The 57671-nt window shown below is 68.2% G+C and carries 43 protein-coding genes and 1 pseudogene; 21 read left to right on the top strand and 23 right to left on the bottom strand.

Features of this window, described 5'->3' with window-relative positions:
• Positions 1-11: 11 nt before the first annotated feature.
• Entirely contained in the window at positions 12-470 is a 459-nt protein-coding gene (locus tag ACWGCN_RS28710) for an SRPBCC family protein (protein WP_378994354.1), read from the top strand.
• A gap of 76 nt (positions 471-546) precedes the next feature.
• Positions 547-1749, top strand: a complete 1203-nt coding sequence (locus ACWGCN_RS28705; RefSeq protein WP_449970134.1) for a low temperature requirement protein A — start codon at positions 547-549, stop codon at positions 1747-1749.
• On the opposite strand, the gene ACWGCN_RS28700 is transcribed toward ACWGCN_RS28705, so the two are convergent.
• The 3 genes from ACWGCN_RS28700 to ACWGCN_RS28690 form a co-directional block, all read right to left on the bottom strand.
• Positions 1736-2569 carry an ion transporter gene (locus ACWGCN_RS28700; RefSeq protein WP_379312504.1) on the bottom strand — a complete coding sequence of 278 codons (834 nt, stop codon included), beginning with the start codon at positions 2567-2569 and terminating at the stop codon, positions 1736-1738. The two genes, ACWGCN_RS28705 and ACWGCN_RS28700, sit on opposite strands and share 14 nt — an antisense overlap.
• A gap of 117 nt (positions 2570-2686) precedes the next feature.
• Positions 2687-4297 carry a GMC oxidoreductase gene (locus tag ACWGCN_RS28695; protein WP_452460270.1) on the bottom strand — a complete coding sequence of 537 codons (1611 nt, stop codon included), beginning with the start codon at positions 4295-4297 and terminating at the stop codon, positions 2687-2689.
• A 118-nt stretch (positions 4298-4415) separates the two neighbouring features.
• Positions 4416-5183 (bottom strand): sulfite exporter TauE/SafE family protein, encoded by a 768-nt coding sequence (locus ACWGCN_RS28690; RefSeq protein ID WP_379312502.1) that lies wholly within the window; start codon positions 5181-5183, stop codon positions 4416-4418.
• 299 nt (positions 5184-5482) lie between these two features.
• Here ACWGCN_RS28690 and leuA point away from each other — a divergent pair, with 299 nt between their 5' ends.
• Together leuA and ACWGCN_RS28680 are read left to right on the top strand one after the other, a co-directional pair.
• Positions 5483-7279, top strand: coding sequence for a 2-isopropylmalate synthase (gene leuA, locus ACWGCN_RS28685; protein ID WP_387445928.1), 1797 nt, complete (start codon positions 5483-5485; stop codon positions 7277-7279).
• Between the two features lie 314 nt (positions 7280-7593).
• Positions 7594-9330 carry a nucleotide-binding protein gene (locus tag ACWGCN_RS28680; protein WP_452459566.1) on the top strand — a complete coding sequence of 579 codons (1737 nt, stop codon included), beginning with the start codon at positions 7594-7596 and terminating at the stop codon, positions 9328-9330.
• A 10-nt stretch (positions 9331-9340) separates the two neighbouring features.
• Here the strand turns inward: ACWGCN_RS28680 and ACWGCN_RS28675 are convergent, their stop codons facing one another.
• Positions 9341-10240 carry a LysR family transcriptional regulator gene (locus ACWGCN_RS28675; RefSeq protein ID WP_452459565.1) on the bottom strand — a complete coding sequence of 300 codons (900 nt, stop codon included), beginning with the start codon at positions 10238-10240 and terminating at the stop codon, positions 9341-9343.
• A gap of 71 nt (positions 10241-10311) precedes the next feature.
• On the opposite strand from ACWGCN_RS28675, the gene ACWGCN_RS28670 reads away from it, so the two are divergent.
• The 7 genes from ACWGCN_RS28670 to ACWGCN_RS28640 all read left to right on the top strand — a co-directional run bounded on the left by ACWGCN_RS28670 (position 10312) and on the right by ACWGCN_RS28640 (position 18049).
• Complete coding sequence (locus tag ACWGCN_RS28670) at positions 10312-11238, top strand: EamA family transporter (protein WP_452459564.1); 927 nt, start codon at positions 10312-10314, stop codon at positions 11236-11238.
• A gap of 186 nt (positions 11239-11424) precedes the next feature.
• Entirely contained in the window at positions 11425-13179 is a 1755-nt protein-coding gene (locus ACWGCN_RS28665; RefSeq protein WP_378994372.1) for a hydroxysqualene dehydroxylase, read from the top strand.
• 62 nt (positions 13180-13241) lie between these two features.
• Positions 13242-14477 (top strand): MurT ligase domain-containing protein, encoded by a 1236-nt coding sequence (locus ACWGCN_RS28660; RefSeq protein ID WP_452459563.1) that lies wholly within the window; start codon positions 13242-13244, stop codon positions 14475-14477.
• Complete coding sequence (locus tag ACWGCN_RS28655) at positions 14474-15190, top strand: type 1 glutamine amidotransferase (RefSeq protein ID WP_378660960.1); 717 nt, start codon at positions 14474-14476, stop codon at positions 15188-15190. Before ACWGCN_RS28660 ends, ACWGCN_RS28655 begins: the two co-directional genes overlap by 4 nt.
• Before the next feature lie 149 nt (positions 15191-15339).
• On the top strand, positions 15340-16206 hold the full coding sequence (locus ACWGCN_RS28650) for an ABC transporter permease (protein WP_387446168.1): 867 nt from the start codon (positions 15340-15342) through the stop codon (positions 16204-16206).
• Positions 16203-17261 (top strand): taurine ABC transporter substrate-binding protein, encoded by a 1059-nt coding sequence (locus ACWGCN_RS28645; protein ID WP_387445932.1) that lies wholly within the window; start codon positions 16203-16205, stop codon positions 17259-17261. Before ACWGCN_RS28650 ends, ACWGCN_RS28645 begins: the two co-directional genes overlap by 4 nt.
• On the top strand, positions 17258-18049 hold the full coding sequence (locus ACWGCN_RS28640; protein ID WP_452459562.1) for an ABC transporter ATP-binding protein: 792 nt from the start codon (positions 17258-17260) through the stop codon (positions 18047-18049). Before ACWGCN_RS28645 ends, ACWGCN_RS28640 begins: the two co-directional genes overlap by 4 nt.
• Before the next feature lies 1 nt (position 18050).
• On the opposite strand, the gene ACWGCN_RS28635 is transcribed toward ACWGCN_RS28640, so the two are convergent.
• The 6 genes and pseudogenes from ACWGCN_RS28635 to ACWGCN_RS28610 form a co-directional block, all read right to left on the bottom strand.
• On the bottom strand, positions 18051-18923 hold the full coding sequence (locus ACWGCN_RS28635; RefSeq protein WP_378994381.1) for a bile acid:sodium symporter family protein: 873 nt from the start codon (positions 18921-18923) through the stop codon (positions 18051-18053).
• 118 nt (positions 18924-19041) lie between these two features.
• Positions 19042-20109, bottom strand: a complete 1068-nt coding sequence (locus tag ACWGCN_RS28630) for a zinc-binding metallopeptidase family protein (RefSeq protein ID WP_378994383.1) — start codon at positions 20107-20109, stop codon at positions 19042-19044.
• Positions 20110-20112: 3 nt separating this feature from the next.
• Positions 20113-21009 carry a transglutaminase family protein gene (locus ACWGCN_RS28625; RefSeq protein WP_379312832.1) on the bottom strand — a complete coding sequence of 299 codons (897 nt, stop codon included), beginning with the start codon at positions 21007-21009 and terminating at the stop codon, positions 20113-20115.
• A complete protein-coding gene (locus tag ACWGCN_RS28620) occupies positions 21006-24134 on the bottom strand; it encodes a circularly permuted type 2 ATP-grasp protein (RefSeq protein ID WP_452459561.1) in 3129 nt (1042 codons plus the stop codon). Before ACWGCN_RS28620 ends, ACWGCN_RS28625 begins: the two co-directional genes overlap by 4 nt.
• Before the next feature lie 217 nt (positions 24135-24351).
• Positions 24352-28068 (bottom strand): transglutaminase family protein, encoded by a 3717-nt coding sequence (locus ACWGCN_RS28615; RefSeq protein ID WP_452459567.1) that lies wholly within the window; start codon positions 28066-28068, stop codon positions 24352-24354.
• A 210-nt stretch (positions 28069-28278) separates the two neighbouring features.
• Positions 28279-28464 (bottom strand): annotated as a pseudogene (locus ACWGCN_RS28610) (transglutaminase N-terminal domain-containing protein); the annotation flags it as partial.
• 148 nt (positions 28465-28612) lie between these two features.
• On the opposite strand from ACWGCN_RS28610, the gene ACWGCN_RS28605 reads away from it, so the two are divergent.
• Positions 28613-29254 carry a hypothetical protein gene (locus ACWGCN_RS28605; protein ID WP_378638622.1) on the top strand — a complete coding sequence of 214 codons (642 nt, stop codon included), beginning with the start codon at positions 28613-28615 and terminating at the stop codon, positions 29252-29254.
• Positions 29255-29301: 47 nt separating this feature from the next.
• Here the strand turns inward: ACWGCN_RS28605 and recR are convergent, their stop codons facing one another.
• On the bottom strand, positions 29302-29910 hold the full coding sequence (gene recR, locus ACWGCN_RS28600) for a recombination mediator RecR (protein ID WP_056822003.1): 609 nt from the start codon (positions 29908-29910) through the stop codon (positions 29302-29304).
• Positions 29910-30227, bottom strand: a complete 318-nt coding sequence (locus ACWGCN_RS28595; protein ID WP_228536936.1) for a YbaB/EbfC family nucleoid-associated protein — start codon at positions 30225-30227, stop codon at positions 29910-29912. Before ACWGCN_RS28595 ends, recR begins: the two co-directional genes overlap by 1 nt.
• A 300-nt stretch (positions 30228-30527) precedes the next feature.
• On the opposite strand from ACWGCN_RS28595, the gene ACWGCN_RS28590 reads away from it, so the two are divergent.
• From ACWGCN_RS28590 to ACWGCN_RS28580, 3 genes are read left to right on the top strand one after another with little or no spacing between them, the layout of a single operon-like run.
• Positions 30528-31103: a hypothetical protein gene (locus tag ACWGCN_RS28590; RefSeq protein ID WP_378994391.1), complete on the top strand. Its 576-nt coding sequence runs from the start codon at positions 30528-30530 to the stop codon at positions 31101-31103.
• A gap of 45 nt (positions 31104-31148) precedes the next feature.
• The gene (locus tag ACWGCN_RS28585; RefSeq protein ID WP_378994393.1) at positions 31149-31976 is read left to right on the top strand and encodes a MerR family transcriptional regulator; all 828 of its coding nucleotides are present in this window, start codon (positions 31149-31151) and stop codon (positions 31974-31976) included.
• Complete coding sequence (locus ACWGCN_RS28580) at positions 31976-32326, top strand: VOC family protein (RefSeq protein WP_378994395.1); 351 nt, start codon at positions 31976-31978, stop codon at positions 32324-32326. Before ACWGCN_RS28585 ends, ACWGCN_RS28580 begins: the two co-directional genes overlap by 1 nt.
• 14 nt (positions 32327-32340) lie before the next feature.
• On the opposite strand, the gene ACWGCN_RS28575 is transcribed toward ACWGCN_RS28580, so the two are convergent.
• Positions 32341-32775 carry an SRPBCC family protein gene (locus ACWGCN_RS28575; protein ID WP_056822013.1) on the bottom strand — a complete coding sequence of 145 codons (435 nt, stop codon included), beginning with the start codon at positions 32773-32775 and terminating at the stop codon, positions 32341-32343.
• A gap of 178 nt (positions 32776-32953) precedes the next feature.
• Here ACWGCN_RS28575 and ACWGCN_RS28570 point away from each other — a divergent pair, with 178 nt between their 5' ends.
• Both ACWGCN_RS28570 and ACWGCN_RS28565 read left to right on the top strand, forming a co-directional pair.
• The gene (locus ACWGCN_RS28570; protein ID WP_379312312.1) at positions 32954-34396 is read left to right on the top strand and encodes an FAD-binding oxidoreductase; all 1443 of its coding nucleotides are present in this window, start codon (positions 32954-32956) and stop codon (positions 34394-34396) included.
• Positions 34393-35709 (top strand): class I SAM-dependent methyltransferase, encoded by a 1317-nt coding sequence (locus ACWGCN_RS28565; protein ID WP_378994398.1) that lies wholly within the window; start codon positions 34393-34395, stop codon positions 35707-35709. Before ACWGCN_RS28570 ends, ACWGCN_RS28565 begins: the two co-directional genes overlap by 4 nt.
• Positions 35710-35743: 34 nt before the next feature.
• Here ACWGCN_RS28565 and ACWGCN_RS28560 read toward each other — a convergent pair whose 3' ends face one another.
• The 5 genes from ACWGCN_RS28560 to ACWGCN_RS28540 form a co-directional block, all read right to left on the bottom strand.
• A complete protein-coding gene (locus tag ACWGCN_RS28560) occupies positions 35744-39283 on the bottom strand; it encodes a protein kinase domain-containing protein (protein ID WP_452459955.1) in 3540 nt (1179 codons plus the stop codon).
• Between the two features lie 152 nt (positions 39284-39435).
• Positions 39436-40509 (bottom strand): esterase-like activity of phytase family protein, encoded by a 1074-nt coding sequence (locus ACWGCN_RS28555; protein WP_452459956.1) that lies wholly within the window; start codon positions 40507-40509, stop codon positions 39436-39438.
• Between the two features lie 189 nt (positions 40510-40698).
• On the bottom strand, positions 40699-42855 hold the full coding sequence (locus tag ACWGCN_RS28550; protein WP_378994405.1) for a 3-hydroxyacyl-CoA dehydrogenase NAD-binding domain-containing protein: 2157 nt from the start codon (positions 42853-42855) through the stop codon (positions 40699-40701).
• Positions 42856-42898: 43 nt separating this feature from the next.
• Positions 42899-44113 carry an acetyl-CoA C-acetyltransferase gene (locus tag ACWGCN_RS28545; protein ID WP_379219863.1) on the bottom strand — a complete coding sequence of 405 codons (1215 nt, stop codon included), beginning with the start codon at positions 44111-44113 and terminating at the stop codon, positions 42899-42901.
• Between the two features lie 189 nt (positions 44114-44302).
• Complete coding sequence (locus ACWGCN_RS28540) at positions 44303-46894, bottom strand: DNA polymerase III subunit gamma and tau (RefSeq protein ID WP_452459957.1); 2592 nt, start codon at positions 46892-46894, stop codon at positions 44303-44305.
• A gap of 445 nt (positions 46895-47339) precedes the next feature.
• On the opposite strand from ACWGCN_RS28540, the gene ACWGCN_RS28535 reads away from it, so the two are divergent.
• Together ACWGCN_RS28535 and ACWGCN_RS28530 are read left to right on the top strand one after the other, a co-directional pair.
• Positions 47340-48164, top strand: a complete 825-nt coding sequence (locus ACWGCN_RS28535; RefSeq protein ID WP_452452998.1) for a hypothetical protein — start codon at positions 47340-47342, stop codon at positions 48162-48164.
• Between the two features lie 66 nt (positions 48165-48230).
• Entirely contained in the window at positions 48231-49508 is a 1278-nt protein-coding gene (locus tag ACWGCN_RS28530; RefSeq protein WP_378994414.1) for an ammonium transporter, read from the top strand.
• Here ACWGCN_RS28530 and ACWGCN_RS28525 read toward each other — a convergent pair.
• Together ACWGCN_RS28525 and ACWGCN_RS28520 are read right to left on the bottom strand one after the other, a co-directional pair.
• A complete protein-coding gene (locus ACWGCN_RS28525) occupies positions 49505-50554 on the bottom strand; it encodes a neutral zinc metallopeptidase (RefSeq protein ID WP_378994416.1) in 1050 nt (349 codons plus the stop codon). The two genes, ACWGCN_RS28530 and ACWGCN_RS28525, sit on opposite strands and share 4 nt — an antisense overlap.
• A 225-nt stretch (positions 50555-50779) precedes the next feature.
• Entirely contained in the window at positions 50780-51691 is a 912-nt protein-coding gene (locus ACWGCN_RS28520; protein WP_378994418.1) for a neutral zinc metallopeptidase, read from the bottom strand.
• 278 nt (positions 51692-51969) lie between these two features.
• Between ACWGCN_RS28520 and ACWGCN_RS28515 the strand changes: the two genes are divergently transcribed.
• Positions 51970-53592 (top strand): DUF2207 family protein, encoded by a 1623-nt coding sequence (locus ACWGCN_RS28515; protein WP_452459958.1) that lies wholly within the window; start codon positions 51970-51972, stop codon positions 53590-53592.
• A 61-nt stretch (positions 53593-53653) separates the two neighbouring features.
• On the opposite strand, the gene ACWGCN_RS28510 is transcribed toward ACWGCN_RS28515, so the two are convergent.
• The 3 genes from ACWGCN_RS28510 to ACWGCN_RS28500 all read right to left on the bottom strand — a co-directional run bounded on the left by ACWGCN_RS28510 (position 53654) and on the right by ACWGCN_RS28500 (position 56688).
• Positions 53654-54934 (bottom strand): ROK family transcriptional regulator, encoded by a 1281-nt coding sequence (locus tag ACWGCN_RS28510; RefSeq protein WP_378994422.1) that lies wholly within the window; start codon positions 54932-54934, stop codon positions 53654-53656.
• A gap of 365 nt (positions 54935-55299) precedes the next feature.
• A complete protein-coding gene (locus tag ACWGCN_RS28505; protein WP_378638579.1) occupies positions 55300-56004 on the bottom strand; it encodes a hypothetical protein in 705 nt (234 codons plus the stop codon).
• A gap of 105 nt (positions 56005-56109) precedes the next feature.
• Positions 56110-56688: an HhH-GPD-type base excision DNA repair protein gene (locus ACWGCN_RS28500; protein WP_378994424.1), complete on the bottom strand. Its 579-nt coding sequence runs from the start codon at positions 56686-56688 to the stop codon at positions 56110-56112.
• A 76-nt stretch (positions 56689-56764) separates the two neighbouring features.
• Here ACWGCN_RS28500 and ACWGCN_RS28495 point away from each other — a divergent pair, with 76 nt between their 5' ends.
• The gene (locus ACWGCN_RS28495; RefSeq protein ID WP_452460491.1) at positions 56765-57571 is read left to right on the top strand and encodes a methyltransferase domain-containing protein; all 807 of its coding nucleotides are present in this window, start codon (positions 56765-56767) and stop codon (positions 57569-57571) included.
• Positions 57572-57671 lie beyond the last annotated feature (100 nt).

Below are 57671 nucleotides of genomic sequence, written 5' to 3'. Positions count from 1 at the left end.
GATAGACACAGATGCGCTCGAAGATCGACATCCGATTCACCGTTGACGCCGAGATCGACCAAGTGATGGACGCACTACTGGCCGTTGACCTGATGTCGGAGTGGTCGACCTCGCTCAGTGATGTCCGGGTCGGGCCGCGCGATGCCGACGGCAGGCCGCGCCGAGTTTTCGCCACCGCCCACTTCATGGGTAACTCCGACGCCCAGGTGCTCGAATACTCCTGGGAGCAGTACCGGTCCGAGTGGCGGGTGGTCGACAGCAGCCGCGGTTCCAAGGGCGGCGGCTGGATCGAACTGGTCGACACCCCGGAGGGCACCGAGGTCGACTACCACGTAGAACTCTCCCTTCCGCTGCCCATTCCGGGCATCCTGTTCAACCGAAGCCTGCGCAAACTGCACGACGAGACGGTCGCGAACTTCATCGACTTCGCCGAGCGGTACCCAGAGGTCGGTGGCTTCGCGGCCGGCTAGTTCGCGCCGTCGCCGAACCCCCGCGTCGTCGATCTTCAGTCCGCGAATCGCGACCCGGGGTGCGAATATTGACCCCATGATCGGAAATCGACGGGTCCGGTTCCAGCCCGTCACCGAAGAGAACTCGGTGACCCAGCTCGAGCTGTTCTTCGACCTGGTGATCGTCTTCGCGTTCACCATGGTCACCGCACTGGCCGCCGACGACACCACCGCGGCGAACATGCTGCGTGCGACGCTGGTACTGGCCCTGATGTGGTGGCTGTGGATCGCGTATTCGTGGCTGGGCAATGTGGTGCGCGCCGACGAGGGCATCACGCGGGTCGCGATGTTCGTCGCGATGGGCGGTGCGTTCCTGGCCGCGCTCACCATTCCCGAGGCCTTCAGCGATCTGGCCGGTGGCTGGTTCGGTCCGCTGGTGTTCGCGGTGGCCTATCTGGTCGTGCGACTGGTGCACGTGGTGGTGTTCTGGACGATCAGCGCCGGGGATGCCCAGCTGCGCAGGCAGTTGCTGCGCTGGGCGGTCGGCTCGGTCACCGTCGGAACGACACTGCTGGTCGTCGCCGCGATGACGACCGGTCTCACCCAGATCCTGCTGTGGCTCGCCGCGATCGTCGGGGACATGGTCTGGACCTGGGCGGCGGGCACCGACTGGCGCCTCAACTCGGCCAAGCACTACTCCGAACGCTACGGGCTCATCATCATCGTGGCGCTGGGCGAATCCATCGTCTCGATCGGCATCGGAGTGGCCGGACTGCCCATCTCGTGGCCGATCACGCTCGGTTCGATGCTCGGCTTGGCCATATCCGGCCTGCTGTGGTGGCTGTACTTCGATGTCGCCGCGATCTCGATCGAGCACGCGTTCGCCCATGCCAAGGACGCGCGACAGATCAAGATCGCCCAGAACACCTACATGTACGGGCATTTCCCGATGATCGTCGGCATCATCGGGCTCTCGCTCGGCTTGAAGAAGGTGCTGTACTACGTGGGCGATTCCTCGCACCACACGCTCACCGATCCGCTGTACGGCATCCCGCTCGGTGCGCTCTACGGTGGCCCCGCGCTGTTCCTGCTCGGCATCACGTTCGCGAAATACTATGCGACCAAGTCATTGTCGACCGAACGCCTGGTGGTAGCCGCGTTGCTGTTCGCGCTCATCCCGTTCGCCGCGCACCTGCCCGCGCTCGCCTCGCTCACCCTGCTGTGCGCGCTGCTGTCCGTGCTGGTGATCTTCGAGACCCTGCGCTTCGCCCAGCCGCGCGACCAGATCAGGCACGCTTGACCTGACCGAGGTGGTGGCGCACGCCGTGCTCGGCGGGCGTCGCCCCACGGTGTGAGGGCGGGACCCGCACCCCGGCACGCACCGCGTCGTTGATCTGGTCGAGGTTCTCCCGCAGCATGTCCGCGACCAGTTCGTCGGTGCGCGGGTCGTCGAGCAGCTGGCGCAGCATCCGGTAGACCGTGTCGGCGACGAGCCGGATGATGTCGTCGTGGAACGGGACGTAGCGCAGTTTGCCGGTCTGAGGGTCGTTCTTGATCAGGTCCATGATCAGCTGGTCGACCTCAGCGTGGTTCTCCTCCAGCGCGGCGGCGATGTTCTGGGTGTAGTGGCCCGCGCGCAGGACCTTGGAGACCTCGTCGAGGATCGCGATCGTCATCGGACGCTTGATCACGTCGACGATCGTGCCGACGAACCGGTTGACGATCGTCGCGGTGACCCGCTCCCCCAGCGCCCGGTCGGCCACCCGGCCCAGCCGGATCAAGATCACCACGATGCGCAGCAGCCGGAAACTGCGGAACAGCGGGCTGGTCACCGGGATCATGCCGAGCACTTCGTACCAGTAGATGAACGGGAACGACCACGGCCACCCCGCACGCCGCCAGCGCCAGACGAACTCGACGAGGAAGATCGCGCAGATCGACGTGTCGACGATGACGATCGCGTGGTACGTCGGACCGCTGACCTCGAAGAAGGTGATCCACACGACCAGCACCACCGAGATGATCGCGAGGATCAGCATGAGGATGTCGGTACGCAAGGTCGGCGTTTTCGAGCGCACGTCCGGCAGGGCCTCGACCCGTTCGATCCCCGGTGAAGCCACTGTTGCTCCTGAATATCTGGCGGTCGGCGCCGCGTAGGTCGGCCTTGACGTCGCTGCCCACGCTAATTGGTCGACCGACGCCGCGAGGGGAGTTGCCGACGCCGGTCGGTGGCGTGTTCAGCCGCGCAGGACGGCCTCGATGTTGCGTTCCGCCAGTGCGGTGATGGTCAGGGACGGGTTGACCGTCGCGGTGCTGCCGGGAATCGCGGCACCGTCCATCACGTAGAGGCCGGGGTGTCCGTGGACGCGGCCGAAGGCGTCGGTGGCTTTGCCGAGGACCGCGCCGCCGAGCGGGTGCGCGGTGAACTGGGCGTTGGCGTCGTAGCCGAGCGCGCCGTACTCGGCGACCGCGCCCGCGCGCTCGGCGATCCGGTGGTCGACCACGCGAGCCGCCGCGGCGACCGCGTGCTGCGTGGCCGCCGACCAGTTCAGGCCGACGCCGCCCGACGCCGTGTGATAGCCGAAACGGGCACGGGTCGGATCGAGGACCATGCCGAGCGAGGCCAGCGCGCCGGTCTCGAACGGGATACCGGGGATGTACCAGTTCTCCAGGGTGAGGGGCACGTTGGATTCGTCGTGGATCCGGCTGGCGCTCGGCACACCTTGGCCCTGCCCCGCGATAGCGCTCGCGCCGCGGGCCAGCACCACGTCACCGTTGGTGCCGAAGCCGTCGCCGATGTGCTCGTTGAGGTTGGGCAGCGTGCCGGTGGCCTGGGCGCGGACCAGCAGCTCCGAAGTACCGATGGAGCCCGCGCCGAGGAACAGCTTGTCGCACGTCAGGTTGCGGGTGCTCAGCACCTGACCGGTCGGGGCCAGCTTCGATACGGCCACCACGAACCTGCCGCTCGCCTCCTGGGCGATGGCGTCGACGCGATGGCCGGGGAACACCTGGGACTTGCCGGTCTCGCGGGCGTAGCGCAGGTAGTTCTGGTTGAGGTCGAACTTGGCGCCGTTGGAGTTGCCGAGGTTCGAGCGGGCCGAGGTGGCGGATACGCGGGAGGTGCCCGCGAGCTCGCTGCGCAGCACGTCCCAGGTGAAGATCGAGTCGTTGGGCAGCGGCTGGTATCCGGCCGCGCGCACCTGGTCGTCCCAGGCGCGCGAGTGCGCGAACGGCGAGGAGTTGTAGATGTCGGCCGGCATCGTGTCGAGCCGCAGCATCTGGCGCACCCGCGGGTAGTAGACGCTTTCCAGCTCGCCGTAATCGACGACGCCACCGAAGACCTGGTCGAACAGTGTGCGTTGCGGAGCCACCATCGCTCCGCTGAAGATCACCGAACCGCCACCGACCGCGGCGGCGCGCCACACGTCGAGCCCGGAATATTCGGTCACATCCAGCACCCCGCCGAACGCGCTGAAACTCATCGGCACCTTGGTGACGCCGGTGAAGCTGGTGCGATGCCAGAACCCGCGGCCGTCGGGCAGATCGTCGCCGGTGAAGATCTCGCGCCACGGGTCGTTGGGCCAGTGTGAACCGCGCTCGAGCACGGTGTTGGCGATCCCGGCCTCGGCCAGGCGCAGCGCCGTCACGGCGGCGCCGAAGCCGGATCCGATGACGATGGCCTGCGTGTGGGCGGGTGCGTCCGGAATCGGCGCGAAGATCTCCGGCACCCAGGACTGGAACATCGCCTCGCGCGGATCCGCCGAAGCGGGCACGCTCGCCAGCGTCGTTCCCACAGCACCGGCAACAGCCGCCAGTCCCGCCGCCTTGAAAAAGGCACGTCTGTGCACCAGGCCACCTCCCTCATCACGCATGGCCGACGCGAAGAATACCTTGCAAACCGGACAATCGCCCGGTCGTACGGGTATTTGTCACATGTCATGGCGACGCGTGGTGCGGGGTGGGACCTCAGCTGGTGAGCAGGCGGATCACCGCGATCGTGCCGACAACCACGATCACCCCTCTGAGCGCATTCGGCGGTAACTTCCGCCCGACCTTCGCGCCGAGCTGCCCCCCGATGATCGAGCCGACCGCGATCAACGCGACCACCTGCCAGTCCACCTCCGCGATCGCGATGAAGATCACCGCCGACACCCCGTTGACGATCAGTGCGAGCACGTTCTTCACGCCGTTGAGCCGCTGGATGTCCTCGTGCACGAACACCCCGAGCAGACCGATCAGCAGCACACCCTGGGCGGCCCCGAAGTAGCCGCCGTAGATGCCGGTGGCGAAGACCGCGACCAGCAGAATCGGGCCGCCGTGTTCCGGCGCCGCCGACGCACCGTTCGCCCTGCGCTGCTTCACCCACGCGGCCAGTCGCGGCTGCACGACGACCAGGATCAGCGCCACGATGATGAGGACGGGGACGATCGCCTTGAACGCCTCCGCGGGCATCGTCAGCAGCAGGATCGCGCCGGTGATGCCGCCCAGCAGCGACGCGGTGCCCAGCTGCAGCAGTCGGGACCGCTGCCCCTCCAGTTCCCGCCGATAGCCGATCACCCCGCTCACCGAGCCGGGGACGAGACCGATCGTGTTCGACACATTCGCTGTCACCGGCGGCAACCCGAACGCGAGCAGCGTGGGAAAGGTGATCAGCGTGCCCGATCCGACGATCGTATTGATGCCACCCGCCGCGATGCCCGCGGCGAAGACGGCCACTTGTTGTAACCAAGTCATGCGAATTCCTTTGGTACGTCTCGTCGGACGCGAAGGTCCGTACAAGCGTGCGTTATGGGGGAAACCGTACTGGTCAACCGGTGAGCGAAAGCCAGCGGACTCGGTTCACCTAATTGGCCCGGGTCGCTTACGAGCAAGGGTGGGCACGCGGTAAGCTCGAAGGATCATGCTGCAGCGGGCTCTTCTTCTCGGCCGCCGCGACGGGTCCTGATACGGACCGGCTCCCGTCGCGGGGTTCCAACGCGCCGGTCGACCCGCTCCCATTCACGGGAATCCATCACACCCACGGAGAAACTTGCATGTCCTCGGCTGACGCATTCGTATCCGCTTCGCGCACCATTTCGGCCCCCGGCAAACCCGCACCGGCCGACCAGCCCGCCTGGAACACCCAGAAGAACTCCTCGATGCCGTCGTTCCGGTATCGCCCCTTCGCCGAAGAGGTCGAGCCGATCACGGTGCCCGACCGCACCTGGCCGGACAAGATCATCGATCGCGCCCCCGCGTGGTGCGCCGTCGACCTGCGCGACGGCAACCAGGCCCTGATCGACCCGATGAGCCCGGCCCGCAAGCGCCGCATGTTCGACCTGCTGGTGCGGATGGGCTACAAGGAGATCGAGGTCGGTTTCCCGGCCGCGAGCCAGACCGACTTCGATTTCGTCCGCGAGATCATCGAAGACGGCGCGGTCCCCGCCGACGTCACCATCCAGGTCCTCACCCAGTGCCGCCCCGAGCTGATCGAGCGCACCTTCCAGGCCTGCGCGGGCGCACCGAACGTGATCGTGCACTTCTACAACTCCACCTCGATCCTGCAGCGTCGCGTGGTCTTCCGCGCCGAGCGCGACGCGGTGAAGAAGATCGCCACCGACGCGGCGTCGCTGTGCCTGGAGATCGAGAAGCGCTACCCCGACACCGAGTGGCGCTACGAGTACAGCCCGGAGTCCTACACCGGCACCGAGCTCGACTACGCCCGCGAGGTCTGCGACGCGGTCTCCGAGATCATCGCGCCGACCCCGGCCAAGCCGCTGATCATCAACCTGCCCGCGACCGTCGAGATGGCCACGCCGAACGTGTACGCCGACTCGATCGAGTGGATGCACCGCAACCTGGCCCGCCGCGACTCGATCGTGCTGTCGCTGCACCCGCACAACGACCGTGGCACCGCCGTCGCGGCCGCCGAACTGGGCTACCAGGCCGGCGCCGACCGCATCGAGGGCTGCCTGTTCGGCAACGGTGAGCGCACCGGCAACGTCTGCCTCGTCACCCTGGGCATGAACATGTTCTCGCGCGGCATCGACCCGCAGATCAACTTCTCCGATATCGACGAGGTCCGTCGCACGGTGGAGTACTGCAACCAGCTGGCCGTCGCCGAGCGTCACCCCTACGGCGGCGATCTGGTCTACACCGCCTTCTCCGGCAGCCACCAGGACGCGATCAACAAGGGCCTGGATGCGATGAAGGCCGCCGCCGACGCCCAGGGCGCCGATGTGGCCGACATCGTCTGGGAGGTCCCGTACCTGCCGATCGACCCGAAGGATGTCGGCCGCACCTACGAGGCCGTCATCCGGGTGAACTCGCAGTCGGGCAAGGGCGGCGTGGCCTACATCATGAAGACCGATCACGGTCTGGTGCTGCCGCGTCGCCTGCAGATCGAGTTCTCGCAGGCGATCCAGGCGATCACCGACGGTGAGGGCGGCGAGGTGACGCCCAAGGAGATGTGGGACGTCTTCGCCACCGAGTACCTGAACCCGATCCTGCCGCTCGAGCGGATCAAGCAGAAGGTCACCGCGGCCGAGACCGACGGCGGCGTCGACTCGATCGTGGCCACCGTGAAGGTCGACGGCGTCGAGCAGGAGATCAGCGGTTCCGGCAACGGCCCGCTGGCGGCGTTCGTCGACGCGATCGCGACCGTGGGCTTCGAGGTCCGCGTCCTGGACTACAGCGAGCACGCCATGTCCGCGGGCGACGACGCCCAGGCCGCGGCTTACGTCGAGGTAGCCATCGGCGACAAGGTCGTCTGGGGCGTCGGCATCGCCACCTCGATCACCACCGCCTCGCTGCGAGCCGTCGTCTCGGCCGTGAACCGCGCGGCGCAGTAGCTTGCGCTATGGCGGCCGGGACCTGAGGTCCCGGCCGCGTTTGTGCCTGTGGATAGATTCTCGGGCCTGTGGACAACTTCGGTTCGCCCGGTCGGCCTCGTTCCGGATATACCGGTTGAGCTGGGAGCATTCGAATTCGCTCTGGGGCATGGGAGTTACTGCCCCCGACGCGCGAAAATTGCCTCCGTGTTAGCGTTTTAGGGCATATTCAGCGCCGAGCTTTCCTGCTCGTTCAGCGAGCAAGTGGGGGAACTGTGACCAACAACGACCATAATCCGACCTCGCCGCCGTGGCTGCAGAGTCCGTCGGCTGACGTGTCCGAAGCTGCGTCCGGTCCCTCCGGTGTGCAGACCGCGACCGAGGACGACATCGAGCCCGCCGACACCGCTGCCGAGCCGACCGGTGACGCCGTCGAGCCGACGACCGGTGACCAGCCCGTCGCCGAGCCCGGCGCGGCCGGCCTCGCCGACCAGACCGTGTACCAGCCCGCCGGTTTCGCGCCGCCGGGCCAGTTCGCGCAGGGCGCGCCGTACTCGGTGCCGGATCCGTACCAGAACAACGGCGGGCAGCCGCCGGTGAACGGCCCCGAGCAGCAGCCGTGGCCGGGTCAGCCGGGCGAGCAGCCGTGGCTTCCTGGTCAGCCGAGCGCCGAACAGCCTTACCCCGGTCCGCACGCGACGGGCGAGCAGCCGCAGCCCGGCGTGCCGCCGCAGTACCCCGGCGCGGAGGGTCAGCCGTACCCCGGTCCCGAACAGCAGCAGCAGTTCCCCGCCCAGGAGCAGGGCCCGCAGTCCGAGCCCATCTACAGCTGGGCGCCTCCGCCGCCGCCGATGTACCAGCAGCCGATGCAGGGTGGGATGCCGCCCGGTCAGCAGCCGGAACAGCCGGGGCAGTTTCCCGGCCAGCATCCCGATCAGGGACAGTTCCCCGGTCAGCACGGGCAGTTCCCCGGCCAGCTCGGCCAGCCTGGTCCCCCGCCGGGTCAGCAGTGGGGCGGCGGACCGGCTCCCCAGCAGCAGCAGCCGTTCCAGCCGCAGCACATGCAGGCACCGGGCCAGCCCGGCCATTCGGTGAACGACCTGAACCTGCTCAAGCGCGCGCGGAAGTCGCCGCGCAGCGGGTGGCGCAAGGCTGTGCACAAGGTGTCCGGCGGTGTGATCAACCCGGGTGAGTCGGCGGCGGATGTCGTCTACCGCGATCTCGGCGAACGGGTCAACCAGCCCGTGCGCGGCGATTACCGGATCGCGATCCTCTCGCTCAAGGGCGGTGTCGGCAAGACCACCACCACGGTCGGTCTCGGCTCCACCTTCGCATCCCAGCGTGGTGACCGCGTCATCGCTATCGATGCCAACCCCGACCTGGGCACGCTCGCCCACCGGGTACCGCGCCAGACCCGTTCGACGGTGCGCAACCTGCTCGAAGACCAGCAGATCACCCGCTACTCGGATGTCCGCGCACACACCTCGCAGGCCCCGAGCCGACTGGAAGTGCTTGCCTCCGAACAGGATCCGGCCGTGTCGGAGGCCTTCAGCGAGGCCGACTACCGCAAGGCCATCGGCATCCTGCAGTCGTTCTACAACATCATCCTCACCGACTGCGGCACCGGCCTGATGCACTCGGCGATGTCGGGCGTGCTGGACATGGCGAGCTCGCTGGTGCTGGTCACCTCCCCCGCCATCGACGGTGCGCGCAGCGCGTCGGCGACGTTGGACTGGCTCGATCACCACGGCTACTCCAAGCTGGTCGAACGCACCGTCGTCGTCGTGAACGCTTCTCGCCGTGGCGCTTCCACGGTCGACCTGGATCAGCTGCGCAAGCTGTTCCTCGACCGCACCCGCGCCGTGCAGATCGTCCCGTTCGACGATCACCTGGCCGAGGGCGCCGAGATCGATCTCGAACTGGTCAGCAAGCCGACCAGGCGGGCCCTGCTCGAACTGGCCGCGATGGTCGCCGACGACTTCAGCTACCACGGTCAGCAGCACCAGCAGCAGCAGCCGTATCAGCCGGGCCAGCCCTACCCGGGTCAGCAGTACCAGCCGGGTCAGTTCTGAGGTAGCACCGTCAGCGCGCGATCACCTCGCGCGCCGCGGCCTCGAACGCGTCGAGCACCGTCGCGATGGCGGGGCTGCGGTGCGCCTGCGGGCGGGTGATGATCTCGTAGACCCTGGCCGCGCGGACCCCGGCCAGCGGTAGCACCGACAAGTCGGGGTGGGCTACGGCGTAACGCGGCATCAGCGCGACGCCGTAGCCGGAGACCACGAGCGTTTCGATCACCCGGAACTCGTTGAGCCGCTGCGCGATCCGTGGCCGTACCCCGGTGACCGTGGCGATGGACTCGAGCACGTCGTCGACCGGGAACCCGCCGCGCACGCTCACCCAGGTCTCCTCGGCGAGTTCTTCCGGGCGCACCGACGAACGCCCGGCCAGCGGATGATCCGGTGCGACAACGACATCGATCGGCTCACGCATCAGCACCCGCGCCGACAATCTCGGCCCGGCCAGCGACGGCGCGCGTTCGTCGCGATGGGTGAGCACGATGTCGTAGTCGGCCAGCAGTTTCGACGCCTCACTCGGCGGGAGGTCCTCGTCGCCCGCGACCAGTTCGACCCCGCTGGTGGCCAGCGTGGCGAGCACGAGCGGCAACAGCAGTGCCGCACCGGACGGGAACGACGCCACCCGCACCTGACCCCGCGGTGAGCCCCGGTAGTGGGCCATCTCGGCGGTGGCCCGGTCCATCGCGGCGAGCACGTCGTCGGCCCGGAGCACCAGCGCCTGCCCCGCGTCGGTGAGCCGCACCCGGCGTCCGTCCGGTTCGAGCAGCGCGACCCCGGCCTCTCTGCCGAGCACCTTCAACTGCTGCGAGACCGCCGATGGAGTCATCGACAGCACCTCGGCGACGGCGGCGACCGTGCCGCGGTCGGCCAGCTCGCGCAGAATGCGCAGTCGCTCGATCGAGAACATGAAGTAAAACTACGTTATCCCTCCACATTTATTCGATTGTGCTGATCTTTAGCGGCCCGCACGATAAGGGCGTGACCTCCCGTGATCGCCTGCTCGGACTGACCGTCGTTGTGCTCTGGGGCCTGAACTTCCTGGCCATCCGCATCGGCCTCGACCACTTCCCGCCCTTTTTCTTCGTCGCGCTGCGCTTCGCCGTCATCGCGATCCCCGTGCTGATCTTCATTCCACGTCCGGCCGTGCGCACCCGCTGGCTGCTGCTCTACGGCACCGGCTTCGGCATTCTGCAGTTCGCGTTCCTGTTCACGGCGATGCGCACCGGCATGCCGACCGGCCTCGCCTCGCTGGTACTGCAGTCCTCGGCGCCGTTCACGGTGATGCTGGGCGCGGTGCTGTTGCGCGAGCGCTTGCGGCCGGTGCAGGTCGCCGGACTCGCGGTGGCCGTGTTCGGCATGGTCATCATCGGCGCCGACCGCATGGCCAACGCCACCCTGCTGCCGGTCCTGCTGACGTTGGCGGGCGGCCTGGGCTGGGCGTTCGGCAATATCGGCGCCCGCCAGGCCGGTGCCGACTCCCCCGGCTACAACCCCCTGCACCTGACGCTGTGGATGTCGGTGGTTCCCGTCGTGCCGATGCTGGCGCTGTCGATGGCTGTCGAGGGGCCTGGCACCGGTTTCCGCGCGGTCGGCGCCGCGTTCTCCGCCGACGGCCTGCCCGCACTCGGCGCCGTCGCCTACATCGCCGTCCTCGCGACCGTGTGCGGTTCGGGCCTGTGGACCTATCTGATGAGCCGCTATCCGGCGGGCACCGTGGCGCCGTTGTCGCTGCTCGTGCCGGTCGTCGGCATCGCGGCGGCGTGGGTGGTCCTCGACGAACAGCCGTCGGTGGCCGCGCTGATCGGCGGGGCGATCGTGATCGCGGGCGCCTTCGCGGCAACCACCGGCCTGGGCCTCCCGAAGGCGCCATCGCCCGCCCCCACCCCCGAATTGGCCCGAGCCTGAACCCGAATTCAGCCCACGACCGCTCGAGCTCTGGCTAGCATGTGACCGGTCGCCCGATGTGTTTCCGTGCGACCGGTCGGTTTTGAGCTCGCGAACGACGCACAGGTCGATACAGCCAGGTCTTCGCCGCGCTCTAGAGTGGTAGCAAATCCCAGGCAATACTCGAGCAAGGCAGCTGAACAGCGTATGGCGGAACAGCGGTGGCCCGTTTCGCGAAGGAACCTTCTTCGTGGCACGGTCGCAGCGGGGGTGATAGCGGCGGGGGCCGTGGCGGGAGCGCCGGGATTCGCCGCGCCGCCGGGGCGCCGGGTAGCGGTTCTGGGCGGCGGTGTCGCCGGGCTCACGGCCGCGCACGAACTGGCCGAGCGCGGGTTCGAGGTCACCGTGTACGAGGCACGCGCGCTGGGCGGCAAGGCCCGCAGCGTGGGGGTGCCGGGTACCGGCCGCGACGGCAGACCCGATCTGCCCGGCGAGCACGGGTTCCGTTTCTTCCCCGGCTTCTATCAGAACCTGCCCGACACGATGCGCCGCATTCCGCATCCGGGCAATCCCGACGGCGTGTGGAACAACCTCATCGCCGTGCCGGAGGCCCGGTTCTCCCGCCGTGACAGCGACGACATCACCCTTGCCCTGCCCGACAGCTTCACCGCCGCGCAGGCGACGCCGGACTCGATCCGCGAAACCCTGGCCGGCACCATCGCCACAACCGCCAAGATGTCGGCGGCGGAAGGCCTGTTCTTCGCCAATCGGCTGATGGTGTTCAACACCAGCTGCGATGCCCGCCGTTTCGGCCAGTGGGAGCACACCTCCTGGTACGACTTCGTGCACGGGCACGAACGTTCGCACGAGTTCCGCGCGGTCGTGTCCCGGTCGCTGACATCGATCATGGTCGCCGCCAAGGAGAACCTGGCCAGCACTCGCACCATCGGCAGCATGGGCGAACAGTTCCTCGGCAACCCGCTCGGCCTCGGCAACGACGGCGGCCTCGACCGCGTGCTCAACAACACGACCAACGCCGCCTGGATCGATCCGTGGGTGCGGCACCTGCGTGAGCTGGGCGTGCGTTTCGAACTCGGCGCACGGGTCAGCGAACTCGAGGTGCGCGACCGGCGGATCCGGGCGGCCCGGATCACCGACGCCACGGGCGCGCGCACCGTCGACGCCGACTATTTCGTGGTGGCGCTGCCGGTGGAACACGCGAGAAAACTGTGGTCGTCGCAGGTACTCGCCGTGGCGCCCGAACTCGCCGCGACGGAGCGGCTCTTCGTCGATTGGATGAACGGAATACAGATCTATTTCCGTGCGCCCCTGCATATTTCGCGCGGACACACGGCCTATGTCGATTCGCCGTGGTCACTCACCTCGATCAGCCAGAATCAGCTGTGGACCGATAAACTGCCGTCCTTCGGCGACGGCACGGTGGCCGATTGCCTTTCGATCGATATCTCCGACTGGAATTCGCCGGGAATGCTGTACGGCAAACCCGCCACCGCGTGCACCCACGAGGAGATCTTCCGCGAAGTCTGGGCACAGTTGAGCAGCCATCTCAACGATCGTGAACAATTGCTCCGGCCCGCCGATGTGCATTCCTGGTTTCTCGATCCGGGAATCACCTGGCAGGGCAGTCACAACGCGAATGCCGACCCGTTGCTCATCAATACCGCCGGCTCGTGGGATGCCCGCCCCGAGGCGCACGGGTCGATCGAGAATCTCTTCCTCGCCGGTGACTATGTGCGCACCGATGTGGACCTGGCGACCATGGAGGGCGCCAACGAGTCGGCCCGTGCGGCGGTGAACGCACTGCTCGACGTGGCGGGCTCGCCGGCGCCGCGCTGCCGTGGTTTCCGGCTGCGCCGCACCCCCGAACTCGAGCCGCTGCGCATCATCGACGCCGACCGCTACGCCAAGGGCATGCCCAACCTTTTCGACGAGCCGACCTGACCCGGACAAGCTCACACCGCTCCCGCACGCGCGCCCGGACGGCGCGCACATAGACTCGCGGCGTGGCAGACATCTCGGTGCGTGGGCGCTTGGCCTTGCGAGCAGCGGCGGCAGCGTCGTGGGCTTCGCAGAAGGCGGGTCGCGGCAAGGGTTCGATGATCGGCGGCCTGATCGCGTTGAAGATCGATCCGTCGATCATGACGCAGCTCGGGCGCGGTCGGCGAACGGTGCTGATCACCGGCACGAACGGTAAGTCGACCACCACCCGGATGACGACCGCCGCGCTCGGGACGCTCGGCGACGTCGCCACCCAGGCCGACGGCGCCAATATGGACGCGGGCATCGTGGCCGCGCTCAGCCTGCACCCGGGTGTGGCGCTGGCCGCGATCGAGGTCGACGAGCTGCACCTGCCGCACGTGAGCGACGCGCTGGATCCGGCCGCCGTGGTACTGCTCAACCTCAGCCGCGACCAGCTCGACCGGGTCGGCGAGATCAACATGATCGAACGCAAGCTGCGTGCCGGGCTCCTGCGTCATCCCGACGCGGTCGTCATCGCCAACTGTGACGACGTGCTGGTGGCCTCCATCGCCTACGACCACCCGAATGTGGTGTGGGTGTCGGCGGGCAGCGGCTGGGCCGTCGACGCGACGAGTTGTCCGCGCAGCGGCGAGCCGATCGTCTGGGAGGGCGAGAACTGGCGCTCGACCGGTGCCGATTTCCATCGCCCGCAGCCGGTGTGGTGGCTCGAGGGCGAAGACCTGTGCGGCCCTGACGGTTTCCGCGCTCCGCTGCATCTGGCGCTGCCGGGTCGCGCGAATCGCGGCAATGCCGCGCAGGCGGTGGCCGCGGCGGTCGCGATGGGCGCCGAGCCCGCGAAGTCGACCGATGCCACCGGCACTGTGCGCGAGATCGCGGGCCGCTACCGCACCGTCACCGTCGGCGACCACGACGCGCGGTTGCTGCTGGCCAAGAACCCCGCGGGCTGGCAGGAAGCGCTGTCGATGATCGACCCGGCCTCGGCCGGTCTGGTGATCGCGGTGAACGGTCAGGTGCCCGACGGCGAGGACCTGTCGTGGCTGTGGGACGTGCGGTTCGAGCACTTCGAGGGCGTGCAGGTGGTCGCCTCGGGCGAGCGCGCCACCGATCTCGCCGTGCGCCTCACCTACGCGGGTGTCGAGCACACGCTCGTCCCGGATCCCGTGCGCGCCATCGCCTCCTGTCCCCCCGGACATGTCGAGGTGCTGGCCAACTACACCGCGTTCCGCGATCTCAACCGTGACCTGGAGGCCCGCAAGTGAGCGAGTCAACCCTTCGTATCGGCCTCGTGCTGCCCGACGTGATGGGCACCTACGGCGACGGCGGCAATGCCCTGGTCCTGCGCCAGCGCCTGCGGATGCGGGGCTACGACGCCGAGATCATCGACATCACCCTCGCCGATCCCGTCCCGGATTCCTTCGACATCTACACCCTCGGCGGCGCCGAGGACTCCGCGCAGCGCCTGGCCACCCGCCACCTGCAGAAGTACCCCGGCCTCCAGCAGGCCGCCGCCAAGGGCGCACCGGTGCTCGCCATCTGCGCCGCCATCCAGGTGCTCGGCAACTGGTACGAGACCTCGGCGGGCGAAAAGGTCGACGGCGTCAGCCTTTTCGACGTCACCACCTCGCCGCAGAAGGTGCGCGCCATCGGTGAGGTCACCACCACGCCGCTGGTTCCCGGCCTGAAAGCGCCTCTCACCGGCTTCGAGAACCACCGGGGCGGCACGACTCTCGGCTCCGATGCCACCCCGCTGGCCCGCGTGACCCGAGGTGTCGGCAACGGCGTGGGCGACGGCACCGAGGGCGTGGTCCAGGGCTCGGTCTTCGGCACCTACCTGCACGGCCCCGCGCTCGCCCGCAACCCCGAGCTGGCCGATCTCCTCATCGCCAAGGCCCTCGGTATCCCCGCCACCGACCTGGCTCCCCTCGACCTTCCCGAGGTCGATCGCCTCCGCAAGGAACGCCTGCGCGCCTGACCCGACAGCGGATCGACGCCGCCGCGCGGACTTCCGCTCATCGCGACTTTTAACCTCCCGTAACCGCTACCTGCGCCGATAGCGTCTCCCTTCGCAGTGCTGGACGAATCCGCCCGGCACCGGAGGTGAGGAGTGCCGAGGTGACCGCAGTGGTGTCGACCGTGGACGCCGACGAAGCGGCCGGTGCGAAACCGAGCACTGCGAAGGCACCTCGGCGGGGTGGTTCGGTGCTGGCCGCGGTGGTGGCGCTCGGCGTCGTGCTGGCCGGCTGGACGGTGGTGACGGCGGCCGGATTGGTCGACCCGCTGTATCTGCCGTCGCCGAAGGCGGTGTGGGATGCCTTCGTGCGCGCCAATTCCACGCATCGGATCGCCGACGGCGTGGATCGGTTCGTGGTCGGCGAGCAGAACTACTACCTGTGGGAACACCTGCTGGCCAGCCTCCAGCGGATCGCGATCGGGGTGGGTGCGGCGATCGTGGTCGGGCCGCTGGTCGGGTTCGTGATGGGGATGGTCGCGCCGGTGCGGTGGGTCACCGAGCCGATCCTGAACTTTCTGCGCGCCCTGCCGCCGCTGGGTTACATCGGTCTGCTCATCGTGTGGTTCGGCATCGGCGACACCGCCAAGATCTGGCTGCTGTTCCTCGCCGCCTTCCCGCCGATCGTCATCGCGACGCTCGACGGCGTACTGGGCGTCAAACAGGACTACCTCAACGCGGCGCGCTCACTGGGCGCCGGTCGCGCACAGGTTATTTCCCTCGTCGTACTCCCCGCCACCCTGCCCAACGTGATCAGCGGTATCCGCATCGCGACGGCTTTCGCCTGGACCACGGTCGTGGCCGCCGAACTCAACAACGGCATCCCCGGCATCGGCGGACTCGCGTATATCGCGGGCACGCAACTGAATACGCCGCTCACCATCGCCTGCATCATCGTGATCGGCGTGGCGGCGATGCTGCTGGACGCGGTGATCGTGTTCATCGGCGCCCGAGCTGTTCCCTGGAAAGGCAAAGTATGAAAACCGCACTGCGCAGGGTCGTCGCGACCTCGGCCGCACTCTCCGCCGTTGTCGCTGTCACCGCGGGCTGCGTGGAATCGGGGCGCGAGGACACCGGCGCGGCCGCGAGCTGCCCGTTCGCCGCCGATCCGAGCGTTACCAGCACCGTTCGCCTCGGCTTCCAAGCCATCCCCAACGGCGATCTGGTGGTGAAGGACCGCAACCTGCTGCAGGCGTGCCTGCCGAACGCGAAGATCACCTGGAGCCAGTTCTCCTCCGGCGCCGACGTGGTGCAAGCCTTCGGCGCGGGCGGACTCGACATCGGCACGCTCGGTTCGAGCCCGGCGACCAAGGCCCTGTCGGCGCCGCTGAACCTGCCCGTGCAGGTGGTGTGGATCCACGACGTGATCGGCACCTCGGAATCGCTTGTCGTGCGGGACAAGTCGATCACCAGCTTGGCCGGGCTGGCGGGCAGGAAGGTCGCCACGCCCTTCGGCTCCACCTCCCACTACAGCTTGCTCGCCGCGCTGGACAAGGCCGGTCTCACCGGCAAGGTGGAGCTGATCAACCTCGCTCCCGACGCGATTCCCGGTGCGTGGCAAGGCAATCAGATCGATGCCGCCTGGGTCTGGGACCCGACGCTGTCCAAGCTCACCGCGGCGGGCGGTACGGTGCTCACCAGTAGTGCCGAGACCGCGGCGGGCGGTGCGCCGACCTTCGACGTCGCGATCGCCGACAAGAAATTCCTCGCCGACAATGCCGCGTTCGCGAAGACCTGGGCCAAGGTGCAGGACTACGCCGTCGGTCAGCTGAAGAACCAGCAGGCCGAGGCCGCGGTGTCGATCGGCGCGCAGCTCGGTATCGCCCCCGACAAGGTCGTTCCGCAGCTGGCGGGCTACCAGTACCTGCCCGCCGCCGAGCAGGCAGGCGCGAAGTACCTGGGTGGCGGCTTCGGCGCGGACCTCGCCGGTACCGCGCGATTCCTGTTGAGCCAGGGCGGCATCGCCGCGGTCGGCACCGATCAGCAGTACCGCGACGGCATCTCCGCCACTGCCGCGGCGGGCGCGGGCTCGTGACCGCGGGGCCGGTGGCCGCCGATGCCGAGCGGGTGACGTTGACCGGGGTGAGCAAGAGCTACCCCGGTCCCGACGGCGACGTCGTGGTGCTCGCGCCGACCGACCTCACCATCGAACCCGGCGAATTCGTCTGCGTCATCGGCCCTTCCGGCTGCGGCAAGTCCACCCTGCTCAACATCCTCGCCGGATTCCTCCCACCGACCTCGGGTGCGGTGCGGGTCGGCGATCGAGTGGTCGACGGACCCGATCCCGACCGCGGCGTGGTCTTCCAGCAGGCCAACCTCTACCCCTGGCTCTCGGTCCGCGGCAATGTCGAGTTCGGTCCGAAAGTCCGTGGGGTGTCGAAGCAGACGCGGCGGGCCGACGCGCAGCGGCTGCTGGAGCTGGTCGGACTCGACCAGCTCGGCGACCGCAAGCCCTACGAGCTCTCCGGCGGCCAGCAGCAGCGCGCGCAGATCGCCCGTGTGCTGATCAACGATCCCGGCATCGTGCTCATGGACGAGCCCTTCGGCGCCCTCGACGCGTTGACCAGGGAACGACTCCAGCGCGAACTGCTCACCCTGTGGCGCGATCGCCGCAAGACGGTGCTGTTCGTCACCCACGGCATCGAGGAAGCCATCCTCCTCGGCACCCGAATCCTGGTGATGGGCACCGCGCCCGGCCGGATCGTGCACGATGTCACGCCCACCTTCGAGGCGGGCGCCGACTTCGCCACGATCCGTGCCGACCCCGAGTTCAGCGCCCTCCGAGACGAATTGGCTCGCCACATCTACGCGGCGCACGCCTGATCTAGACGGCGACGCTCACCTGCCGGCGGGTGATGAGCCAGCCGACGAGCGCGGCGAGCGGGAACATCAGCACGCCGTAGACCGCTGCGGGAACGGCCAGCTCGGTGCTGTCGAGCACGCTGATCGCGATGGTGATGGCGATGGTGCTGTTGTGGATACCGACCTCGAACGAGCAGGCGATGGCCTGGCGGTCGGCGACGCCGAGCAGGCGCGGCAGGTAGTAGCCGACCGACAGGCTGATCAGGCAGAACACGACGGTGATGGCGCCGACGTCGGCGAGCGAGTCGGTCAGGGTCTCCCGCTCGCTGACGATGGTGCCGACGATCACCAGCAGCAAGGTGATCGCCGACCCGATGCGGACCGGCTTGTCCATCCGGTCCGCGAACTCCGCCGACCAACGGCGCACCAGCATGCCGAGGCCGACCGGAACCAGCACGATGGCGAACACCTGGATCACCTTGCTCAGCTGCAAACCGACGGAACCGTCCTCGCCGCTCGGCTCGAAGTAGCCGATGGCGAAGTTGGTCACCAGCGGCACAGTGACGACCGCGATGATCGAATTGACCGCGGTCAGCGACACATTCAGCGCCACGTCACCACGGAAGAGGTGGCTGAACAGGTTCGCTGTCGTCCCGCCGGGCGAGGCGGCGAGCAGCATCATGCCGACCGCCAGAATCGGCGTCAGGTCGAACAGCAGCACCAGGCCGAACGCGACCACCGGTAGCACCAGCAATTGGCAGACCAGCGCGATGGCGACGATGCGCGGCGTCTTCGCGATGCGGGCGAAGTCGGCGCCGGTGAGCGAGAGCCCGAGGCCGAACATGATCACCGCCAGCGCCAACGGCAGACCGACTGATACCAGTGGAGAGTTCATAGCCACACACTTCTCGTCGAGCAGTCCGGGTCGAGGTACCGACCGGATTGAGACGCTCCGGTCTCAATCTCGCAGCGTAGCCAGCTGTGACGTTCGTCGCAGCGAAATCGACAAGGTATTACCCCGTCGAGACGACAGCCTCCGGAGCGGCGGCATGACTGCCGGTGCACAGATCGTGGACGAAGCGCATCTTCTCCAGCACCCGCTCCGGCAACACGAAGGGGTACAGGTCGTCGCGGCCCATCGAGCGGTTGACCATGTTCAGCGACCAGGTCAGCGGCAGCCAGAGCTCGATGATCTTGTCGAACCCGGCGCGGCCGATCTGTGGGCGGTCCAGCGTCGCGCCCGCCGGGGCGAGTCCGAAAGCGGCCGCCGTGTCGAGGGTGTCGCGGATGTGCAGGTAGTGGGCGAAGGTCTCGGCCCAGTCCTCGGCGGCGTGCATCGTGGCGTAGGAGGAGACGTGGTCGCGTTTCCAGCCGCTGGGCGCACCCTGGGAATAGTGGCGGTCCAGCGCCGCCTGGTAGTCGGCGAAGGGATCGCCGAACAGGTCGCGAAAGCGTTGCAGGGCAGCGTCGTCGGCGACGAGCACAGAGAAGTAGTAGTGCCCGGTCTCGTGCCGGAAGTGGCCGAGCAACGTCCGGTACGGCTCGGCCATCTCGATGCGCAACTGCTCGCGGTGCGGGTCGTCGGCCTCGGCCAGGTCGAGGGTGACCACGCCGTCCATATGGCCGGTGAGCACGCCGTCGGTCCGGCTGGACAGCAGATCGAAGGCCAGCCCGTGTTCGGGATCCTCGTCGCGGCCGACGATCGGCAGCCCGAGCTCGACCAGCTCGAAGATCAATCGCCGTTTGGCCGTCTCGGCCTCGGCGAACGCGGCGAGGCCGTCGGTGTCGGTGTCGTTGGGCCTGGTCCTGGTGAGCTTGCACGACACGCACAGGCCGGGACCGGACGCGTCACCATCGACCAGCCAATTGCACTGCGCCACATGCAGGTTGTCGCACAGGCGGAAGCGATCACTGTCGACGACGCCGGCCACGTGGTCGATCGCCTCGTCGCTCGGCGGGTCACCGATCACCACCAGCGCCCGTTCCCCCAGGCTGAAACCCAGTGCGCTGCGGCACGACAGGCAGACAGAGTTCTCGAAAGCCAGCTGCTGGCCACAGTTCGGACAGACGAAATCACGCACGGACTACACCTCCACCGGGGCCACATCGACCGATACCTTGATTGTGGACTGCTTCGCGTCGGTGTAGATGATGCCACGCAGCGGCGGAACGTCCTGGTAATCCCGCCCCCACGCCACGGTCACGTACCGCTCGTCGGCGAACTGGTCGTTGGTGGGGTCGAAGGCGATCCAGCGGCCGGTGCGATCGGTGTCGTCGGCGCCGGGCAACCAGACCGCGGCCCACGCGTGCGTGGCGTCGACGCCGACCATGCGTTCCTTGCCCGGCGGCGGGTCGGTGGCGAGATAGCCGGAGACGTAGCGTGCGGCCAGGCCCTGCGCGCGCAGGCACGCCGCGCCGATTCGGGCGAAGTCCTGGCACACGCCTTCGCGGGCGGCGAACACGTCGGCCACGCTGGTGCTCACCGTCGTGGACCCGGAACGGTACTGGAAGTCGTGGTGGATGCGCGTGTTCAGCTCAGTTACGGCTTCGAGCAGCGGCCTGCCCGGCGGGAAACTCTCCACGGCGTACGCGACGACGTCGGGGGTGATCTCGGGCGGGAGCAGATCGAGGGTGAACTCGACGGCCAGCGGGCCGGTGGCAGACGTAGGACGCGCCGACTCCCAAGGCATGTCGGCACCCGGCAGCGCCGCCGGGTCTTCGCCGTCGACATCGATGAGGGACTCGCCGGTGACCTCGAGGTTGCGATGCTCGGAGGTCACGTGGAAATACGTCGTGGTGTTGCCGTAGACGTCGGTGCCCACCGAGCGGTCCGAGGGCACCGGGTCGATGTAGATCTCGTGCTCGAGCAGGCGCTGACCCGGATATTCGCGCGGGGTGAGATACGCGCGACCGTAGGAGCTGGTCACCTCGTCGGAGTAGCTGTAGGTGGTGCGGTGCACCACCATGTATCGCCGGGTCATCCGACCATCCTGGTATTGCCCCAGAGCGGCTGAATACCCAGCGGGACGGTGAGTTTGGTGGCCTCGAACGATTCGGCCAGCTTGCGCAGTCGCAAGTGCACCCCCTCCAGCAGTTCCACCAGTTCGGTGCGCACGCCGTCGTCGTCGGTGTGTTCCAGGTCGGCCGGGTCGACGCGGCGCAGCATGCGCTGGGCGTCGGCGAGCAGGCGCTGCGAACGCGAGGCGCCGGAACCACCGGGCAGCGCCTGGAAGTCGGCCTCGAGACGGTCGAGCTGATAGATCAGCGACCGCGGGTTGCCCGGGTCGAACAGCAGCAGTCCCGCGAGCGCGGCCACGTGCGCCGAACCACGATGGCGGCGACGGTAACTCACCGCCGACTCGGTGGCGGTGAGCACGGCCTCCGCGACCACCCCTTGCACTTCGGCCGAACTCCGTCGCCCCAGTGCGGCATTGATCAGCGACGTCACTGCCAGCCCGCGCTCGATCCGTTTACCGATATCCATGACGTACCAGCCGGTGTCGCGCACCAGCGACTCCGCGCCGATCCCCGACAGCGACAGCAGTGCCGCCAGCGCCAGCGAATGCACCGACGACAACGCCGTCTCCTGCTCGGTACTGGCACTGCGGAATTCGGCCAGTGCGCGGTCGACGGCGCCGATGATCATCCAGGTGTCACCGGACAATTGATCGCGCACCGCTCGCGCGGCGGATCCGTAGTGATCCACCGCGTACGACAGCGACCCGGCCAGCTCACGATCACCGGTCAACGAGGCCAGGTACCCGAACCCCTCAGCCGAAGCTCCGGCCACCGCCCGCCGCGCGGCCACGCCGTCCTGACCACTGGAATCCATGGCTCGGTGGGTGAACTGGCCCTGCGCCTGTCGCGACCGAGCGAGCACCGGCTCGGGCTCGGGGGCCGGCACCGGCTCCGAACCACGCTCGGGCGTGACACCGGTGGTGCGCAGCGCGCGGGCCAGCGCACTGGTGCCCGCCCGCTCCCACGGCGCCTCTGCCTCGGAATCGGGTTCGGGCTCGTCCGCTGTGGGCTGATCCCGACCAGCGGACCGGCTCTGCCCCGCCGACTGTGATGCCTTCGGTTCAGCAGGCGCGTCGTGCTCCACCGCCTCCGTTCCTGCATCTTCGCTGACCGAGGACCGCGATGACCGCGTCGCCAACGGGTCAGGCGCTTCGGCGCCTACCGAATCACGGTGCCCAGCATCGGGGTTCGGATCTTCGGTTGCGCCATCGCCGGATCGCACGGCCACCAGCTGACCGATTCCATTGGGCAGCACCGACTGTGGAGCGACGGTGCCCGTGGTGATCGACAGGGCACGCATGAGGATCGGCAAGGCTTCGGCGCCATCGAGCCACGGTCGGTAGCGATAGTCCTGATAGACGTCATGGGTGGCGGCGAGCAGGCGGACCACCGACTCGGCGCGTTCGCTGTAGCGGCCCATCCAGAACAGGTCGTTGAGCACGCGCGGCGAGCTGATCGCCTCGACGACCGGCACCGCCCTGCGCAACCGCTCCTCGTGCGGCGCTTCGGAACTCGCCGCGGGCACGGCGGCCGGAGCCGCGCGGACCCACACGTCCTTCGCGGCCACCTTGATCACGCTGCGGGTCGGTTCGAGCCGCATGCGCTGCTGACCGAGGCCACCCGACATCGCCGTATAGCTGCCCCGTCTGGCCAGCGAGAACAACCGCATGCCCACCGGTGCCGGCGCCAGCCCCGCCGGGCCGTCGACCGCGGGCGCGACCGAGAACTCGGCGGGTTCCTGCCCCACCCACTTCCATCGCTCGACCTCGATCCGGGCGGCGAGATCGGCGCGCTCGGCCACCGACAGGCTCGGTCCGAAGATCGTCGAGCCGTCGACAGCGGAGCGGATCACCAGGTCACCGACGTGCGACACCAAGTGCGCGCGCTCGGTGTCGTCGCCACCCCAGTAGGTGGGGGTCGCATCGAGCAGCAGATCCTCGCCGAGCACCGAGCGGGCGATGCGCGGCAGGAACGGGCTCAGCGCGGGCGATTCCAGCAACCCGCTACCGAGGGTGTTCACCACCGTCACCGCACCGCGACGCAGCACCTCGACCAACCCGACCACGCCGAGCCGCGAATCGGGGCGCAGATCCAGCGGGTCGGAGAACTCGGCGTCCACCCGCCGCAACACCACGTCGACCCGTTCCAAGCTGCCGAGCGAGCGCATCCACAGCGCACCGTCGCGCACCACCAGATCGGAACTCTCCACCAGCGGGAACCCGAGCATCTGCGCGAGATAAGCCTGGTCGAAGGCGGTTTCGGAATGCGAACCCGGGCTGAGTACGACGACGACCGGCTCTTCCCCATCGGCCAGTTCGGGCGCCGCCTCCTCGAGCATCAACCGCATGGCCCGCGCGAACGGGCTGAGTGGACGCGGTCCCGCGTGCTCGAAAGCCTCGGGAATGGCCGAAGCCACCACACGACGGTCGGCCAGCGCGTACCCGGCGCCCGAGGGTGCCTGCGCCCAGTCGGCGAGAACCCGGAACTGCCCGTCGCTCCACCGGCTGATGTCGCAGGCGTGCAGAAAGAGCTGGTGGGTGCCGGGGATCGTGATGCCGTGCGCGGCCCGCACATACCCGGTATTGCCGAACACCACCTCCGGCGGCAACAGGCCCGAACTCAGCAGCCTGCGCGGGCCGTAGACATCGGTGAGCACCTCATCGAGTACCAGCGAGCGCTGCACGAGACCGGTTTCGAGGCGGGTCCAGTCCTCGGCGGACACCAGCAGCGGAATCGGGTCCAGCCGCCACGGTTGCGGTATCGCGGTGTCGTCGTCGCCGCCCAGGCCGACCTCGGTGTAGGTGACACCGTCGTCCTCGATCTGCCTGCGCACCCGGTGATCGATCCGGTCGATCCCGCCGATCCCCTGGTCGATGAAGTCGGCCGACAGCTCCGACCACATCGACCGCACCCGCCCACGCCCGTCGACCAACTCGTCGTAATAGCCCCTGGTCGGCCTGCCGCACTCGTCGAAGCGCGCCCCCGCCGAACTGTCAGCCCGATACCGCGCGAACTGCTCGGCAACCTGAGCGCGAACGCCCGATCCCGGCCGATTCCCGCCCCGTTGCGCTTCATCGCGCTGAGCCACCGAGCCTCCTGTGTTTATTTGCGGCTGGCGCCGCGGGGTTTTGCGGCCCCGATTGTCCCGATTCTTCCCTCCTCCGGTCAGTCGCTGCGCTCCCTCCCTCCGTCAGTCCAGAATCGGGACGGCCGCAAAACCCAAAGCCGGTGACTTCCATCGACTGGTGACCAGATCGGTGTGCTGGTCGCCCCGGCGTTCTGTGGCGCGCCGGGCCTCCCCTTTCCTACTGGCCCCAGACTGTTCGCGCGCGGCGTAGGTCCAGGATGCCTGGTGCTCCCACATCGGTCGACTGTGCCGCGATCTTCGCACGGAGTTCGGCGGGATCGATCGGGTTCACCGTATGACCGGCGGCCTCGAAACGGCGGTTACGGCGCGATTGGGCGGCGACGGCGTTGACGGGTGCGTCGTCGTAGGCGCGGCCGCCGGGGTGCACGACGTGGTAGGTGCAGCCGCCACGGGAGATGCCCGTCGCGACGTCTATCAGGTCGAACACCAGGGGGGCGTCGACGGTGATCGAGGGGTGCAGGGAGTTCGGCGGCTGCCACGCGCGGTAGCGCACGCCCGCCACCTGCACGTCGGATTTGTCGGTGGCCAGCAGCGGTACCGGCATGCCGTTGCAGGTGAGGACGTAGCGGCCACGGTCGGCGCCGACCAGCCGCACCTGCAACCGTTCCACCGAGGAGTCCACGTAGCGAGCGGTGCCCTGGCCGGTGGTCTGTTCACCGAGGGTGAGCCAGGGTTCGATCGCCCCGCGCAGTTCCAGCTCCGCCTCACCGATCATGGCGGTGCCGATACGGGGGAAGCGGAATTCGGTGAAGGGGTCGAGCCAGGCCGTGTCGAAGTCGACGCCCGCCGCGCGCAGGTCGGCGGCCACTTCGGCGATGTCGTTCATCAGGAAGTGCGGCAGCAGATAGCGGCCGTGCAGGTTGGACCCGTGGCGGATCAGCGGTGCGCGCAGCGGCTTGTCCCAGAACATCGCGACCAGGCCGCGCACCAGCAGCGATTGCACCATCGCCATCTGGAAATGCGGCGGCATCTCGAAGCCGCGCAGTTCGAGCAACCCGAGTCGGCCGCGCGCGGAGTCGGGGCTGTACAGCTTGTCGATGCAGAACTCGGCACGGTGGGTGTTGCCGGTGAGATCGGTGAGCAGATGGCGCAGTGCGCGATCGATATGCCAAGGGGCCGACTGGATCTCGGACGGCGTCGGCCCGTGGGCTTGCTCGGCGGTGAGCCTGGCGACCTCGGCGAAGGCGATCTCGAGTTCGTAGAGCGCGCCTTCGCGACCCTCGTCCGCGCGGGGTGCCTGCGAGGTCGGGCCGACGAAACGACCCGCGAACAGGTACGACAGCGCGGGATGACGCTGCCAGTAGGTGAGCATGGAGACCAGCAGGTCGGGGCGGCGCAGCATCGGCGAACGCGCCGGGGTGACCCCGCCGAGGGTGATGTGGTTGCCGCCGCCGGTGCCGCCGTGCGTGCCGTCCACGTCGAACGACTCGGTGCTCAGCCGGGCGAACCTGGCCTGCTCGTAGAGGGTGTTCAGCACCTCGGCCTGCTCGGCGAACGAGCTGGTGGGCATGATGTTCACCTCGATCACGCCCGGGTCGGGCGTCACCGAAAACGTCTGTAGCCGTGCATCACTCGGCGGGGCGTAGCCCTCCAGCACCACCGGCTGCCCGATCGCCACCGCGGCTGCCTCGACCTTGGCGATCAGATCGAGGAAGTCGTCGAGCTCGGCGACCGGCGGCAGGAACACGTGCAGCCGCCCCTGTCTGACCTCGGCGACCAGCGCGGTCGTCGGGGTGAAATCGGCGGGCTCCACCGCTGCGGGCGGCTCGGCCCGTTCCGCGCGCAGCGGTTTCTGATAGAGCGGGTCGCTGTCGGGCAGGATCGGCGGCGCGTGCCAGGACACCGACCCGATCGGAAGGCGAAGTCCGGCAGGCGAATCACCATCGGCCAACACGATCCGGCCGCGGCCGCCCTCGGCACGCCCGCGACGCAGTTGCCAGTCGGCACTGGCCCAGCCCGCGCCGTCGGCCCGTCGATGAATCGGCAGCACATACGCCGACGGCTGATCGACCGACTCCTCCAGGCTCTCGAGCAGTACCCGCCGCACCTCGGGCGAGTCCTCGGCCGGGTCGATATCGGCGGGCGGCGGATCGCCGTACGGCGCACTCACGGTCGCGGCCAACCGCGCCAGTGGATCCTCGAACGCGGGCCGCACCTGCCCATCGGGCAACCCCAGGGTGCCCGCGATCTCAGCGATCAGCGCCTTGGCCGCGCCGATATCGGCAGCGGGCGCCCGGTCGGGGATCACCCCGGCGGCCGAGTTGATCGGCTGCGAACGGGCGAGCTGGATGGGCGGGTAGGCCGACTGCGGCGCACTCGCCTTGCCCTTCTTCCCACGAAGTTTGCTCTTCCGCAGCACTTTTCGCAGTGGGTCCTCGGCCTTCTCGGCAGCCTTGACCGACTCCGCGGCTTCCTTCGTCGGCTCCTCGACCTTCGTCGGCTCCTCGGCCCTCTTCGGCTCCTCGGCCCTCTTCGCGGGGCGAACGGAACCGCCGGCTTCAGCGCTGGCCTGCTGACTCTCCGCGGCCCGGCGGTGCTCGGCGGCGACGAACTCGACGGGCTCGTCGATCAGCGCCGGTCCGTCGTCGAACTCCACCACCTCCAAGTCCGCGGCCTCGAGAGCAGGTTCCGCGGCTTCCGCGAGATCGGCCTCGTCGACCACGTCGATACCGACCGGCTCGCTGTCGCGCCGGACATCGTCATCGTCGGCGAGCCCCAGCGCGACGACGGCGGCGGCGAGTTCGTCACCGCCGACCCGACGGCGCGCGTCGAAGACCGCGACCATGTCGACCGGGCCAACGGGGGGTAGCTGCGCATCGAGCACCGACACCGCGTCGACCGGCCCCGGCACGTCATCGGCCGCGTTCACGCCGGACTCGTCCGCCAGGCCCAGCGCGACAACAGCGGTCGCGACCTCGGCACCGGCCGGGGCGTAGCCGTTCGAGTGCCCGCCGGTCTCGGCGACCGGCTTCACCGGCGTGTGCTGCGAAATCGGTGTCCACGGGTCGGTGAGCAGGTCCTGGCGCTGCCAAACCGGCTCGCCATCGGGCCGCCACGCGATCGCGATCTCCCAGCGGGGCAACGGTTCTCCGGGATACCACTTGCCCTGGCGATATTGCACGATGCCGGTCGGCGCGTAGATCGCGCGGAGCCTGTCGGCCAGGTCGACGGCGCGCTCACGTTTGTGTCTGCCGTCGGCGTCGGTGGTCCACTGGGCGCTCATCTGGTCGTCGATGGAGACGAAGGTGGGCTCGCCGCCCATGGTGAGGCCCACATCGGCCGCGGCCATCCGCGCGTCGATCGCGGCACCGGAGGCGACGATGCGGTCCCACTGGGAATCGGTATAGGGCAGCGTGACTCGCGGATCCTCGTGGATACGCCGAACCACATTGCTGAAGTCGAGGGTGGCCTCGGTGATCCCTGTCGCCCCGGTGATCGGGGCGGCGGCGCCGGGATGCGGGGTGGCCGCGAGTGGGATGTGGCCCTCGCCCGCGAACAGTCCGGAGGTGGGATCCATGCCGACCCAGCCCGCGCCGGGCAGATACACCTCGGTCCAGGCGTGCAGGTCGGTGAAGTCGGCGGTCGGGCCCGACGGGCCGTCCAGCGAGGGCACGTCGGAGGTGAGCTGGACCAGGTAGCCGGAGACGAAGCGGGCGGCCAGCCCCAGCTCACGCAGCACGCCGACCAGCAGCCAGGCCGAGTCGCGGCAGGACCCGAGCGCGGTGCGCAAGGTGTGATCGGGTGTCTGCACACCCGCCTCCATGCGCACGGTGTAGTCGACCGAATTGCGCAGCGCGTAGTTGAGTTCCACGAGGTAGTCGATGGCACGGGTCCGGCCCTGCGGCCGGTGTACCCGCGCCCACTCCCGCAACAACTCGCCGGGGCCGCTGCCCGGCTCCGCCTCGTCGACGCGCCGCAGATAGGGCGCGAGATCCTCGGCGAGTGCGGTGTCGTACTCGAACGGGAAGAACTCCGCGTAATCCTCGATGAAGAAGTCGAACGGGTTGACCACCTCGAGGTCGGCGATCAACCCCACGGTGATCGACAACTCCTTGGTCGGATTCGGAAACACCAGGCGCGCAACGAAATTGCCGAACGCGTCCTGCTGCCAGTTGACGAAGTGCTCGGCCGGCGACACCTCGAGCGAATACGCCTCGATCGGCGTCCGCGAGTGCGGCGCGGGGCGCAACCGCACTTCATGCGGATGCACCTCGACGAGACGATCGAAGGAGTATGCCGTGCGGTGTTCGAGTGACACCTTGATGCCCATCCACCAAGTGGACCACACACCCCCGACACCGCGCGGGTCGACGAAACCTGAGTTTCCCGACCGGCCCCCCTTTCGAAACACGCTGGTAATAGCGCGGGGCAGGGACCACATCGATTACCGCCGACTCCGCTCCCCGTAGGCTGGCCGGGTGAGCTACGACCACATCCTCCTGCCGTCCGGCGTCGCCAGCTCTGTCGACGAGATCGACGCGTACCTGGCCGCCCAGGAAGGCGTGACCGAGTCCGCATCGATCGCCGAGATCGCGGCCGAACTGAACGCGCGCAACGCCGAACTGCCGGTGGACGACTCGTTCCTCAGCGTCGAATCCGTCGGCGGTCCCAGCGGCGACACGCTCTACATCCCCTCGCCGTACGACGCCATCGGCTTCGTCCGCAATCTGCTCTTCGACCTCGCCACCCCGCGCGGCTACGCCGTCTACGATCCGCAGCTGACCTGGCTCATCGACCCGGCAGGCCACATCCCGATCAACGTCACGCACGGCGGCGCGGGCGAATTCCCCTATCTCACCGAGGAATTGGCCCACCACTGGGTGGCCGGGCTCGCCGCGCCCAACCCGTATCTCATCGTCGAGCAGGGCGAACAGCGCTACATCCAGACCTATCGCGACCCGAACGGGCCCTACACCCTCGAATATCGCGACGGCGGCCCCGACCGGCATTTCGGCACGACCCTCGACGACCCGGCGCAGGTCGCCCGCATCATCTGGGAGTGGGCCAACGGCAAGCCCGCCACCACCGACGGCGTCGCCTGGACCCGCGTCGAGCTCTGATCCCGGTACGGACGTGACCGGCGGCGACCAGCGCGCCGCGATCCGTCCTACAGCGTCCGCCTGCCGGACAGTGCCCGCCCGAGGGTCAGTTCGTCGGCGAATTCCAGGTCGCCGCCCATCGGCAGCCCGGAGGCCAACCGGGTGACGGTGAGCCCGGGGAAATCGCGCAGCATCCGCACGAGATAGGTGGCCGTCGCCTCGCCCTCGGTATTCGGGTCGGTCGCGATGATCACCTCGCTCACATCGATGCCGTCCTCCTGATTGCCGATGCGGGTGAGCAGTTCCCTGATCCGCAGCTGATCCGGCCCGACGCCGCTGAGCGGATCGAGCGCACCACCGAGCACGTGGTAGCGACCACGGAACTCGCGGGTGCGCTCGATCGCCTGCACATCCTTGGGTTCCTCGACCACACAGATCATCGTGCGGTCGCGGCGTGGGTCGGCACAGATCCGGCACAGCTCACCATCGGCGACGGTGCCGCACGACACACAGAACTGGACGCCGTCGCGCACCTTCTGCAAAGCGGCTTGCAGCCTGTCGATATCCGGCGGCTCCACCTGCAGCAGATGAAAAGCGATGCGCTGTGCGCTCTTCGGACCGACGCCGGGCAGTTTGCCCAGCTCGTCGATCAGATCCTGAACCGGCCCCTCATACATCAGAAGTCGGGCAGACCGGGCATCGAGCCGCCGCCGAGACCCTGCGACAGCGGGCCGAGGCGCTCGGCCGCGAGCTGCTGCGCATTGGCCATCGCGTCGTTGATCGCACCGATCACCAGGTCCTGCAGTCCGTCGACATCCTCCGGATCGACCACCTTCGGGTCGATCGTCAGTGCGATCACCTCGCCGCTGACCTTGATCGTGGCCTGCACCAGACCGCCGCCGGCCTGACCCGCCACCTCGGTCTCGGCGAGCTCGGCCTGCGCCTGCATCACTGCCTGCTGCATCTGCTGAGCCTGGGCGAGCAGTGCCTGCATATCGAACTGACCATCACCGGGTTGCACAACACTCCTGTGTTTTTTGGCGGCTGGCGCCGCGGGGTTTTCGGCCCTGGGGGCCTCGCACCCGAGGGACGATACTGCGCCTTCGGCGTTTCCGTCTCGCCCCTCGGGTGCGAGGCGGCCGAAAACCGTGGGGTACGTCGGGTGCGGGGCATGGCCGCGTGCGGTTGCCAGTTTAGTCGTGGGAAACGGTCACTGAAACGATGGTTCCGCAGACGATTCACGCATACGATCAGCCTAGGTAGGGCAATGATTCAGCAATCTCTAGGAGATCCGATGAATGTGTCCCGTGCGCGCCTGGCTTCGATGATGGCCTTGGGCGTATCGTTCTCCAGCCTGCTTCTTCTCGCACCCGCCGCCGTATCGGCCGATTCCGGGACCGGGATCAACGACTACGGCAACGGCTGCGTTCTTGATTCCGGCAATCGGGCGGCGACCGTTGATTCGTTGCGTTTCCGGTGCAGTGTCACCCAGCAGGACCAGATCTACCGGGACTCGCAGGCGGGCGCGGTGCCGGTGGGCCTCACCAACGGGTGGGTGACACGCCCGCAGCAGTTCAGAGGGGCCGCCGAGTCGCTGTGGATCGGCAAGGTGTTCCGCACCGGGCCCGACGGCGGCACACTGACCAACCGGGTCACCGGAGCCGGGATCGAGGCGTTTCCCGCCGATGTCTATCGCGCACCGTCGATCCTCGACGGCGCCCCCACCTGGGCGCTGAACTACGCGCCGTCACCCACCCCGCAGGTCTACGACGAGATCCGCGAGGTCACCCCCGGCGTCTGGTTCGGCTATTCGTGGTGGCGCGAGGGCTCGTGGCCGCTGCTCGCCGCCTTCGTGCTGACGCCCGCCTGATCGGTTCTTGACCCTCCACCCGCTGGAGGGTGTTCCCTGGACCTCATGACAGCAACCGTGGCGATCGGCGAGTTCGCCCGCCTCACCCATCTGAGCGTCAAGACGCTGCGGTACTACCACGAGATCGAGCTACTCGAGCCCGCCGCGGTGGACGCGGGCACCGGCTATCGCCGCTATTCCACCGACCAGGTGGAGCGGGCGCATCTGATCCGCCGCCTGCGCGACCTGGACATGCCGCTCCCGGAGATCCGCACCGTGCTCGCCACCGCGGATCCCGCCGAGCGTGACACCACCCTGCGGGCGCACCTCACCAGGATGGAGGCGGCGCTGCAACGCACCCGTGAGGTGGTGGTCTCGCTGCGCGCCCTGCTCACCACGCCCCCGCTGCCGATCGAGGTCGACTACCGGATCGAGCCCGCGTTCACGGCGCTCACGGTCACCGAACAGGTCGAGCGCACCGACATCGCCGACTGGTGCGGCACGGCGTTCGAGCAGCTGTACATGATCCTGCTGGAGTCCGGTGTCGATCCGGGAGGCGTTGCGGGCGCGACGTATTCGACCGAGTTCTTCACCGAGGCCAACGGCGAGGTCACCGCGTACGTGCCGCTGCCGCCCGGGGCCGAGTTCATCCCCACCCGCGGCCTCGCCATCGTCGACTTTCCCGCCCGCCACTTCGCCGTGGCGGTGCACGACGGCCCGTTCGAAGACTTCGACCGCACCTATGGCGCCCTCGGCAGCCACGTCGCCGAGCACGGCGCCGCACTGCCCGACGAGCCGGTCCGCGAGCGCTACCTCGTGGGACCGGACATCACCGATAACCCGGCCGACTACCGCACCGAAGTGTGCTGGCCGATCACCGAAGGAGAAATCTGATGACCATCGCCCTGGCGAACATCACCATGGACTGCCACAACGCCACGGCCCAGGCCGAGTTCTACGCGCAACTGCTCGACGTACCCGTCGACCCGGAAGCCTCACAGTTCTTCGCCACCGTCGGCAGATCCGCCGGTCTCGCCCCGATCCTGATGTTCATCCAGGTTCCCGACAAGACACCTGGCAAGAACGTGGTCCATCTGGATTTCCACACAGCCGAGTGGGCCGACTACATCGAACGCGCAGTCAGCCTGGGCGGCAAGCACATCGGCGACTTCGACGAGTACGGCCTCCAGTGGACCACCCTCGCCGACCCCGAAGGAAACCTCTTCGACATCGGCAAGGACTGACCCGTGAACTGAGCTCAGGCCAGTTCGCGCGAGAGGTTGCCCAGCACCTCGGCCTGGATCTTCTTCAGGCCGAGCGGGGCGAAGATGCCCTCGAAGATGCCCGAGATGCCGCCCGCACCCTTCCAGGTGGTCTCGACGGTGACCTTCGAGCCGGTGCCGTCGGGGGTGACGGTCCAGGTGTTGACCATGGTGGAGTTGGCGTCGCGCTCGGTGAGAACCGAATCGGCCACCGTCACGGTCGCGCGCACGTTGCGTGAGCGCTTCTCGGTGGCCTGCAGCGTCCACTCCACCACGGTGCCCGCGCCGTTGCCGCCCTCGACAACCTTGTAGTCGCGGTAGTGCGAGGAAAGAATGCGCGGCCGGATCGTCTCGTAGTCGCCGATCGCGGCGAGCGTGCGCTGCGGATCCGCGGCGACGACGATCGAACTGCTGGCGCTGACCTGTCCCACTGTTGACTCCTTGCTGGGGGTGTGGCGATATCTCGACCGGGTTACATCCTGCCCTGTCCCCGACCGCTTCACCCGACCAGGTTCGGGCGGTGCGGGAACATGTGCGTGACATTTTGTCGCGGCGCGCAAGTATCCGGTGGCCCGGCGGACACGGTCGTACTAGCGTCAAAGGGTGGCAGTGAGTCTTTTGGGTAGGGCTGGTCACGAACCGGCCACACGCGAGTCCGGATATGCCGCGCATCGAGCGGGAGTGGAGCGACTGCTGGAAAGCTATCGCGCCATCCCACCCGGCGCCGTCGTCCGGCTGGCGAAGAAGACATCGAACTTGTTCCGGGCCAGGGCGGCACCCACCGCGCCCGGTCTCGACGTGTCCGGCCTCGGGCAGGTGATCGCGGTAGACCCGCAGGCCCGCACGGCCGACGTCGCGGGCATGACCACCTATGAGGACCTGGTGGCGGCCACCCTCCCCTACGGGCTGGCGCCGCTGGTGGTGCCCCAGCTCAAGACCATCACCCTGGGCGGGGCGGTGACCGGTCTCGGCATCGAATCCACCTCGTTCCGCAACGGGCTACCCCACGAATCCGTGCTGGAAATGGACATTTTGACCGGGGCCGGGGAAATCGTCACCGCGACGCCGACCGGCGAGCACGCCGACCTGTTCCACGGCTTCCCCAACTCCTACGGCACTCTCGGATACTCCGTCCGGCTGAAGATCGAACTCGAACCCGTCCTGCCGTTCGTGGAATTACGCCACGTGCGATTCCACGACCTGCGCGAACTGGAAGCCGAACTCGATCGGATCGTCGTCGAACGCCGCTTCCAGGACGAAGCTGTCGACTACATCGACGGCGTGGTGTTCAGCGCGAACGAGAGCTACCTGACCCTGGGTCGCCAGACCGACGAGCCCGGCCCGGTCAGCGACTACACCGGCATGGACATCTTCTACCGCTCCCTGCAGCACCCCGACGGCGTGATCCGGGACCGGCTGACCATCCACGATTACCTGTGGCGCTGGGACACCGACTGGTTCTGGTGCTCGCGCGCGTTCGGCGCGCAGAACCCGAAGATCCGCAGGCTCTGGCCGAAGTCGCGCCGCCGCAGCAGTTTCTACTGGAAACTGGTCGCGCTCGATCGCAAGTACCACATCGACGACCGCAGGCAGGCCCGCAAGGGCAACCCGCCGCAGGAACGCGTCGTACAGGACATCGAGGTGCCGGTCCAGCACACCGCCGACTTCGTCGAATGGTTCCTGCGGGAAATACCCATCGAGCCGATCTGGTTGTGCCCATTGCGCTTGCGTGCCCTCGACGACGCGCCGGCGACGGACGGTGCGCGTCCGTGGCCGCTGTATCCGCTCGAGCCACAGCGCACCTACGTCAATGTCGGATTCTGGTCGGCGGTGCCGACAGAGCGAGGTCAACCGGAAGGGGCGGCCAACCGCGCCATCGAGAAGATCGTGTCCGCGTTCGACGGACACAAGTCGCTCTACTCGGACTCCTACTACGACGAGGCCGAGTTCGCCGAGCTCTACGGCGGCGACACCTACACCGAACTGAAGACCCGTTACGACCCGGACCAACGACTGCTGAATCTGTATTCGAAGGCGGTGCAACGCAAGTGACGACATTCAAGGACCGATCCGAGGTATTGGCCGAGCTGGGCACCCGGCTCAACATCGCCGAGGTCGTCGAGAGCCTCGTAGACGGCGAAATCCCCGTCCGCCTGACCGCCTACGACGGCAGCGCGACCGGCCCGGAGGACGCGCCCTACGCGCTCGAGATCAAGACCCCACGCGGCATCAACTATTTGGCAGGCGCCCCCGGCGACCTCGGCATGGCGCGGGCCTATATCGCCGGCGACATGATCGCCGAGGGAGTGCATCCCGGCGACCCGTACGACATCTTGAAGGCCATGCAGGACATGAAGTTCCATCGTCCTTCGGCATTGTCGCTGGTCACCATCGCGCGCTCGCTGGGCTGGGAGCGGCTCAAGCCGATCGCGCCCCCGCCGCAGGAAACGCTGCCGCGCTGGCGCCGGATCGCGCTGGAAGGCTTACGCCACTCCAAGACTCGCGATGCCGAGGCGATCCACCACCACTACGACGTCTCCAACAAGTTCTACGAGTACGTCCTCGGCCCGTCGATGACCTACACCTGTGCGGTGTACGGCGACGAGGACTGGACGCTCGAGCAGGCACAGGAGAACAAGTACCGGCTGATCTTCGACAAGCTGCGCCTGAAGGAAGGCGACCGGCTGCTCGATATCGGCTGTGGCTGGGGTGGCATGGTCCGCTATGCGGCGCGCCGTGGCGTGAAGGTGATCGGGGCGACGCTGTCGGCCGAACAGGCCGCCTGGGCACAGCAGAAGATCGCCGAGGAAGGTCTCAGCGAGCTCGCCGAGGTCCGGCACAGCGACTACCGCGACATCCCCGAGGGCGAATTCGACGCGGTCTCCTCGATCGGCCTCACCGAGCACATCGGCGTGCACAACTACCCGTTCTACTTCGGCTACATCAAGGACAAGCTGCGGGTGGGCGGCCTGTTCCTCAATCACTGCATCACCCGCCACGACAACACCCGCACCACCAAGGCGGGCGATTTCATCGACCGCTACGTGTTCCCCGACGGGGAGCTGATCGGCTCCGGACGCATCATCTCCGATATCCAGAACGTCGGCCTCGAGGTGCTGCACGAGGAGAATCTGCGCGAGCACTACGCGCTGACGCTGCACGAGTGGTGCAAGAACCTGGTCGCCAATTGGGACGCGGCCGTCGCCGAGGTCGGCGAGGGCACCGCGAAGGTGTGGGGCCTGTACATGGCGGGATGCCGACTCGGCTTCCAGCGCAACGTGATCCAGCTGCACCATGTGCTCGGCGTGAAGCTCGACGCGAACGGCGCCTGGGACGTCCCGTTGCGCCCGTGGTGGCAGCCGTAGGTCGCTGATCGCGGCCCGGGCCACCGGGCCGCGATCAGACCAGTAGTTCGTCGAGGAAGTGACCGGGCAGGGCGCGCAGGATCGGATGATCCTGCCCGTCATGGGATTGCGTGCGCAGTACGTGGAGCAGGCCGACGACCCCCGGCCCCGCGTCCAGCAGCGGTCTGGTCCAGCCCAGTTCGGCGCAGGTGCGCAGGACCGGAAGCACCAGCCCGGTCGCCTCCCCGACCCATCCCGCCGACGCGAGACACTCCGCGAGCAGCAGGGTCGCGTCCAATTCCGCCCGGGGACGGCCCTGTTCGAGTGTTTTCGCGTAGATCACCCGCGCATGGCGGGCCGCGCGATCATCGGCACGCAGGCGCTGTTCGGCCAGTAGCCGCCGAATGTCGGCGATGGCCCGCGCCTCGGTGATCAGCGCGGCGGCGCCCTTCTTTCGCCGTGCGCCGTTACCGGAGCTGTCGGGGACGAAGATGTCTTCGCCGGTGGGGAATCCGAGCCTGGCCCGCTCGGCCCGCACATGCGCGTCCAGGCGAGCCAAGCCGTTCTCCGCGGCCACTCGCGCGCCTTCGTCGAGGCGGGCCGAGGCGGTGTACTGATCGCCGAGAGCCGCCTTCACCCTGGCACCGACCACGAAAGTGGCGATCAGGAAGTCGACGGGACCGACCCGGGTAACCAGCTCGTGGCTCTCGTCGAGGAGCCGATCGGCCAGCGCCAGATCGCCACGGCGATACGCCACTTCGCCGAGCAGGGCCGCCGCGATCCGCGCGGCGTCCGAGCGCGGCCCCGCCTTGGTCCGCGCGGCCTCGTATGCCTGCTCGAAAGAGGTGGTAGCAGAGGCGATGTCGAGTTGTTCGTAGGCGGCGTCGCCCAGCGCGCACAGCCCGAATACCGGACCGAGTGGGTCCTTCGACTGGGTGTGATAGTCGGCGGCCCAATCCTGGAGCTCGGTCACCGCGCTGAAGTCGAACTCGCACAGCCGAACGAACGACATCAGATTCGCGGCGGTCGACACCGTCCAGGCGGGCAGGTCGCCGGGTTCGTCCAGAATGGGTACCAGACTGTCGGCTACCTCGGCGATGTCATCGTGGGCTACCCGGTCGGCAGCGTCCAGCACCGTTGCCACACATCGCTGTTCGGTCAGCTCCGGTTCGCCGGGTGAGCTGCGGGCCAGCAGATTGGAGAGCCGGCCGAGCGCGTTGCGGGCGGTCCCCGTCTGCTGCATGTTCATATTCGCCCTGGCCACCGCCATCAACAGCTTCGACCGTGAGGTCACCTGCTGCACAGGTAGTTTCGAGACGGTGCCGAGCAGGGTGGCGAGCCGGGATCCGTCGATCAGGTCCATGCCCCCGCTCTCGAGCAGGTCGGCGGCGAGTTTGAGATCGGTCGCGGCCAGCGCGTGATCCACCGACTTGCGCAGCAGTTGATGCTCGGCGTACCAGCGTGCGGCCTTGCGGTGCAGCGCTTTCGAGCGCCCGGGATGTTCGCGGTCGAGGCGGGCGCGCAGATGCTCGGCGAACAGCGGTTGCATGCGGTACCACTCCGGATCGTGCTGGATCCGATGCAGGAAGAGCTCACGCTGCTCGGCCTGCTCCAGCATCACCGCACCATCGGAGACATCGGCGAGCACCCCGGCCAGCGACCCGTTCACCCGCTCGACCACCGAGATCGCCATCAGGAACTCCAGCTGCTCGGGCGCCAGCGCGTCGAGCACGTTCTCGGCCAGATACTCGCGCATCCCGTGCCCGCCCTCGGCGAGCGAGGCGAGCAACTGGGCCGGATCGGCCTTGTCGCGCAATGTGAGGCTCACCAGCTGGATCGCGGCGGGCCAGCCGTCGGTCGCGAGGTGGATCTGTTCGACCTGCTCGTCGGTGAGCGCGAAACCGTTGCGCTCCACCAGGATCTGCCGGGTCTCCGATTCGGTGAGCCGCAGCGCGGCCGCGTCCAGCTCCACCAGTTCGTCGCGCACCCGCAACCTGCTGATCGGCAGGCCGGACTGATCGCGGCTGGTGATGACGAACCGCACGTGGTGGCAGCCGTTGTCGAGCAGGGTCGCCATCGCGCGTTGCACGCCGGGATCGCGCACCCGGTGCCAGTCGTCCACCACGACGACCACCGGGCGCCCGCTCGCGTGGATCTCGTCGATCAGGGTGGCGATCACATAGGCGACCGCGTCGGCGGGCCGCTCCTCCAGCACCTGCTCGAGACCCGCGCCGACATCGGGGCGCACCCGGCGGATGGCCTCGATGAGGTGGGCGAGGAACCAGATCTCGCTGTCGTCGTCCTGGTCGACGCCCAGCCACGCCACCGGAATGTCGCGGGTGGCCAGGTCGGCGCGCCACTGCGTGGCGATGGTGCTCTTGCCGAAACCGGCGGGCGCGTGGATCAGGGCGAGTCGGCGCTCGCCGCCCGCACGCAGCACGTCGAGCAGGCGCTGGCGCGGGAAGGGTTCGCGAGCGGGCGTGGGTGGGCGGAATTTGGTGGCAGCGGTCGGCGGAAACGTGCCGGTCGTCGAACCCGGCATGGGCACCGAGGCACCGGCGGCCTGCAGGGTCAGCGGCCAGCTGCGGCGGCCGGTGACCGACTTCAGGACCTCCGGGGCGTCGTCGGTGGTCTCCTCGGAGTCGAGCAATGCCATTTCGTCGGGCATCTGGCCGTGCGCGCGCTGCACTTCGCGGAGCAGTTCGCCGAACTCGTAGGCCGAGGCCGGGCGGTCGGCGGGCTCGGGGGACATGGCCCGTTCGATCACTTCCGCCACGTCGCCGGGGATGTCCTGAGCGCGCAGGTCGGGGACATGCTGGGTGGTGATGCGCAGGAATTGCGCGACCACCTTCTCCCCCGCCTGGCGTTCGAACGCGGCATGGCCGGTCAGCAGGGCGAACAGCGTCGCGCCGAGACCGTAGACATCAGACCGCACGGTCGGTTCAGTGCCCTTGAGCAATTCCGGCGCGGTGAACGCGGGCGAACCGGTAATCAAGCTGCTCGACGTCTGGAATCCGCCGGGGATGCGGGCGATGCCGAAATCGGTGAGTTGCGGTTCGCCGTACCCGCTGATCAGTACGTTCGCCGGTTTCACATCCCGGTGCAGGATGCCCGCCCGATGCGCCGATTCGATCGCCGCGGCCAGCTTCACCCCGGCGCGCAGCGTATCCGACCAGGTCAGCGGGCCACGATCGTGGATGAGGCGTTCGAGTGAGCCGCGCGAGGCGTAGGGCATCACGATCAGCGGCAGCCCGGTCGCGGTCACGTCGACCTGCAGGATGTCGACGATATTCGGATGTCCGGACAGCCTGCCCATCGCCTGTTCCTCGCGCAGGAACCGTTCCCGGCTCTCCACATCGATCTCCGAGGACAGCACCTTCACCGCGACCACGCGATCCAGCGCCGGCTGCAATGCGCGGTACACCACGCCGAATCCGCCGCGCCCGATCTCCTTGGCCCCCGTGAGGCCCATGGCATCGAGTTCCGCGATCACGGCCTCGTCGGGCACTCCCGGCGCCACCGTCCGCTGCGTATTGAGCCCCACCGGCGCCGCCTCGGCCAGGCCGCGCCGCATACGCGTCTGCTCCGGATCCATGTGACCACCTCTCACCATCGGCGTCACCGGCGTTTCGGTCGGCATGCGGGGAGGTCACCGACATCACCGCACATATCCAAGCTAGCGCGATCCGGCGTCTATCGGGTGGAGATTCGACGCTGTGGCGGCAACGGTTGTCCGAAACCCGCGGTTCAGCGCACCGCGAGCGCGATCAGCTGAGTGCGCTGTTCGGACGCGAAGTTGTTGTCCGCGACCAGCACCAACGTGCGCTCACCCGAGGGCAGGCGCGGGCCCCAGGTCATTCCCTCGATGTTGTCGACGGCCTCGATCCCCAGATCGGCGAGGTCGGCGACGAGCCGCTTGGCCACCGGGCGAGCACCCGCGATCGGCGCGTCGAGCACAGTACTCGCGGCCGTGGTGTCGATCTCGAAGATCCGCACCCGATTCCCCACCCCCTTGGCGAAAGCCCGTTCGACCACCAGGAATCGGGTCGGATCGAAGCTGTCGTCGGCGAGGATCGCGGTCACGCCGTTGCTCGCCTGCCCGGCCTCCGGCCGCGACTCGGCGAACACCGGCTCCAGCGGGTACGCGTACTGCGCGAGCACCGGCCCGAACCTGGCCTGGACGGTGATCCGCGTCGTGGCCCCCGCCGTCGTGGTCGCGCCCGGACCGTCTTGGAGCAGCGGCCCCTCCATCGCGGTCACGAACAACGCCCCACCGGCCGCGAACGTCGCCCCCTCGAGCGCCTGGTTCTGCCGTGGCCCCGAATCAGCGCGCATCCGTTCGTTTTCCGGAATCGGCAGCTCCGCGACGAACCCGCCGTCCGCGCGAGCCACCCGTACCGAAGGATCGGCAAGCACCTCACCGGTCCGCTCGCCCTCCTGTGTCCAGAAGTAGTCTCCCGTCCACGGATCAACCCGAATGTCCTCGGGATCCACCGATTTCGGCGGATACACGCCGCCGTCCGCCCGCAGCAGCGGCTTCGTGCCGGTGAAGCTCACGGGCCCGATACCCGTCTCCCCCACTGGAATCCGAGCCGTGTACACCCTGGCGGGCCCCTTTTCCGACCGGTCATCGCTGATCAAGACGAATTCACCGGCGTCGGCGCGATAGTCGATGCCCGACAGCCCGCCGACCACCGTCTCCCCGAATTCGACGTCGTGCCCCACGACCTGTTCCCCCAGCACCCGCACGCCATCGACCGCGGCCCCCGCATCCGGCACCGCGCCCCCCGCGACGACAATTCCCAGAACCGCTGCAGCCACCCGACGTCCCATGACCGACAAGCTATCCACCGCACCACACCCCCAGGTGAACACCACCCGAACTGTCGGTCGCCGCCCCACCACCTCCGAAGTCCGAGCTGGACTCTTGACTGCCCCGACAACGGCGAACGCCCGCCACCTCATAGAGGTGACGGGCGCCGACCCGGTGCGAAACCGGGAACTACCGACTTACTTGCGCAGCGAGGCCGGGACCTCGAAACGCGGGCCGAACTTCGCGGCCAGCTCGTCGGCGCGGGCCACGAAGGCCTCCTGGCCACCGGGGTAGCCGACGATGAACTGGTGCGAGCCACCCGACCAGGCCGGGAAGCCGATGCCGAAGATCGAGCCGATGTTCGCGTCGGCGGTGCTGGTGAGCACGCCTTCGTCGAAGCACTTCTGGGTCTCGATGGACTCGGCGAACATCATCCGGTCCTTGAGGTCCTGGAAGGTGACACCCTCCGGGAGCTCACGGCTCGAGCTGAAGATCTCGCGCAGCTCGTCCCACAGGCCGGTGGCCTTGCCGTCGACGTACTCGTAGAAGCCCGCGCCGCCCAGCTTGCCCTTGCGGTCGTACTTGTCGATCAGGGTGTTGAGGACCTCGGCGGTCTTCGCGGACGCGGCGTTGAGCTCACCACCGGCAGCAAGGATGGCCTCGGAGGTCTCCTTGTAGATCTTCTGCATGGTGGTGAAGTTCAGCTCGTCGCTGAGCTTCAGCGGCGCGGCCGGGTAGCCCGCCTGCAGACCGGCCTGCTCGACAGTGGCCGGGTCGACACCCTCGGCGACCATGGAGATGGCCTCGTTGATGAAGGTACCGATCACGCGCGAGGTGAAGAAGCCACGGCTGTCGTTGACGACGATCGGGGTCTTCTTGATGGCGAGGGTGTAGTCGTACACCCGGGCCAGCGCCTCGTCGGAGGTCTTCTCGCCCTTGATGATCTCCACCAGCGGCATCTTGTCCACGGGGGAGAAGAAGTGGATACCGATGAAGTCCTCGGAGCGCTTCACACCGTTGGCGAGCAGGGTGATCGGCAGGGTCGAGGTGTTCGAGCCGAGCAGGGCATCGGCGTCGACGATGTCCTCGATCTCCTGGAAGACCTTGTTCTTGAGGTCCGGGTTCTCGAACACGGCCTCGATCACGAAGTCGACGCCCTTGAAGTCGGCGGCGTCCGCGGTCGGGGTGATGCGAGCCAGCAGCGCGTCGGACTTCTCCTGGGTGGTCTTGCCACGCGAGAGAGCCTTGGCCTCGATGGCCTCGGCGTAGCCCTTGCCCTTGACGGCGTTGGCGAGCTCGACGTCCTTGAGGACGACGTCGTAGCCGGCCTTGGCGGAGACGTAGGCGATGCCCGCGCCCATCATGCCGGCGCCGACGACACCGATCTTCTTGATCTCACGCTTGGGCACATCCTCGACGGACGGACGCGAGCCGCCACCGTTGATGTGGTTGAGGTCGAAGAAGAACGCCTGGATCATGTTCTTCGCGACCGGACCGGTCAGCAGGCTCGTGAAGTAACGGCCCTCGATGGTCAGCGCGTTGTCGATGTCGACCTGCGCACCCTCGACCGCCGCGGCCATGATGGCGCGCGGGGCGGGCATGTTGGTGCCCTTGATCTGCTTGCGCAGGTTGGCCGGGAACGCGGGCAGGTTCGCCGCGAAGGCCGGGGTGGACGGGGTGCCGCCGGGGATCCGGTAGCCCTTCTTGTCCCACGGCTGCGCCGCTTCGGGGTTGGCCGCGATCCACACCTTGGCGGCGGGGATCAGTTCCTCGACCGTGGCGACGACCTCGTCGATCAGGCCGATTTCCTTGGCCTTGGTGACGCGGTGACGCTGGCCCTGCAGCAGCACCTGCATCAGCGCGTTCTGCAGACCGAGCATGCGCACGGTGCGGGTCACGCCGCCGCCACCGGGCAGCAGGCCCAGGGAGACCTCGGGCAGGCCGATGGCCGAACCCTTGACGTCGGCCGCGATGCGGTAGTGGGTGGCCAGCGCGATCTCCAGGCCGCCACCGAGGGCAGCGCCGTTGATAGCGGCGACGACCGGCTTGCCGAGCTGCTCGAGGCGACGCAGCGGGGCCTTCACGTCGGTGACCATCTTGACGACCTCGGCCGCGTTGTCCGGGCCGACCTTCATCATGTTCTTCAGGTCGCCGCCGGCGAAGAAGGTCTTCTTGCCGGAGGTGATGACCACACCGGTGATGTCGTCCTTCTCCGCCTCGAGGCGGTCGACGGTGGCGTTCATCGACGCGAGGTACGCGTCGTTCATGGTGTTGGCGCCCTGGCTGGGGTCGTCGATAGTGAGGACGACCACGCCGTCGGCGTCCTTCTCCCAGCCGATGATGTTGTCAGTCATAGTTTTTCGTTCTCTCCTATGAGAAGTGAAAGTCGGCCGGAGCTCAGACGCGCTCGATGATGGTGGCGACGCCCATGCCGCCGCCGATGCACAGGGTGATCAGGCCGTAGCGCGCGTTGCGACGCTCCAGCTCGTCGAGCACCGTGCCGGTGATCATCGCGCCGGTGGCACCCAGCGGGTGGCCCATCGCGATCGCGCCACCGTTGACGTTCAGCTTCTCGTCCGGGACGTTCAGGTCCTTCTGGAACTTCAGCACCACGGAGGCGAAGGCCTCGTTGATCTCGACGAGGTCCATGTCCTCGATCGTCAGACCGGCCTTGGCCAGCGCCTTCTTGGCGGCCGGGGTGGGACCGGTGAGCATGATGGTGGAGTCCGCACCGGAGGTGGCGGTCGCGACGACGCGGGCACGCGGGGTCAGACCCGAGTTCTTGCCCGCCTCTTCGGAACCGATCAGCAGCAGGGCGGCGCCGTCGACGATGCCCGAGCTGTTGCCACCGTGGTGGACGTGGTTGATCTTCTCGATGTAGGTGAACTTCTGCAGCGCGACGGCGTCGAAGCCACCCATCTCACCGATGCCGGCGAAGGCCGGGTTCAGCTTGCCGAGGTCGGCGGCGGTGGTGCCGGGACGCATGTGCTCGTCGTTGTCGAGCACGACCAGGCCGTTGATGTCCTTGACCGGGACGATCGACTTGGCGAAGTAGCCGCCGGTGGTCGCCGCGGCGGCCAGGTCCTGCGAGCGCACCGCGTAGGCGTCGACGTCATCGCGGGTGAAGCCCTCGATGGTGGCGATCAGGTCGGCCGAGATGCCCTGGGGCACGAAGTAGCCGTCGTAGTTGGTGGCCGGGTCGAGCGCCCAGGAGCCGCCGTCGGAGCCCATCGGTACGCGCGACATCGACTCGACGCCACCGGCGATGACGAGGTCGTCGAAGCCGGAGCGAACCTTCTGCGCAGCCAGGTTCACGGCCTCGAGGCCGGAAGCACAGAAGCGGTTGAGCTGGAAGCCACCGACGGTGTCGGGCAGGCCGGCGATGGTGACCGCGGTGCGGGCGATGTCCATGCCCTGGTCACCGACGGGGGTGACCACGCCGAGGATGAGGTCCGAGATCTGGTCCTCGTCGAGGTTCGGGAAGCGGCCACGCAGCTCCTGGATCAGACCAACAGTCAGATCGATCGGCTTGACCGAGTGCAGCGAGCCGTTCTTCTTGCCGCGGCCGCGCGGAGTGCGGATGGCCTCGTAGATGTAGGCCTCTGTGGTCATATCGGAGTGTTTCCTTCCTTGGGGTGCGGTGGCCGCACGAACGCCACGACCAATTGTCTCGACGCCGTACAAATCCCGGCAAACACCAGCGGAGCATAGAACCATGCTCATCCGGTGAAACCGGCCACCCGTTCATACTACCGTGGTGTGCGAACTCCGGTTAACTTAACGCGGTACGGACGGTGGCTGTCAACCATCCAGACTCTTTGCTCCGAACTGTTCACGTAGCAACGCCAGCGCGACCTCGTCCGGGTCTTGACGGTCACCGGGAGCCACCGGCACCGCGGCGGCGGCCAGCATCTCCCGTTCTTCCTCCGGGGTCGGCGGGGCGAGAACGGCGGCGCTGCGCGCGGAATCGCCACCGGACCGGGACTCGGACCCCTCGTCCGGGCCGGGGTCGTCGGGGAGGTCAGGGAAATCCGGCGGCGGAATGTCGTCGTCGGACGGCCGGTTCGCCCGGTTCGGCGACTGGTTGCCCGCCGCCTGGCTCGGCCGCGAGAACTTGGGGCGTCCCGCGGGCTTACCCTCCGGATTTCCCGGCCCCCGCGCGGGCCCGGCCTTGGCGGCGGGCGCGGGTCGCGGCGCGGGCGCACCGGTCTCCCAGCGCACATCCAGTTCACGCCCGAGCACGGCCCGCACCGCCGAACGCACTGCTTCGATATTGCGCAGATCGGACAACCGCTGCGCCAACGGCGCGGCCGGATGCGCGAAAACGATCACCTCGCCCTCGACCCGCGACACCGCCGCCCCCGACAACAGCGCCTGCAAGGTAGCCCCGAACTCCCGCACCCTGCCCTTGATCTCCGGCCACGCGGCATCGACGATCCCGACCAGATCCTCGGTGGGTGCCGCGCCGACCGGCGGCTCCACCTGTGCAGAAGCAGTCTCGACCCGCGACGGCGCTTCGGCTTCACCCAGTTCGGGTTCCGGCTGAACCGGCGAATCCACCTGCGGTGCTACCGCTTCCGGAATCGAGTCGATGTCGGCTGCGCGCGAGCCGCTGCCGGTCAGACGGGTCGCCTCGACCTCGGGAGAATCTGCCGCGAGCCGCTGGGAAGCGACTCTTTCCGACGAGATGTCAACGGCACTGTGCCCGGAATCGATGGGCGGCGCGGAGGGCTCGAGTTGCGCGGGCGGTGCCGTCGGCGCTGCCTGCTCGGGTGATGCGGTCGGTGCCGACTGTGCCGTCGGCGCTGCCTGCTCGGGCGGTGCGGTCGGCGCTTGCGGTGCAGCCGGTGTGGCCGATGCTTGCGGTGCGGTCGGCGCACTGGGCGCAGACACTGTCGGGGACACACTCGGTGCGGACGTCACAGGGGCTTGCGGTGCAGCCGGCGTGGCCGCTGCGTGCGGTGCGGTCGGCGAACCGGGTGCAGACACTCTCGGGGACACACCCGGTGCGGACGTCACGGGTGCCGGCGGTGTGGCCGGGGCCGCGGTCTTCTGTTCCGCGACAGCAGGGCTCGCGGCGCCGGATGCCGACGATCCGCTGGTCGCCGCTTCCTTCTCGGCGCGCGCGGCGGCGAGGAGTTCCGCACCGCGGCGGCCACGGGAGGCCGGGACGGCCGGGCGTTCGGCGGGTGACTCACCCGCCGCAGGCCCCGGGCGGGCGGGCGCGGGGGCCGATCCGCTCGCGAATCCGCGTTCCAGCCGTTCCAGCCGTTGCAGGGTGGCCGACTCGGCGTCGGACACCGACGGCAGGAGCATGCGGGCGCAGATCACTTCGAGGAGCAGGCGCGGGGCGGTGGCGCCGCGCATTTCACCGAGGCCCTCGTGCAGGAGTTCGGCGTAGCGGGTGAGGGTGGCGGGGCCCAGACGTTCGGCCTGGTCACGCATTCTTTCCAGGACGTCGCCTGGACCGGAGACCAGGCCGCGGTCGGCGGCATCGGGGACCGCGCGCAGCAGGATCAGGTCGCGCAGCCGTTCGAGCAGGTCGACGGCGAACCGGCGCGGGTCGTGGCCCGCTTCCATCACCGAATCGACCGTGTTGAACAGGGCCGCACCATCATCGGCGGCCAGCGCGTCGATGGCGTCGTCGATCAGCGCCACATCGGTGACGCCGAGCAGCGAGACCGCGCGCGGGTAGGTGACACCGTCCGGCCCGGCGCCGGCCAGCAGCTGGTCGAGCACGCTCAGGCTGTCGCGCGGCGAACCACCACCGGCCCGGATGACCAGCGGGTACACCGCCTCCTCCACCGGTACGTGCTCCTGCTCGCAGATCTTGCCGAGCAGTCCGCGCATGGTGGCGGGCGGCAGGAGCCGGAACGGATAGTGGTGCGTGCGTGAGCGAATCGTCGGCAGCACCTTGTCCGGCTCGGTGGTGGCGAAGATGAAGATCAGGTGGGCGGGCGGTTCCTCGACGATCTTGAGCAGCGCGTTGAAACCGGCCGTGGTGACCATGTGCGCCTCGTCGACGATGAACACGCGGTAGCGCGACTCGGCGGGCGCGTAGAAGGCGCGATCGCGCAGCTCGCGGGTGTCGTCGACACCACCGTGACTGGCCGCGTCGAGTTCGATCACGTCGAGATTGCCCGAGCCGCCCGGCCCGAGCGCCACACACGACGAGCACGTGCCACACGGGGTCGACGTCGGCCCGTCCACGCAGTTCAGCGACCGCGCGAGGATGCGCGCGGACGACGTCTTACCGCAACCACGCGGCCCGGAGAACAGATACGCGTGACTGATCCGTCCGGTATCCAGCGCTGTACTCAGCGGGTCGGTGACGTGCTCCTGACCCACTACTTCTGCGAATGTCGCCGGTCGATACTTCCGGTACAGAGCCACGACCCACAGGCTACCGAGAGTGTCCGACAGGGTTTATCGGCGGCTGGCACTGTACCCGCGCGCGGTAACGAAGCCTTGATAATGATGTGATCTAAATCACATTGAATTTCGCGGTATGGAGCGTAGGTGCAAAGCGTGCCGCTAGGCGCAACAGCTGAGCTATCGACTGCCGAGTACGTGGCGAATCCGCCATCGAACAGTCTGTTGATACTGGTTGCCACGGCAATCCAAACCAATTCCCCGATTGACGGCCCCTTACCGGATGTAACGAAACAATGAACGGTCGTGACAGCGGCGCAAGTGCCTGGCTACCGTGGATCTCGGCAACTTCGGTGGCCAAACCTTCATCAGGTTGGTGACCCCGGCCGGTCCCTCATCCCGACCGGGGCACAACCTTCGCGCACCGATCGCTCCCCCACCGCACCGACCGGAGGAACGTTTCACCGTGCTGTCGTGTGATGACATCGCAACCGCCTGGCTCGCCCACACCGACTTCGCCGGCGACAACGCCGCAGTCGGGCTACTGAGCCGGGCGATCAGCCCACAAGACTTCGACATCAAACGCGACTCGTTACCCGTCGCTGCCGCAGCCGACCCGGCGACCGCCGACGCCATCCTGCAACTGCTCGAACGCGGGCAGGTGCCGACGATGGCGGCCATTCGCACGCTCACCGCGCAGAACGAGATGCGCCGCGAGGCCGAGCGGATCGAGCGGCTCGGCCGTCGCGCCCAGCGCAGCATCGACGAGTTCGGGCGCGTGCTGGCCCGCCTCGCCGCGGCGCACTGGACCGACCACGATATCGGCCCCACCAGGCGCGATATCCTCGCCGATGCCGAGGTCTGCACGCTCATCGCCGAACGGGTGGGTGAGATCGCGCCGTCGGCGGTCAAGCATCTGTGGCTGATCGAACGAGCGCAGCGCGCGGGCTGGATCGCCTCGAACGCGAGCCCCGGTTCACTGTGCCCGGCGCGGCGCTGGCACACCACCAAATACGGCAACCGGGTCTCGCAGAAGCCGGTCAACATGATCGGCAAGCTGGTCGCGGGCTTCGTCGTGGAACACACCACCGACCGGGGCAAGCCGCCGAGCTGGGCGGTGCTCGCCCGCGACGCGCGCGACGATCGCGGCCGCCGCCTGTTCTTCGACGTGGCCGACGCGCATGCCCAGCGCCGCTGGCTCACCACTGCCGAGTGGCTCGCCGACGGCGATGACCTGCCCGTTCCCGGCAAGCGCGGCGTGCGGGCGCTGGCCAAGGAAAACCGGGGCTAGCGCCGCCATCCGTGGTGAGTGTTCGGTAACTTTCTCGCAACGCATCCACGCGTGAAAGGAGTTACCGTGCCCGCAACGATCGACCCGGCGGCCACTGCTTGGCTACTCGCGGCCACCGCCATGGTGCTGTTGATGACGCCCGCACTGGCCGTGTTCTACGGCGGGATGGTGCGCTCGACCGGCGTGCTGAACATGCTGATGATGAGCTTCATCGCGATCCCGCTGGTCACCGTGGTCTGGCTGGTCGCCGGCTACAGCCTCGCGTTCGGCGACGACGCGGGTGGTGGTCTGATCGGCGATCTCGAGCATCTCGGGCTGGCCGGGATCAATCCCGACTCCGTCCGCGGCACCATTCCGGAGCTGCTGTTCGTCACCTTCCAGCTGACGTTCGCGATCCTGACCGCCGCCCTGGTCTCCGGCGCCATCGCCGACCGTGCCAAGTTCGCGGGCTGGATGGTGTTCGTTCCGCTGTGGACGCTGGCGGTGTACGCGCCGATCGCGCACTGGGTGTGGGGACCGGACGGCTGGCTGCTGAACTTCGGCGCGCTCGACTACGCGGGCGGGCTGGTGGTCGAGATCGCCTCCGGCGCTTCCGCCCTCGCCTTGGCGCTGGTCCTCGGACCGCGCATCGGTTTCAACATCGATGCGATGCGTCCGCACAACCTGCCGTTCGTGCTGCTCGGCGCCGGTCTGCTGTGGTTCGGCTGGTTCGGTTTCAACGCGGGCTCCGCGCTGGGCGCCACCGGCACCGCGGCGGCTGTCTTCCTGAACACCCTGGTCGCGGGCAGTCTCGGCATGCTCGGCTGGCTCATCGTCGAACAGATCCGCGACGGCAGGCCCACCACGTTCGGTGCGGCTTCGGGCGCGGTGGCCGGTCTGGTCGCGATCACCCCGTCCTGCGGCGTGGTGAACACCCTCGGCGCGGTGCTGGTCGGCTTGGCCGCCGGCGTGGTGTGTTCGTTCGCGGTCGGCTGGAAACACAAAGCGGGCTATGACGATTCGCTCGACGTGGTCGGCGTGCACTTCGTAGGCGGCATCGTGGGCACGGTCCTGATCGGCCTGCTGGCCACCCAGGTGATGACCGGCGGCGTGAACGGGCTGCTCTACGGCGGCGGCCTCGCCCAGCTCGGCAAGCAGCTCGTCGCGGTCCTGGTGGTCGCGGCCTACGCCTTCGCGGTCTCGTGGGTGCTCGGCAAGGGCATCGACAAGATCATCGGCTTCCGGGTGAGCAAGGAAGACGAAACAGCGGGCATCGACTTCGCCCTCCACGCCGAAACCGCCTACGCCGAAGGGGTGCACGGCTCCTCGCCCCGCCGCTTCGGCGAGGGCCACTACGGCAACTAACTGACCTCGTCGGCTGGTGCCAACCAGGTGTTGCATTCGAAATTGCGGTTCTTCGAGTAGCCCTGGTTGTACCAGTTGCCGTTGTGGTCCGGGGTGCCGTGATCGCGGTGGCGGCCGTCGCCGTCACCGCGGTTGTAGTTGTGCTTCACCGCGGCGTAGCCCTCCTGCGAGGTCCACGAACCGCCTGCTTCCGACGAACCGATGTACATGCCGCCGAAACAGCTGGCCTGCAGCTCCATTCGACGCGAGGTCTCCAGCCCGCCCGCCGACATCGTGCCCTGCTCGCGACGCTGGTTCGACGAGGCCTGCATCAGGCCGGTGAGCCCCTGGATGTGGTGACCGTATTCGTGGGCGTAGACCGACAGCGCCTCCATCGGCGGATACGGGGTGTTGTGCAGCACCAACCCCTCCGTCGACATGTAGATGGTGCTCGAGGCACTGCAGTAGAACGCGTCGCTGGTTGAACCACCACACGGCGACGACAGCTGCGACGGCTGTTCCGCGACAACCAGACCCGGGCTCTGGAACGGCAGATTCGCGGCGGTCAGATTCGATCGCCACATCTGATCGAGGCACACCTGAGCCGCCGCGAAGAACGCCTTGGCCACCGCCGCGGCGGTCGACCAGCGCGGCAGATCGCAGTCCATGTTCGTCAGGCCCGCGTCGTCGTTGCTGAACAGCGGATGCTGACCGAGGGCGATAACAGGTTGCGGCCCCGCCGGTTTGGTCGTTGTCGGCGCCGTGGTGCGCGCGGTGGTCGTAGCGCGCGCTGTCGTCGGATTCGTGGTCGGCACCGGCGAATTCGAGCTGTAGGTGAAACTCGGCGGCGTCGTCTTGGCGACCGAGCCCGGCGAGCTCTGATCGGACAGGGCCACCGCGGCGACCAGCAACCCGATGACCCCGAACACGGTCAACACCGTCAACACCGCACCGACCGCACCCGAACCACCCCGACGCGGCGGCGGATACCCCTGCGGCGCATAGCCGTAAGGCGGCGGCAACGGTCTGCCGTAAGGCGGCATCGCCGGGTGTCCGTAAGGCGGCATCTGTCCCCCATACGGCGGCATCTGCCCGCCATACGGTGGCGGCAGGGGCCTACCGTACGGCGGCTGCGGAGGAGGCGGGGGATACATGAAATCACCTGACAACTGGTCACGCGCGGATATGGGTAACTCACCGGGAACGGGCTGACTCACCCCGCGCCCCGCCGTCGGCCGCTCACGCTACCGGTGTGGCGCCCGAGCCCGGCAGGCGCGGAGAGGCGGGGTGCCTCAGTTCACTTCGCTCGCAGCGACGGTGAAGGTGTTGCACTGGGCCGTGAGGTTGCGGTCCAGGCCGGTTTCGAACCACTGGCCACCGTGCTCGGCGGTGCCGTGGTCGCGCATGTCGCCGGGGCCGTCACCGCGGCCGTAGGAATCCTTGGTGGCGACCGTGACCTGCGAGGAGGTCAGCGAACCACCGCCCTTCGAGGAGGCGATGAACATGCCGTCGAAGCAGTTGGCCTGCAACTCGACTCGGCGCGAGAGCTCCAGACCCTTGGCCGAGCGGGCGCCCGCGTCGACGCGCTCGCTGTTGGCCTTGCGCAGGATGCCCGACTGGGCCTGCACGTGGTGGCCGTACTCGTGCGCGAACACCGAGAGGTACACCACCCAGTTGTCGCGGAACTGCTCGGTCTGCAGCTGGCTGATCGGCATGTAGATGGTCTTGTTCGCCGGGCAGTAGAAGGCGGCGAAGTTGCTCGTCGACCCGGTGCACGGGGTGGTGATGCCGTCGGTGGTCGCGGTGACGCTGAGCGTCGGCGACTCGAAGGGCAGATTGTTCTCCGCCAGCAGCGGTTTCCATGCCGACTCGAGGCACTTGGCGGCCGACTCGAAGAAGGCGCGCGCCTTGTCCACCTGCGTGCCCCACGGCGCGTAATTGCACGATGCCGGGACCAGGGTGCCGTCGGAGTCGGTGAGCAGCGGGTTGTCGCCGGTCGCGGCGGGCGCGGTCCCCGGCTGCGGGGTATAGGTAGTGGTCGGTTTCGGACCGATCGCGCCGATCCCGAGGTCGACGCCGGTATTGACGGCGTACTTCACCAGCCCGCCGACCAGCAGGAAGATGACGACCAGGATTGCCGAGGTGAAGCCACCGCCCCGCTTACGCGGCGGCGGAGTCGGCCTGCCCGGCGGCCCGTAGGGCATCGGCGGCGGGCGGTAACCCGGCGGCGGACCATACGCCGGACGCTGCCCATAACCCTGTGGATAGCCCTGCGGCTGTGGATAACCCGGCTGCCCATATCCCGGTTGTGGCCGGTATCCCGGGGGCGGACCATAGCCGGGGGGTGGTGGAACCGGTCGTCCACCTGGGCCGTTCGGCCCATAACCGTACGGTGGTTGAGTCACTCCCCCGTACCCCCCTCGTCTCATGAGTCGTCGACAGCCGCTGACGCAGAATAGCAAGCTGTCTAGAGTAAGCACCCATGCTGACTTTTCGGGGGGGCGCCGCTGGCGCGCTGCTGCTCGCTGCGGCGGGTTTGCTCGTGGCCGCGCCGGTAGCCCATACGGAGCCCTCCACCTCCGGTGTTTCGATCACCGCCGACCTCACGCTCACCGAAACCGGTGTGCTCGAAGTCATCGAAACTGTCGCGGTACCCGCCGACGGAAATTTCACGATGTCGCTGCCGTTGCGCCTCAAGGTCGGTGACGACGTGGAACGGGTCTTCAAGGTCACCGATGTGACCGCGAGCGGTACGGGCACCGCCACCACTGTCAACGACCAGTTCGTCGTCGAGGCGAAGCCGGGCGAATCGAAGTTCACGTATACGGTGCACAACACCGTCTCCGACATGCCGGGCACGCAGGTGTTCCACTGGCTGGGCGTGCTCAACGCCGATATCGCCGTGCTCGACGTCTCGGTGATCAGCCCGAGCTTCCAAATGGGCATCGTCGACTGCAAACTCGGCTCCGCGGGCAATGCCAAGCCGTGCGCCGATGTCCACACCGAACCCGACGGCGTGCTGTATCTGCACCAGACCGACCTGCGCAAGGGCGATGCCATCGACCTCACCTTGCAGATGCCGCCCGGCACCGTGCCCGCGAATGCCGATGTGCGCGGCGGCGGTACGGGCCCGTTCGCCTTCACCACCCCCGTGCTCGCGGCCTTCGGCGCCTTCCTGCTCGCGCTGGCGGGCATGATCGCCTACGTACTGCTGGCGCGGAAGCGGGCTGCCGCCGCGGTGGCGGGTAGCGATACCTTCGATCCGCTGATCCAGCAGGCAGGCCGCGTCGAGTTCACCTCCCCCGACGGCGTGCTCCCCGGCGAGGCCGGCCTGATCATCGACGAACACGCCGATCCGGTCGACATCGCCGCCACCGTCGTCGATCTCGCCGTCCGGCGCTACCTGTGGATCACCCCCGTGAACGCGCGGGGCGAAGACGATTGGCGCATCAGCCGCGTCAACGCCCCCGACGACCAGCTGCGCGAATACGAGCGCACCGTCTACGACATGCTGCTGCCCGAAGGCACCGACACCGTCGCCGTCCGCGAACTGCGCGCCCCCGGCCGCCTGCAACTGGACCCGATCCGCGCCGCCATGCGCAACGACGCCGTCGCCACCGGCGCCTTCGCCGACCCGAAACAGCGCGCGCTCCCCGGCTGGATCGGCGCCGCCCTGATCGCCCTCGGCCTGATCATCACGGTCACCCTCGCCCTGACCGCGGGACACGCCCTGGTCGGCGTCGCCATCGCCCTGGCAGGCGGAGCGGCGATGCTGCTCCCCAACTACCTCCCCACCCGAACCCCACTCGGCGACACCGTCGCAGGCCGAATCCGCGCGATGCACCGTGGTCTCGACACCGTCGTACGCGACCGGATCCCGCCCATCGACCAGGAGACGATCTTCTCCCGCGCCCTCCCCTACACGGTGATCAGCGGCCGAGCGGACAACTGGATCCGCACCTTCCGCGACATGAACCCCGCAGCCGACTCCCAACCCGGCCTCTACTGGTTCGCCGGCTACGACCGAGACCCCAACCTCCACCGCTTCGCCGCCCAGTTCCCGTTCTTCATCACCGCACTGGAAGGCGCCTTCAACCCGCGCTGAGCGACCCGGCATACGAAAAGGCCCTGCCACTCATGAAGAGTCGCAGGGCCTTTCTCGGCTCTCACACCCGGCGGATGGCCGCCAACGGGTCCGCGTACAGCGCGCTCAGCGAAGTAACCACCGCCGCGAACTCCTGGACCTTCCCCCCGAATCCACTGATCCGGATATCGGTGGCCGCCAACTGCGTGCTCTGCGAAAACGAGCGAGCCACATGCCCCAGCGCGGGCCGGTACCCCGTGAACGCCTGACCGCCCAGCACAACTCGATCCGGGTTGAGCATGTCGCGAACCAGCGCGACAGTCTGTCCGAGCATCGTCGCCCGCTCGGCGAGCAGTTCCCGCGCCGATTCGGACCCGGACTCGGCCGCCCGATACAGATCATTGATCGTGGTCCCGGCAGTCCCGTTGTGCGCCGGGATGATTCCACGGCCGACAGCCCGCGCCTGCAGGGCCCGATCACCGACGGTCACTTCCAAGCATCCACGCCGGCCGCACGTGCACTGCACATCGGAGCCCGTCGGCAGATGCGCGATCGACCCAGGCCCGTTGCTCGGGGTGTGTACCCGGCCGTCGAGGGTGACGGCGATGCCCGCGGTCTCACGGACGTAGAAGTAGAGGCTGCTGCCGTGCTGAGCAGCGGGAAGTTCGGTATCGGGCTCGGGCCTGCGCGCGTCGAAGGTGGGCAGCAGCAGCTCCGAGGCAGCCATCGCCTCGACGTGCGGCGCGACGGAAACCGGCAGCTCGAGCACATCGCCGAGCACCTGCCCGATCGGCGCACCCTTCCATTCCAGCTTCGGATGGTCGACCACACCGCTCTGCGGATCCACCCGCCCACCGATGGCCACACCCGCCCACAGCGGCGTCCGCCGATGCCACCGCTGCAGGAACGCCTTGGCGCTGCGCGCGACGGTGGTGACCGCGAATTCCTGCCCGGTCTGCGGTGTGGCGATGGCGAGCCCGCCGAGAATGCGGCCACGCAGATCAGCGGCGACGATCTTCGTCGCCTCGGCGCCGATATGAATGCCCAGCGTCAGGTAGGCGTCGTGATCGATCTCGAAGGGCACCCGCGGCCTGCCGACCGCGCCCGCGGCGGTCAGATCGGGCCGCTCACGCAGCAGTCCGGCCGAAAGCAGCGACGCCACTTGCCGATTGACGGTGGCGATACTCAAACCCGTTGCTCGCGCGGCGTTGTCGCGCGAGACCGGACCGGAGGCCGCGGTACGCAGCACCGCTGCGGCGGGGTTGTCACTACGCCGCAGCTCCGGCGGCACAACGGGGCGGGAAACACGAGGGCGACCGGCGCCCGTCCGGGAGACGGGGCGATCGATGATGGGAGCAGACATATGAAGTTCCTTGCCAAAAATCCCGTTATCCCAACGGGATTGCCTACACGTGGGGCGTGGCAGCTCGCGAACCTGAAGGGCTCAGCTGCAGAAGCAGGAACGACACAGTTCGCGCGTCAACGGCAACCGCAAGCCCAGAGCGGCGGTCACGTACGTGACCCGCTGGGCGGGGAGATGGTTGCTGGACATAACAATCAAGTTAACACCTAATCCCGACCCATCCAAGCCAAACCGGCGAATTGTGCGCTGAGGCACATCATCGCCGCAGGTCAGCGGGGGCACACGACAGGCGCAATGGGTACAAACGGGGGAAACCCTCTGCGGGAACCGAGTTCCCGCAGAGGGTTTCGACGATCCGGTCGGACTTACTTGGCCGGCGCGTTGAAGGGCGCGGAGATCGTGGAGAAGTACTGGATCGCAGCACCGATCGCCACCGGGGCGGTGATGAAGATCTGACCCAGGATGACGCCGAGGGCGCCGATCGTGGTGGCGCCGACGACGCAGCCGCCGATGCCGCCGGGGAGGGCGCCGAAGATCGCGCCGAGCACGCCACCGGCGACCAGGCCGCCCGCCGCACCCGCGACGCAACCGAGCGCGGCGCCGCCGAGGCCACCGACCAGGGTGCCGATCGCGGCACCCAGCGAGATGGTGGAGGTCAGACGGCTCCAGGCGGCCTGCTCACGCTCGTACTCGGTCTTCCACGGCGCCTTGTCCTCGTAGGGCAGCGCGACCGGCTTGTAGACAGCCTTGGCCGGATCCAGCTGCGGGGTCAGGGTCGCGGTGTTGCCCGAGATCTCGGCCGCGATCGGCAGCTCGAACTCGTCGAGGCGGAAACTCAGGGGGGTGCCCGCGAGGGTGGCGCCGTTGGGGGCCTTGATCTTGAAGACACCGTCCTCTTCGACCAGCGAGCCGGCATCGGTGGTGATGACGGCCTTCGAATCGTCGACGACCTCGGCGGTGTAGTTGATCGGGGCGGCTTCCTCGGCCGGCGCGGCGTTCACGGTGCCTGCCGTGATGCCCGTAGCCACGGTCAGGAGCGCCGCGACAACGGCGAACTTCCTCATCTTCATAAAACTGCCAATCCCTCATCTGTTGTGGAGCTGTTCGAGATGCAAGCTTCGAGCAGATCCACCCTCGTGACGAGGGAAAAAAGCAGCTAGATCTTAACTAGGAATTCATTTCGAGGCTTTGGCCGCCGCCTTGGCCTGCTTCTTGAATTCTCGTACTTCCGACAATGTTTCGGCATCGACGACGTCGGCGACCGAGCGTCGCGACCCGTCGTCGCCATAGGATCCGGCCGCTTTTCGCCAGCCGTCGGGCTGCACGCCCCGCTGTTTTCCGAGCAATGCGAGGAAGATCTTCGCCTTCTGCGCCCCGAACCCCGGCAGGTCCTGCAACCGGCGCAGCACCTCCGCGCCGTCGGGATCGCCCGCGGTCCAGATCTGCGCAGGTAGGCCGTCATAGTGCTCGATCACATACTGGGCGAGCGCTTGGGCCCGCCGCGCCATCGACCGCCCATAACGGTGAATCGCCGGCGGGGTGGCCGCGAGTTCCTCGAATTCGGCCGGATCCGCTTCGGCGATGCGGCGCAGATCGAATCCGCCCATGCGCTCGGCGAGTTTGCGCGGCCCACGAAACGCGTGCTCCATCGGATACTGCTGGTCGAGCAGCATTCCCAGCAGCAACGCGAAATCGTCGGTGCTGAGCAGTTCGTCGGCCTCGGATTCCTGCGCGAGGCACAGCGTGCGAGTCATACATTCATCGTGACACATTTCACCAGTAGCCTCTGAGTCCATGCTCACGAGGACTGCTCCCACTCTGGCGGTGCGAATGACCGACTACACCCCACGCCCGGCCCGCTTCGACCGAGCGGCCCGGGATCAGCTGATCGACGCCCATGATCTGGAAGTCACCCAACCCGGTATGCGCGCGCTCGGCGCCTGGAGTCACACCGCGCTGGCGCTGCGGCCCGGCGAGAGCGCGCTCGACATCGGGTCGGGCACCGGATCGGAGGTGTTCACCTTCGCCGAGGAAGTCGGGCCCCACGGCACCGCGATCGGCGTCGAGCCGGATCCGCATCTGCTCGCCTCGGCGCAGCGCCGCGCGATCGAGTCCGGGTCGAGCGCGAGCTTCGTCTCCGGCGATGCCTACGGCTTACCGTTCGGCACCGATACCTTCGACGCGGTGCTGTGCGAACGGGTGTTCCAGCACCTCACCGCACCCGCGCGGGCGGCGGCCGAGATCGCCAGGGTGCTGCGGCCCGGTGGGCGCGCGGTGGTGGTGGACTGCGACTGGGCGACCGCGATCGTGCATCCCGGCAGCCCCCGGGTGGTGAGCGCGGTGATCGACACGCTGATCTCCTCGACCACCAATCCGCTCTCGGGCCGACGCCTCCCGGGGCTGCTCAGCGGCACCGGCCTGGTGGTCGAGGAGATCGGCTCACACGCACTGGTGCAGGACCGAACGGTCGGCGCGGGAGCGCTGGTGCGCCGCATCGCGGACCTGGCCGCCCTGCGCGGGGCGATCACCGCGAGCGATCGCGATCAACTCCTCGCCGACCTGCAGGCAGGCGCGGACCGCGGCGACATCCATATCTCGGTCACCCTGTTCGGCACGCTGGTGACCAAACCGCACTGAGCGTTGGGGGGGGCGCGGGGCGCCCCCCACCCCCGCGGGGGAAGAGGCACGTCTGCCGGGGCGCGCGGCCCCCCCCCGGGGGGCGGGGCGGCCAAGCCCT

This window comes from Nocardia sp. NPDC055050, assembly GCF_053608345.1.
The sequence above is the reverse complement of the archived record's forward strand: the minus strand, read 5'-3'. Positions and strand labels throughout refer to the sequence as shown.

Bases quoted from the DNA above. Each gene is read 5' to 3' on its own strand.
- ACWGCN_RS28710 (WP_378994354.1), top strand. From the start codon at position 12: ATGCGCTCGAAGATCGACATCCGATTCACCGTTGACGCCGAGATCGAC.
- ACWGCN_RS28705 (WP_449970134.1), top strand. From the start codon at position 547: ATGATCGGAAATCGACGGGTCCGGTTCCAGCCCGTCACCGAAGAGAAC.
- ACWGCN_RS28690 (WP_379312502.1), bottom strand. From the start codon at position 5,183: ATGACTTGGTTACAACAAGTGGCCGTCTTCGCCGCGGGCATCGCGGCG.
- leuA (WP_387445928.1), top strand. From the start codon at position 5,483: ATGTCCTCGGCTGACGCATTCGTATCCGCTTCGCGCACCATTTCGGCC.
- ACWGCN_RS28675 (WP_452459565.1), bottom strand. From the start codon at position 10,240: ATGTTCTCGATCGAGCGACTGCGCATTCTGCGCGAGCTGGCCGACCGC.
- ACWGCN_RS28665 (WP_378994372.1), top strand. From the start codon at position 11,425: ATGGCGGAACAGCGGTGGCCCGTTTCGCGAAGGAACCTTCTTCGTGGC.
- ACWGCN_RS28645 (WP_387445932.1), top strand. From the start codon at position 16,203: ATGAAAACCGCACTGCGCAGGGTCGTCGCGACCTCGGCCGCACTCTCC.
- ACWGCN_RS28635 (WP_378994381.1), bottom strand. From the start codon at position 18,923: ATGAACTCTCCACTGGTATCAGTCGGTCTGCCGTTGGCGCTGGCGGTG.
- ACWGCN_RS28625 (WP_379312832.1), bottom strand. From the start codon at position 21,009: ATGACCCGGCGATACATGGTGGTGCACCGCACCACCTACAGCTACTCC.
- recR (WP_056822003.1), bottom strand. From the start codon at position 29,910: ATGTATGAGGGGCCGGTTCAGGATCTGATCGACGAGCTGGGCAAACTG.
- ACWGCN_RS28595 (WP_228536936.1), bottom strand. From the start codon at position 30,227: ATGCAGGCACTGCTCGCCCAGGCTCAGCAGATGCAGCAGGCAGTGATG.
- ACWGCN_RS28590 (WP_378994391.1), top strand. From the start codon at position 30,528: ATGAATGTGTCCCGTGCGCGCCTGGCTTCGATGATGGCCTTGGGCGTA.
- ACWGCN_RS28585 (WP_378994393.1), top strand. From the start codon at position 31,149: ATGACAGCAACCGTGGCGATCGGCGAGTTCGCCCGCCTCACCCATCTG.
- ACWGCN_RS28580 (WP_378994395.1), top strand. From the start codon at position 31,976: ATGACCATCGCCCTGGCGAACATCACCATGGACTGCCACAACGCCACG.
- ACWGCN_RS28560 (WP_452459955.1), bottom strand. From the start codon at position 39,283: ATGGATCCGGAGCAGACGCGTATGCGGCGCGGCCTGGCCGAGGCGGCG.
- ACWGCN_RS28550 (WP_378994405.1), bottom strand. From the start codon at position 42,855: ATGACTGACAACATCATCGGCTGGGAGAAGGACGCCGACGGCGTGGTC.
- ACWGCN_RS28545 (WP_379219863.1), bottom strand. From the start codon at position 44,113: ATGACCACAGAGGCCTACATCTACGAGGCCATCCGCACTCCGCGCGGC.
- ACWGCN_RS28525 (WP_378994416.1), bottom strand. From the start codon at position 50,554: ATGCCGCCTTACGGACACCCGGCGATGCCGCCTTACGGCAGACCGTTG.
- ACWGCN_RS28520 (WP_378994418.1), bottom strand. From the start codon at position 51,691: ATGCCCTACGGGCCGCCGGGCAGGCCGACTCCGCCGCCGCGTAAGCGG.
- ACWGCN_RS28515 (WP_452459958.1), top strand. From the start codon at position 51,970: ATGCTGACTTTTCGGGGGGGCGCCGCTGGCGCGCTGCTGCTCGCTGCG.
- ACWGCN_RS28510 (WP_378994422.1), bottom strand. From the start codon at position 54,934: ATGTCTGCTCCCATCATCGATCGCCCCGTCTCCCGGACGGGCGCCGGT.
- ACWGCN_RS28505 (WP_378638579.1), bottom strand. From the start codon at position 56,004: ATGAAGATGAGGAAGTTCGCCGTTGTCGCGGCGCTCCTGACCGTGGCT.
- ACWGCN_RS28500 (WP_378994424.1), bottom strand. From the start codon at position 56,688: ATGACTCGCACGCTGTGCCTCGCGCAGGAATCCGAGGCCGACGAACTG.
- ACWGCN_RS28495 (WP_452460491.1), top strand. From the start codon at position 56,765: ATGACCGACTACACCCCACGCCCGGCCCGCTTCGACCGAGCGGCCCGG.